We start from the raw sequence: 49,508 nt of genomic DNA, 5'->3' as shown, positions 1-49,508 counted from the left end.
GGTACTGCAGGGGGGACCCTGTGGGAGAGTAGGACGCCGCCGAACAAATATTGCGAAAACCCCCGTACCGTTAATTCGGTACGGGGGTTTTCTGCGTTTCGGCTACCGTGGCTGGCATGAACTACAAGATCCGGTCGATACGCGCCGACGAGTGGGCCGCGGCGAAGGAGCTGCGGCTCGTCGCCCTGAAGGATCCCGTCGCGCACCTTGCCTTTCTGGAGACCTACGACACGGCGCTGGCCCAGCCGGACTCCTTCTATCAGGAGCGGGCCGTAGGGGCTGCCGAAGGTGCTGAGAAGGCTCAGCAGATCATTGCCGAGGGGCCTGACGGGGAGTGGGTCGGGACGGTGACCGTGCTGCTTGAGGAGGCCGGGACCGTTGACTGGGCCGGCTTTGCGGTCGAGCGGAAGCAGGGGCACCTCGTCGGGGTGTTCGTGCGGCCGGAGGTGCGGGGCATCGGGCTGACCGAGGTGCTCTTCGACGCGGCGCTGGAGTGGGCCTGGGGGCGCGGGGTTGAGCGGGTGCGGCTCATCGTGCATGAGGACAACGAGCGGGCCCGGCGGTTCTACGGCAAGGTCGGCTTCGTCCCTACGGGCGTCGTCGTGCCGTTGGGCGGCAACGCGGACGAGCGTGAGCTGGAGATGGTGGTCGAGCGGCCGTAGGGGCCGTAAGTGCCTTTGCTAGGCCGGTAGTTCGTGGTGGGGCCAGCGGGCTCTGGCCTGTTCTCTGGAGCGGAGGAGGGCCAGGGTCGGCAGGCCTCGGTCCGCGCCTGTGGCGAGGAGTTCCGGGAGCTGGGGGAGCGGGGCCACGGCGGCTACGTCGTCCAGGACAAGCGTCATTGGTGGGTCGAGGCGACCGGCCGATGACCGTTCGGCCATGTGCCGGCCGCGCTCGACCACGCTTGATGCGAGGGCGGTGAGGAGAGGCATCGCGCCCGGGTTCGTACGGGGGTCCTCGATGGATTCACCGACCAGATAAAGCGTGCCCCCTTCGTTCGCGAAGGAATCCAAGGAGAGGGCGTCAGTTCGGTTGGGTGTGCAGGCTTCGCGGATGTTGACCGTGAAGAGGGAGGAGAGCGCGCGGCTCGTCAACTCCTGGGCGATGTCCCGGCGTTCGGGGTGGGACGTGAGGGCCGCTTCCAGTTCGCCTGCCGCTCCGGGGGCCGCCTTGGGGTTCGTGCGGAGGACGCGTACCGCGTCTTGAATCTGGGTGCCCTGGGACCAGCGGTGGACGTGGCGGATGGTGCGGCCGTCGATCGCGGCGGCGTGCAGGTAGCTGCGGAGGAGTGTCTCGGCTGTGTCGGCTACCGCCTGGTCGATCTTTGCGGTGGGTCTTACCGGGGTGAGGAGGGCGGTGGCTCTTTTCAGGGCTGTTTGTTTGTCCTCGCAGCCCGTGGTGGGGGACCAGTGGAGGCGGGCCGGGGTGTCGCAGAGGTGGGTGGGGTCGTAGAGGAGGACTGGGCCCAGTTTGGCTCTGGCGTCCTTGGTGTCCTGCCAGACCGTCTTGTTGGACGTGACTACCAGGGCTGGGCCTTCTGCGTCCCGTACGGCTTGAGTGGCTGTGGATTGGCGGCTTTCCGCCGTCGCCAGGAGGATTTTTTCCCACCCACCCACCCGTTCGCCGTTGGCCAGAGAAGTTGACGTGATGGGTGCGGGTGCCGCCTGTTCCAGGACGACCGTTGGCTGCGGCTGCAACTGCTGTTGTGGCTCCGGGCGTTGGGCCGGTACCTCGTGCGGTTCCGGTGATGGCGGCGCAGCCAGGGCCTTCGCCCGCCCCCTCGCCCTCACCGCTCGCCATCTCGCCAGCGTGCCCATCACGAACACCGTCAGGACGACCAGGATCATCAACTGGCCGATGAACAGGCCCCAGAAGAGGCCGTAGCCGGAGAACTCGGTGGGTGGGGACTGGGGCCAGGCGCCGGCGATGTCGTGAGGCTGGGCGATCAGGTGGCGCATGGCGGTCGGGGTGCGGGCGAAGGTCACGCCGGTCGGCCAACTGCCCTTGGAGAACAGGGCGGCCAGGCCCGTCGCCGACCACACCAGCAGCGTCATGCCGATGAGGAACGCGAGCAGGCTCACCAACAGGCCGTCGGGGATGCCCCCTTGGCGCTCGCGTCCACCGTCGTCCGGTCTCATGTCATGCCACCGCCGTTCACGCCACCGTGGACTCGGAGGAGCCGTCGAGATCGCTCAACTGTTGTTCCATGAAGGCCGCCGCGCGTTCCTCGGCCTCCAACTCGGCGGCGCGCAGGGCGTCGTCGGTCACTTCCTGGTCGTGTTCGCGCGAGGACTGGGTCATCGCGCGGTCGGTGAAGACCAGGGGGCGTTCTGTTTCGGTGATCAGGTGTTTGACCACCTGGACGTTGCCGTTGACGTCCCAGACCGCGATGCCGGGAGTGAGGGTGGGGATGATCTCCACCGCCCAGCGTGGCAGCCCCAACACCCGTCCCGTGGCGCGTGCTTCGTCCGCCTTTTGGGCGTAGATCGTTCGCGTCGACGCCATTTTCAGGATCGCTGCCGCCTCCTTTGCGGCGGCTCCATCGACTACGTCCGACAGGTGGTGGACCACCGCCACGAACGACAGGCCCAGGCGGCGGCCGAACTTCAGCAGGCGCTGGAAGAGTTGGGCGACGAAGGGGCTGTTGATGATGTGCCAGGCCTCCTCGACCAGGAAGATGCGCTTCTTCCGGTCGGGGCGGATCCAGGTGTGCTCCAGCCAGACGCCGACGATCGCCATCAGGATGGGCATGGCGATGGAGTTGCGGTCGATGTGGGACAGGTCGAAGACGATCAGGGGGGCGTCGAGGTCGATGCCCACCGTCGTCGGGCCGTCGAACATGCCGCGGAGGTCGCCGTCGACCAGGCGGTCGATGACGAGGGCCACGTCCAGGCCCCAGGCGCGTACGTCGTCTATGGCGACGTTCATCGCCTCGGCCGACTCCGGTTCCGGGTGCCGTAGTTGCTCGACGATGTCCATCAGGACGGGCTGGCGTTCGACGATCGTCTCGTTGACGTAGGCGTGCGCCACCTTCAGCGCGAAGCCGGAGCGTTCGTCGAGGCCGTGGCCCATCGCCACCTCGATGATCGTTCGGAGCAGGGCGAGTTGGCCTGTCGTCGTGATCGCGGGGTCGAGGGGGTTGAGGCGGATTCCCATGTCCAGGGCGGCGGTTGGGTCCAGGCGGATAGGAGTTATCCCCAACTCCTCCGCGATCAGGTTCCATTCGCCGACGCCGTCCTCGCCCTGGGCGTCCAGGACGACCACCTGGCGGTCGCGGAAGCGCAGTTGGCGTAGGACGTACGTCTTCTCCAGGGCCGACTTGCCGTTGCCCGACTCGCCGAGCACCAGCCAGTGGGGGGCGGGGAGTTGCTGGCCGTAGAGCTGGAAGGGGTCGTAGATGTAGCCCTTGCCGGAGTAGACCTCGCGGCCGATGATGACGCCCGAGTCGCCCAACCCGGGGGCGGCCGTGGGGAGATAGACCGCCTGGGCCTGGCCCGTCGAGGTGCGGACCGGGAGGCGGGTGGACTCGATCTTTCCGAAGAGGAAGGACGTGAAGGCGTCGGTGAGGACGGACAGCGGATCCCGCATCTGAGCCCTACCTCCGGATGCCGGTGGCGAACGGCAGTGTGTTCACAAACGCGCGGTGGTGCTCGCGGTCGCACCACTCCAGCTTCAGATACGACTTGCCTGCGGACGCCCTTATCGTGCGCTTGTCGCGCGCGAGGGCCTCGGGGTTGCGGGAGGAGACGGTGATGTAGCCGACCAGGTTCACCCCGGCCGCGCCGCTCGCCAGGTCCTCGCCGCGCTGGTCCATGCGGCCGTGGGCGGCCACGTCACGGGGGTCGACGGTGCGGTTCATCTTGGCGGCGCGGGAGGCGTCGGCCTCGTCGTTCGTCTTCTCGGTCAGCATGCGCTCGATGGCGACCTCGGTGGGTTCGAGGTCCATCGTGACGGCGACCGTGCGGATGACGTCCGGGGTGTGGACGAGGAGGGGCGCCAGGAAGTTGACTCCGACCGGGGTCATCGGCCACTCCTTCACCCAGGCCGTGGCGTGGCACCACGGTTCGCGGGTCGACGACTCACGGGTCTTCGCCTGGAGGAACGTCGGTTCCATGGCGTCGAGTTCGGCCGGCCAGGCGTTGCGCTTCGTCATCGCCTGGAGGTGGTCGATGGGGTGGTCCGGGTCGTACATGGAGTGGATCAGCGAGGCGAGCCGGCCCTGGCCGAGCGGCTGCCGTACGCGGATGTCGGCTTCCTGGAGGCGGGAGCAGATGTCCGTCAACTCGCGCGCCATGACGACCGCGAGGCCCGCGTCGCGGTCCAGCTTGCGGCCCGCGTGGGGGCGGGACGCGCGGGCCATCGCGTGGGCCTCGGCGGAGAGTTCGCGGTTGAAGTGCATACAGGCGACGAGGTAGGCGCGGTGCTGCTCGCTGCTGGTGGACACCATCGACTGCAGTTGGTCGTACGACTGCTGGAGCCAGGTCAGTGACTTCTCGTCGCCGCGCTGGGCGACGTCCTTGGCGTGCGCGTCCGGGTCGGCGGGGAGGGTGCGGGCGAGCATCTGGATACGGGTGACGAAGCCGTCGCCGTTCGCCACGTGCTTCAGCAGCGTGCCGAAGCGGTCGACGAGGGCCTCCTGGTCCTCGCTGTCGCGCAGGCCGACGCCCGGGCCCTCGATCTCGATCGCCGCGGTGACCGTACGGCGGTCGGCGTGCAGGAGGACCGCGATCTCGTCGGGGCCGAAGGGGGCGGCCAGCCAGTTGATGCGGCCGATGCCCGGCGGCGGGCCGATCTCCACCTCGCGTCCGTCGAGGTGGACGCCGGCCTCCATGACGGAGGAGCGGTACGTCGTGCCGTTGCGCAGGGTTCGCTTGTAACTGCGGTTGATCTCGAACCACTTGTAGAACGTACGGCGCTTGTACGGCACGTAGACCGCCATCAGCGCGAGCATCGGGAAGCCCGTCAGGAGCACGATGCGCAGGGACAGGACGGGGACGAGGAGTCCGCTCATCATGCCGAGGAACGCGCCCACGATGATGAGCGCGATCTCGCCGGTCTCGCGATTCTTGCCGACGATCGCGTTCGGCCGGGCACGGCCGATGAGATATGTCCGGCGGGGCGTGATCGGATGGGACAGGTGGGACTCTGTCGTCAACGCCCTTCACCTCCCGTGCGGTTGTTGCGGGCGTTGCTGGCGTGCGGGGTGTTCGCCGGGCTCTGGCGGGGTGCGGGCGCGGCGGAGGGGACGGCTCCGCCGCCGCCGCTCGACGGGCGGCTGCTGTGGGCCGCGACGCCGCCGGAGACCGGGTTGGACGGGCGGGCGCCGCCGCCGGACGAGGACTGGCCGCCCCCGCCGTCGTTCGTGCGGGCGCTGTGGGTCTTGATGCCCTGGGCGACCATGGTGGCCGGGGAGCTGATGACCGCGGCGGCCTTGCCCTCGGCGCCCTGCATGATGCGGTTGTTGCGGCCGCCGGCGATCTCGTCGCCGAAGCCGGGGACGAAGCGGTAGATCATCGCGCTGGCGAAGATGGCGAGCAGGATGATCGCGAGGCCGGAGACGACGGCGGAGAACGAGTCCGGGCCGTCGGCGGTGGACAGCGCGCCGGCCAGGCCGAGCACGATCACGATGACCGGTTTGACCAGGATCACCGCGATCATGATGCCGGCCCAGCGGCGGACGTGGCCCCACAGGTTCTTGTCGACGAGGCCCGCGTAGACGACGGTGCCGAGGAGGGCGCCGACGTAGAGGAGGGCGGCGCGGATGACGAGCTCCAGCCAGAGGACGCCGGCGGCGAGGATGCTGACCAGGGAGACCACGATCAGCATGATCGGGCCGCCGCCGATGTTGTTGCCCTTGGCGAGGGCGCCGGAGAAGGTGCCGAAGAAGGTGTCGGTCTGGTCGCCGGTGGTTTTCGCGAGGACCTGGGTGATGCCGTCGGTGGCGGAGACGACGGTGTACAGGATCAGGGGGGTGAACGCGGAGGCGATGACCGTGAGCCAGAGGAAGCCGATGGCCTCGGAGATCGCGGTGGTGAGGGGGACGCCTCGTACCGCGCGCTTCGCTACCGCGAGGAGCCACAGGAGGAGCGTGAGGATCGTCGAGGCGGCGAAGACGACGGCGTACTGCTGAAGGAACCGGGGGTTCGTGAAGTCGACGTTCGCGGTCTCTTTGACGGCGTCGCTGAGTTTGTCGATGGTCCAGGAGGCGGCTTCGGCGCAGCCCTTTCCCAGGGAGGAGAGGGGGTCGAGGGTGTCGGTGGTGCTGGGCGTGGTGGTCCCGGAACCGGCACCGGCCTTGCCGTTCTCGCAGATGTCCTTGGCGTCGCCGACGAGGAGCTTGCACTCCGCCTTCCCTGTGGGGGTCGGGGTCGGTGAGGGGGCCGCGAAGGCGCGGGTGGCCAGCAGTACGGCGATGGTCTGTACGGCGGTGAGGGCGGCCGCGACCTTGAGTACGCGACCCGATTTACCGGGCATAGGTGAACCCTCCGTACTCCTGGACGGCCTTGGCCATGGCGTCGGCGGTCGATGCCTTGTTGTCGCCGGGGACGGGGGCTGGGCCGTCCTTCTGGGAGAAGCTGTCGGCTTTCCAGTCGTTGTCGGCCCAGCGCAGGTGGAGCGTCAGGGTGAACCAGTCGCTGGTCACCGGGTTCGTCGAGGCCGTGCCCGCGGTGCCGTACAGCCCGGTGCACCAGACCTCCACCGTCGCCACGGTGTCCGAGTAGCCCGTGACCTTGGTGCCGATGGGCACGGTGCGGGAGATGTAGGTGTTGCCCGCTGTCGCGTTGCCGTTCTCGTCCAGGCCGAGCTTGCTCAGGAAGTCCTTGGAGTAGGCCTGGTCGAGGCTGCTCTCCAGCGCCGTCTGCTTGTCGGCCGTGAACACCTGCTGCACGATCTCGCTGCGCCGGGACGGCTTGAGGATGTCCGCCGAGACGAGCACCGTGGCGTAGTTGGTCGCCGCGCTCTCCGTGCCCTGCTGGTCGTGTGCGAACCCGGCCGGGATCCCGCTCGCCTTCGACTGCACCGGCTTCGTCCCGGTCGCCGCCGTGGACGCGGCGTCCGGCTTCGAACCGCTCGTCGTGCCGCTGTCGTTCGACGACGACGTGCCGTCGCCGCGGTTGGCGAAGGCGATGGCGGCGATGAGGAGGACGACGACTCCGACGACCGTCACCAGGCTTTTCGAGGAGGACGGTCTGCCGCCGCGGCGGGCGCCGCCGTAGACGTCGCCTGTTCCCTGGGGGTAGCGGGTGCGGGTCTGGCCGGTGCCGCCGTAACCGCCGGAGGTCTCGTGTTCGTCTCCGGGACTCATGCCGGGTACGCCCCTTCGCCGTCGTCCAGAAACACCTGGATGTACGACGGTAGCCGTGCTGGTTCCCGCGCGGGCGCGGAGTGGTGACTCGACATCAGGGAGACGCAACCTCAGCCGGTGGGCACGACGGATGGGTGGGGAGAGGTGAAGGGCTTCGGTCGGACGGCTATACGGCCATGCCGTACACGATCGTGAAGAGGGTGCCGAGGGAGCCGATGATGAAGACGCCGGTCAGGCCGGCGACGATGAGGCCCTTGCCCTGTTCCGCGCTGAACGTGTCGCGGAGCGCCGTCGCGCCGATGCGCTGTTTGGCCGCACCCCATACGGCGATACCGAGGCAGAGCAGGATGGCGACCGCCATCACGACCTCGATCATCACCTTCGCCTCGTTGCCCAGGCTGCCGAAGGGGCCCCAGTCCGGAGCGATCCCCCCGATGATGGTGTTGATGTCTCCCTTGTCGGCCGCAGAGAGCATGTAAGTCACCGCCCCTGATGGGTAGTTCCGCGTCCCCTGCAGGTGCGCAGAGGTCAGGCATCATTGTCGCCGACAAAGGCGCCGTCCGATGTCGACTTGGCGTCATTGATTGGCGGGTTTCGTACGAATACCCCGTACGGTCACTCTGTGTATCACGGTAGGTAACGCCGGGCAACGATTCCGCTGCGGAACCTGTCCGTGGTTTGGTCGTTAGCCCCTGATTACCCGGTGGCGTTCGCCTTGATGTTCTCATGATGAACGGGCCGCGGCTGGATGCCGCGGCCCGTTCTCCCGTGCCAGGTGTGGCCCCCACGACCCACTGTGGCACGACATGTGACTGAGGATCAGTTCAGGGTGGGGGGCAGGTCACCGTCCGTCAGTTGGCGAAGGCGGACACACCCTCCGGGGTGCCCCAGCCGGTCGGGCCGTCGTAGCCGGTCTCGGCGGTGCAGAAGTACGCCGTCGAGCAGGAGCCGTTGTAGCCGCTGGTCACGTCGTTGAGGGACGAGGTGCCCGCGTAGTCGTAGGGGTACTGCGCCGGGTAGGTGCCGCTGGCCGGGGTGCCGGCGAGGGCGTAGACGCCGGCGATGATCGGCGCGGAGACGCTGGTGCCGCCGAAGGTGTACCAGCCGGCGGTGACGCCGTAGGAGTCGTAGACCGAGACGCCGGTGGCGGGGTCGGCGACCGCGGAGACGTCGGACTCCATGCGCTTGGTGCAGCCGGTGTCGGTCTGCCAGGTGGGCTTGGCGTCGTAGGCGGAGCAGCCGGAGCCGGTGCCCTCGGTGCTGGAGGTGCGCCAGACGGCCTCGGTCCAGCCGCGGGTGGTGGAGGAGGTGGAGAGCTTGGTGCCGCCGACCGCCGTCACGTACCGGGAGGTCGCCGGGTACTCGGCGCCGTAGGCGCTGTCACCGGAGGAGACGGTGATGGCCACGCCCGCGTGGTTGTAGTACGAGGTGTCGTACGACGTCTGCGAGGAGGACTCGGAGCCGCCGTAGGAGTTCGAGACGAACTTGGCGCCCAGGGCGACGGCCTCGTTCTCGGCGGTGCCGAGGTTGGCGTAGCTGGCGCTGGTGGCCTCGACGAGGGTGATGTTGCACAGCGGGCAGATCGCGCTCGCCATGTCGAGGTCGAGGGAGATCTCCTCGGACCAACCGGCGTCGCTGGTGGGGAGGGACGTGGTCGAGCCGGTCTGACTGACCTTCTTGAAGCAGCCGTTGGCCGTCGTGCAGGCCGAAAGGCCGTAGTACGAGCGGTAGGTGGCGAGGTCGGCCTCGGCGTTCGGGTCGTTGTACGCGTCGACGATCGCGATCGTCTCGCCGGAGCCGTTGGAGGCGGCGGCGGAGGTCAGGCCGTAGGCGGACCGGAGGTTGGTCGGGCTGTAGCCGGAGGGGGTCGACGCGTCGGCCGCCTTGGGGGTGATCCCGGTCTTCGCGGCCTGCATCTTCTGGAAGGCGGTGAGGCCGCCGGTGACGCGGTAGGACTTGCAGGTGAGGTCACCCGTGTGCTTGGGGGTCGCACAGGGGGTGGCGGCGTAGGTCACCGCGGTGGAGGTGGTGGCGCTCTGTGCCGCGTCCGCCTGTACGGCGGTGCCGAGGCCGGTGAAGACCAGTGCGGCGGTGGCTACGGCGACGGACCCTATGCGGCGCCATCTACCGTGCGCGTGGGGGGAGTTGGGGGTCGTGGTACGCAAGGTGCAGCCTCCTGAGTCGGTGGAACAGGGGCAGTGCGGGTGCGTCTCGCCGGCACGGTTTCTCCGGCGGTGGGGGGCGGCCCGCGATGACCATCTCTTGTTGAGTACGCGACAACAAGGGGCTGCTGGAATCCTGACTTCCGGCTTACCGAACAGGGTCTGGCCCTTTACCAAACCCACAGGATTCTCATGGGAGTCGGGCCCCACGGCACGGCGAACGGGCCGCGGCTGGTTGCCGCGGCCCGTTGCCACTTGCTCCGCCGAGGGGACCCCACGTCCCCCTCTTGCCGGCGGCTCCCCGTGACCCGACGGGGAGGTTCTCGCGGAGTGGAGTGCGGTCAGCCGGTGAAGGCGGACACGCCCTCCGGGGTGCCCCAGCCGGTCGGGCCGTCGTAGCCCGACTTGGCGGTGCAGAAGTAACTCGTCGAGCAGGTGCCGTTGTTGCCGCTCGTCACGTCGTTCAGGGCGGAGGTGCCGGCCGCGGCGTAGGGGTACGACGCCGGGTAGTCGCTGGAGCCGGGGGTGCCGGCCAGCGCGTAGACGCTCGCGATGATCGGGGACGAGGCGCTGGTGCCGCCGTAGGTGCCCCAGCCGGTGCCGTCGTCGCCGTAGGTGTCGTAGACCGAGACGCCCGTGGCGGGGTCGGCGACGGCGGAGACGTCCGAGATCATGCGCTTGGTGCAGCCGGTGTCGGTCTGCCAGGTGGGCTTGGCGTCGTAGGCGGAGCAGCCGGAGCCGGTGCCCTCGGTGCTGCTGGTCTTCCACACGGACTCGGTCCAGCCGCGGGTGGTGGAGGACGTGGAGAGCTTGGTGCCGCCGACCGAGGTGACGTACTGCGAACCGGCCGGGTACTCGGCGCCGTAGGCCTCGTCGCCCGCGCTGGCGGTGATGGCGACGCCCGCGTGCTTGTAGTACGAGGTGTCGTACGACGTGTCGGAGGAGGACTCCGAGCCGCCGTAGGAGTTCGAGACGAACTTCGCGCCCAGCTTCACGGCCTCGTTCACCGCGGTGCCGAGGTTGGCGTCGCTCGCCGACTTGGCCTCGACCAGGAGGATGTTGCAGTTCGGGCAGGTCGCGCTGACCATGTCGACGTCGAGGGACTCCTCGCCGGCCCAGCCGCTGTCGGCGGTCGGGAGGGAGGTCGTCGAGCCGGTCTGGCTGACCTTCTTGAAGCAGCCGTTGGCCGTCGTGCAGGCCGAGAGGCCGTAGTACGAACGGTAGGTCGCGAGGTCGGACTCCGCGTTCGGGTCGTCGTAGGCGTCGACGATGGCGACGGTCTCGCCGGAGCCGCTGTCGGCGGCCGCGTCGGCCAGGCCGTAGGCGGACTGGATGTCCGACGGGCCGTAGCCGGTGGGGTCGTCCGAGGCGGCCTTCGGGGAGATGGTCTTGGGCGCGATGCCCTTCACGGCGGCCTGCTTCTCCATGAAGGCGGTGGTGCCGCCGGTGACACGGAGGGCGTTACACGCGGCGAAGCCCTTCTTCGGGGTCGTGGCGCAGCCGATCTTCGTGTACTGCACGTGGGCCTTGGCGACCTGGGCGGCGATCGTCTTGGCGGTCGCCTTGTGGGGGGTGGTGGCGGCGCTCGCGTGGGCCGCGGTGCCGAGGCCGGCGAGCAGGAGTGCGGCGGTCGCGGTGGCGGCGGCGCCGAGTCTGCGCCAGTTGCCGCGTATGTGGGGGGAGTTGGGGGGTGACGTACGCAACGTACAGCCTCCAGGGAGAGGTTGGCAGAGGCCTGCGGGTGGGGGGTCCACCGGTGAGGTTCCCGGTGGGGGCGGCGGCCCGCGATGACCATCTCTTGTTGAGTACGTGACAACAAGGTGGGTTCCGGAATTCTGACTTCCGCGTTACTCAAGGGGGTTGGGGGATTGCTGATCAGTGGCTGCGGGATGGGGTGGGGATGGCTCGGGCTTGACTCTCTCCACGGGAACTTCACAGCGGGACGCGCGTTGACTGGGGTTTGTGCCGGGTTCGGGGTGGGGGCTTGGGTTGTGTGCGGGGTGCGGGTCCGATGTGGCTGGTCGCGCAGTTCCCCGCGCCCCTTAGGGCATCAGGGTTCGCGGGGTGTCAGGGCTGGCGGGGTGTCAGGCCGTTCAGCAAGTGGTGGATCAGGGTGGGGATGTCGGATACCGCGGCCTCGGGGGTGAGGGTGCCCTGGGCTGCGAAGGAGGCTGTGCCGTGTAGGGCGGCGCCGATGACTAGGGCGATGGTCCAGGGGGGGCCGGGGATCATCTCGCCGCGTTCCTGGGCGTCGGTGACGATCTGTACGAACTGGGTTGTCGTGCCGTCCACCGCTGACCGGAGCTGCTCGGAGATGTCCGGGTCGTGCTTGCGGGAGTACATGACCTCCAGCAGTTCGGCGTGCGTGACCGCGAACTGGACGTAGGTCCTGGCCAGTTCGGTGAGGCGGGCTTCGAGGGGGAGGTCGGGGTGGTCCGCGGCGGTCAGTTCTTTCGCCATGCGCTCGAAGCCGGTCAGGGCGAGGGCGTCGACCAGGGCCTGCTTGTCCTTGAAGTGGCGGCCGGGGGCCGCGTGGCTGACGCCCACGTCCCGGGCCAGTTCGCGCAGGGACAGCGCCGCGACCCCCTTCTCCAGCAGGGTGCGTTCCGCGCTCTCGAGCAGGGCGGAGCGCAGGTCTCCGTGGTGATAGGGGCGTACAGGCATGCGAACCATCGTATCCCGATGTTGACGGCGTCAGCATTGTTGTCGGCGTCACCATTGTTGTCATTGACAGCATTGTTGGCGTTGCCTACATTGGGAGGCATGGACAACACGGACAGCACCATCGGCAGCAGTAGCAAGGGCGAGAGCAAAGGCAAGAGCAAGGTCAAGTGGGGTGTCGGGCGGATTCCTGATCTCTCCGGGCGTACCGCCGTCGTCACCGGGGCCAACAGCGGGATCGGGTTCGCGGCCGCCGCCGAGCTGGCCCGTGCGGGGGCGCGTGTCGTGTTCGCCGTACGGGACCTGGAGCGGGGGCGGGCCGCGGCGGCCAAGGTGGGCGGGAGCACGGAGGTTCGGCGGCTGGATCTCGCGGATCTGGCGTCCGTGCGGGAGTTCGCCGAGGGGTGGGACGGGCCGCTGGACCTGCTGATCAACAACGCCGGCGTGATGATGCTCCCCGAGCGGCGGACGCGCGACGGCTTCGAGATGCAGTTCGGCACGAACCACCTGGGCCACTTCGCCCTGACGAACCTGCTGTTGCCGCACATCACCGACCGCGTGGTGACCGTCTCCTCCGGCGCGCACCGGATGGGCGACGGCATCATCCACTTCGAGAACCTGAACCTGGACGGGATCTACAGCCCGCAGCGCGCGTACTCCCAGTCCAAGCTCGCCAACCTGCTCTTCACGCTCGAACTCCAGCGCAGGCTCACGGAGTCGGGCTCGCGCGTCCGCTCCCTCGCGGCGCACCCGGGCTGGGCGGCGACCAACCTCCAGAGCCATACGGCGAACCCGGTGTCCCGCATTCTCATGGCCGTCGGCAACAAGGTCGTCGCCCAGGACGACAAGGGCGGTGCTCTGCCGACGCTCTTCGCGGCGACCCAGGATCTTCCGGGCGCGAGTTTCGCCGGCCCGAGCGGGATGGGTGAGATGCGGGGCGCGCCGACGCTGGTGGGGCGCAGCACGGCGGCGAGTGACGTGGAGGCGGCGGAGCGGTTGTGGGAGGCGTCGGAGGGGCTTACGGGAGTGGTGTTTCCGGTGCGGAGCGTTCCGGGGCGGGTGTGAGGTTGGCGGGGGTGGGACTGGAATCGCTCAGGGGTCCGGCACGCCGTCGGCTTACCTCGTAAGGGATTTCCCGCTCATCGTCGGCTCACCGCTGCCAGTCGCGGGCCGCGGCCGCCCTCACCCGGTCGTCGTCTCCGCAGGCCAGTAGGTCGAGGAGGAGGCCTCGGATCAGGGCCAGTGCTCGGGTCGCCCTGGTCTCCGCGAGGGTCGATGGTGTGCCGGGGGGCTGGGCGCGTACGAGGAGGTCGAGCCAGTCCCGGGCCGCTTCGGCGGCGAAGCCTGCCCAGGGGCCGGGGTCGTGGGTGAGGGACAGCAGGAAGGCCTCGTACGTCAGCCGCACCATGGGGCGTTGTTCCGGTGCGGAGAGGAAGGTCCACAGGCTCTCCGTCAGGGCGTCGAAGCCGTCGTCGGCCGTACCGGCCGCGTTGGTCGCGTTGGTCGCGTTGGTCGGCTCCGCCAGGACGGCGGCCATCATCCCTACCTGTTCGTGGCGGGCCCGGGCTAGCAGTTGGCGTAGGAGCTCGTCCTTGCTGCCGAAGAGGTAGAGCAGGACGCGCGGGCTGGTGCCCGTGGCGGCGGCCAGGGGGCGCAGGGACAGGCCGGTGAGGCCGTGCTCCAGGAGGTAGCCGTAGCAGGCGTCGAGGAGTTCCGTGCGCCGGGGCGAAGGCGGTGATGGCTGTGACGGCGGTGATGACGGTGTCGTACCCACTGCGCTACCGTAACTGAAACGAGTGTTTCAGTGTCGGTCTCGGTGGAGGTCGCGGGATGGGTGGCCACGACGACTTCGCGCTCGGCGGGCGTACGGCCCTGGTGACCGGGTCGGTGCGCGGGCTGGGCCTGGAGATGGCGCGGGGTCTGGCCAGGGCGGGTGCGCGGGTGCTGGTCAACGGGCGGGATCCGGTCACCGCGGAGGCGGCTGTCGCCGGGCTGCGGGAGGACGGGCTGGACGCCTCGGCCGCCGTGTTCGACGTGACCGACCGTGCGGCTGCGCGGGAGGCGGTGCGCGGGCTCGGGGACATCGACGTGCTGGTCAACAATGTCGGGCACCGGGACAGGCGTGGCCTCGACGCCATGACGCCGGACGAGCTGGCGCACATGCTGGACGTCCACCTGGTCTCGGCGTACGCGCTGAGCCGGACGGTCGCCGAGGGGCTGGCCGGGCGCGGCACCCCGGGCCGGATCATCAACGTCTCCTCGGTCGTCGGCCAGCTGGGCCGCACCGGCGACGTCGCCTACGCCACCGCCAAGGCCGGCCTCGACGGGCTGACCCGGGCGCTGGCGGCGGACCTGGGCCCCAGCGGTACGACGGTCAACTCGGTCGCCCCGGGGACGTTCGCGACCGAGGTCAACGCCGGGCTGGCGGACGATCCCGAGTGGGGCCGGTGGCTCAAGAGCCGTACCGCGCTGGGGCGTTGGGGGCGGCCGGCGGAGATCGCCGGGATCGTGGTGTTCCTGGCGGGCGACGCGGCGTCGTTCATCACGGGGCAGACGATCGCGGTGGACGGCGGGATGACGACGACGTTCTGAGCCGTCCCTTCCGGATCCCCTTGGCTTGCCCCGGCTCCCCTTCAACTCCAGGTGCGCGCCTGGGCGTTGAACACTGCCGGGTCGCTGTGCACCGGCAGGACGCAGAGCAGGTGGCCGCCGGGGGCGCGCAGTACCCGGCACTCCAGCCAGCGGGCGGTCTCGGTCGCGCCGAGGGTGAGCAGGCGGGTGGTCTCCGCCTCCACGTCGTCGGTCTCGATGTCGATGTGGAAGCGGGGGTTGGGGTCGTCGATGGACTGAACTGCCGTGACCAGGCCGGGGATCGCCTCGTGGAGCGTGGTGAACTGCTCCTCGCCGGGGACCGGTTCCGCCGGGGTGCCGAGCGCGGCCGACCAGAAGGCCGCCGCGGCGGCGGCCTCCGGGCCCGGGGTGTCGATCAGGAGGGCGAAGACGCGGCTTCTATGCATCCGGCCCGATTCCCTTGGTTTCCGGGGCTGTTGTGTCCGCCGCACCTTCGACGTCCGTCACTCCCTCCACGAAGTGGTCGAACTCGCCTGCCTGTACGCCGAGTACGAAGGCGTCCCACTTGCGGCGGTTGGTGGTGACGACGTTCTCGGGGTCGCTGGTCTCGCGGATGTAGACCGGGGCCTCGCCGTCGTCGCCGGGGCCGAAGGCGAGCTCGATCCAGGGGCCGGGGCCGGTCGCGTCCGGTGGGGCGGCTCGTTCCCAGGTGAGGTCGGGGGGGATGTCGGACACGGGGTTTCCTTCGTCGGGTGCCGGGGAGACGACGAGTATCGCGCAGGAGAGGCGGGAGGGGCGGACGGACAGTACGGTGGACAGACCGCCGGACCAAGCGTCGACTCGAGCGCGAACGCGCTGTTCACAGCGAAATTTCAGTAAACGTCGACGTCCTTTCTCACCTTCGTGGGACAGAGTGGGGCCCGATGAAGCGCAGCTCACGCATCTCCCGTTCCGCTCGCCTCGCGGGCAACCGTAGGTACGCGCTGTTCGTCGCCGTGGTGACGCTGGCACTGACCTCGGCCTCTGTGGCGACCGCCGACGACGGCCCCGGGCCCTTCGGCGTGACCACCGTGACCGAGGTGAGCAAGCAGAGCCTGCGGGTCGGGGCCCTGTTCGGGGCGGCCCACGCCACCAGCCTCGCCGGCGGGCATCACTGCACCGCGTCCGTGGTGCACAGCGCGGGGCACAACCTCATCGTCAGCGCGGCCCACTGCCTGGACGGGGACCCGGGCGACGTGTTCGTGCCGGGCTACCGGGACGGCAAGGCGCCGTACGGGGTGTGGAAGGTCGAGCAGCGGTTCCTGCCGGACGGGTGGTCCAAGGGGCAGGCCGAGGACAGCGACATCGGGTTCGCCACGCTCGTCGAGGTGGGCGGTAAGAACATCGAGGACGTGGTGGGCGCCGACCGGTTCACGACCGGGACGGCGACCGGGGCCACGGCGGTGACGATCACCGGGTATCCCTCCGCCACCGACCAGCCGATCAGCTGCACCAACAAGCCGACCCTGCACAGCGGCACCCAGCAGCGCATCGACTGCCCGGGCTTCACCGGCGGCACCAGCGGCAGTCCCTGGGTGAACGGGGACCAGCAAGTCGTGGGGGTCATCGGCGGGCATGAGCAGGGCGGGCTGACGCCCGACATCTCGTACAGCGTGGTGTTCGGGAAAGAGGCGGCCGAGTTGTACAAGGATGCGACGACTGACCCGTAATAAGGATCAGTGTGCGGTGCGCGCGACTCGTTGAATACGCGTCAGATGTGGTGGAAGCACGGCGAAATGCCGCCACCCTCCCCGGAAATGGCCTTGAACAGGGCTGTCATGGGGGAGGGTTGAGCCGTGCGAAAAGTATGGGTGGCCGGTGGGGTCGCGGCTGGGCTGGGGCTCAGCTTTGTGATGCTGCTCGTCGTCGGGGTCTACCTCGTCGCCGGGAACCTCGTGAACGGGGCCGGCGGCGGGAGCGTCGCGCTCGCCAAGGGCGCGGTGCCGACGGCGTATTCGGCGCTCGTGCAGAAGTGGGGCAACCTCTGCCCCGCCCTCAACCCCGCGCTGCTCGCCGCCCAGCTGTACCAGGAGAGCGGGTTCAACCCGAACGCGAAGAGCCCGGCGAAGGCCGAGGGGATAGCGCAGTTCATCCCCGGGACCTGGGCCACGCACGGCATCGACGGCAACGGCGACGGCGTACGCAACGTATGGGACCCGAACGACGCGATCCCGTCGGCCGCGACCTACGACTGCGAGCTCGCCTCGTACGTGAAGGACGTGCCGGGGAACCAGACCGCGAACATGCTCGCCTCGTACAACGCGGGGGCGTACGCGGTCATCAAGTACGGGGGCGTGCCGCCGTACTCCGAGACCAAGAACTACGTGAAGACGATCACGACGCTCTCGCAGAGCTTCGCCGCGCCCGTCAGCCGGGTCGATCCCTCCGAGCAGGCCGCCACCGCGATCACGTACGCGCAGAGCAAGCTGGGCACGCCGTATCTGTGGGGCGGGAACGGTACGGCCGACCAGGACGGGCGGTTCGACTGCTCGGGGCTGACGAAGGCGGCGTTCGCGAGTGCGGGGATCACGTTGCCGCGCGTCGCGAACGATCAGTACAACGCGGGGCCGCATCCGCAGCGGGCCGAATTGCTGCCGGGAGATCTGGTGTTCTTCTCGGACGACCTGACCAATTCCCGGGCGATCCGGCATGTGGGGATTTATGTCGGCGGCGGGTACATGATCGACGCACCCCGGACGGGTGCTGTGATCCGTTTCGACCCCATTGACACCCCCGATTACTTCGGCGCCACCCGGGTCACCGAAGATGGCGCGAAAGCGCTCCCCACGACGGTGTGAACCGAGCGTGAACCCACCCCCTGAGCTGCGGCGATGAGTCTCTCTTCGATAACGTCTGAGTGATCATTCGGTGGAGGGTGGAACGTATTAACCGGGACCGTGCGTTCCTGTTCAGTAATGCGCACGAGAGGTGCGCCCGGAACTACGACGAAGGAGCCGCAGCACCATGGCTGTACTCGCCGAATCCGGGTCGAATCCCGACGTCGATCTGCTCTACGACATCAATGGGCTCGCCAAGGACGCACCGCACTGGTTCGACCGGGGTATGTCGTTCGTCGGGGAGTACGGGTTGCTCGTCGCGATGGTGCTGCTCGTGGTGTGGTGCTGGTGGTCCGTGCGGCGGCGTGGGGGTGAGGACGCGGCGGGGTCTGTGGCCGGGCTCGTGTGGGCGCCGCTCGCCGCCTCGCTCGCCGTGCTCGTGAACGTGCCCATACGCGGGTTCGTGGAGCGGCCGCGGCCGTTTCTCGACCACACGGGGATCGATGTGCTGATCTCCGGGAAGACCGACTTCTCGTTCGTGAGCGATCACGCGACCATCACCATGGCGATGGGGGTCGCGTTGTTCGTGGCGGATCGGCGGTTCGGGGTGGTGGGGATCGGGCTTGCGTTGCTCGAAGGGTTCTGCCGGGTCTACATGGGTGTGCACTATCCGACTGATGTGATCGGGGGGTTCGCGCTCGGTACGGCTGTTGCGCTGCTGCTCTCGCCGGTTGCGATGGCTCTGCTTACGCCGGTGCTGAAGGCGGTTGAGGGGTCGGCGTGGGGTGGGTGGCTGGTTCGGTCGGCCGGCGCGCGGGGGGTTGGGCGGGATGCCTTGATTCCGGGGGCGCGTAGTGAGTCGTCCGGTACGGAGGAGCGGGACCTCGCTGCCTGAAGGCTTTGAGGTCGGTTCTTTGGCTGCGGGGCCGTTGTGGCTGGTCGCGCAGTTCCCCGCGCCCCTAGGGGGTGTGGCGGATCGGGGTTGATTGGTTCCGCCTGGGGTGGTCGCGCCCGCGCGGCGGAGCCGCAAATAGATACAGCCCCGCGCCCCTAAAGACAAAGGGCGTCTTCGGGACCGGAGTCGACCCGGTCCCTCCCCTTACAACCCCTGCGGGTACGTGAAGAAGTGACCGGGGTCGTACTGCTTCTTCAGCGTCGTCAGGCGGGTCGCCGCGTCGCCGTAGTACGCCTTGCGCCAGTTCGTAAGAGTCGGGTCTGTGTAGTTCTGGTAGGCCGCGCCGGAGGCGTAGGGCTTCATGGCGTTGTGGAAGGACGTCAGCCAGGACTGGGCTGACGTGCCGGCCGTGCCGGAGGGCCAGGAGACTATGTACTGGGCCAGGATGCGGGAGCGGCGGTGGACGAAGGCCGTTGCTGTGGGGGAGACACGGTTGACCGCGCCGCCGAGGGCCGTCAGGGCGATGTCGCCGGAGTTGCCGCGGACCGCCTTCATCTGGTTGAGCATCGTCTGGATGCCCGTGGCCGAGATCGAGCGGTCGAAGAAGTCCGAGCGGCCGACGTAGGTCTCCCTCGCGAGTGCGCCCTGCGGGGAGCGGCCGGGGGTCGAGCCGGGCAGGTGGCACTGGGCGTCCGTCGAGAACGACGAGCAGCCCGCGTACGCGTCCATCGACTCCTCGTACGTGTGCCGCTTCAGCGAGACGCTCGACGCGTTGCCGCCGACCAGGTGGGCCAGCTTGTCGACCGCGTTCTGGAGTTCGTTGTAGGTGCCCAGGGAGAAGCACGCGACTGAGACCTTGGGGGTGCCGCCCGGGGTGTTCGTGAGGTGGCAGGACGACCAGATCTCGTCGGGCTGGTCCGGGCCCCACTCCTGCCAGGCCTTGACCACGGCCGCCGCCATCGACGACGGCCAGGTCAGATAGCCCGATACGGCCTGGGGTGCGGGGTGGGTCTTGAACTGGAGCTCCGTCACGACGCCGAAGTTGCCGTTGCCCGCGCCGCGCAGTGCCCAGAACAGGTCTTTGTTCTCAGTGGAGTTGGCCACCACCTGCTTGCCGTCCGCCGTGATCAGCGTGGCCTGCGTGAGGCTGTCGCAGGTCAGGCCGTACGCGCGGGAGACCACGCCGTGGCCGCCGCCCAGGGTGAGGCCGGAGACGCCGACCGTGGGGCAGGAACCGGCGGGGATGGTCACGCCCTTCGCGGCCAGGCCCCGGTACACGTCGATCAGTTTGGCGCCGGCGCCGACGACCGCGGAGGAGCCGCTCGCCCGGATCTTGTTCAGCTTCGACACGTCGAGGATGAGGCGGCCGTCACCGGAGGAGTAGCCGGCGTAGGAGTGGCCGCCGTTGCGGATCGCGACGCGGATGCTGTGGGCGCGGGCGTAGGCGAGGACCGAGCGGATGTCGTCGGGGTTCGCCACGTACGCCACCGCGGCCGGCTTCAGGGAGTCGAAGCGGGTGTTGTAGAGCTGGTGGGCCGTCTTCCAGGAGGCGTCACCGGGGCGGACCAGGGTGCCGTCCAGCTCGCGGGCCAGGGCGGCCCAGTTGGCGGCGGCGGCCGCGGTGGTGGTGCGCAGGCCCGATGTGCTCGTTGAGGTGGAGGCGCTGGTCGCCGTGGCGGACGTGTCACCGCCGCCGGTGTTCTTGCCGTTGCACGCGGTGGTCGCGACCGCCGCTATCGCGGCCACGCCGCCGCCTATGAACGAACGCCGTTGCATTTCGCCTCCTGTGGGGTTCCGTGAAGTGAGATACGGGCCGGACCCCACAAGTTCTCGTGGTCATGTCACAGGTTCGGAACAGGCAGATGCCCGGTGGCATCCGTCCTGGCCTGGCTTCTCGCCCGTCTCGCGGGGCCTCGCCAGCCGCAGACGCAACGGGCGAAGCAGAAGGGGCCCTGCTCGACCGTCGTCGTGCGGTGTTCGGGATGTGCGGGGGGAGCCTGCCGTTCGTCCTGCTGCGCCACACCGACCACGGTACCCAGTCCGGGTAAAGCGCTCGTATGGCGGTCGCGCGACGCCCCTAGGGCGGTTGTACGGCCGCGACGACGCGTGACGGGCCCATCTACCCGTCGTTAAGCGGAACGACAGGGCCCGTGACGACGTACGGGGGTACGGCAGGCTATGGAGCGGCAGCAGAGGCGCGCGGGCGGAGCGGTCGTCGCGGCCGGACTCATGGTCGGGGTCTGTGTCGGCACCGGTGGGTGCGGCGGCGGCGACGGGGTGGCGACCGCGGACGCACGCGGCGGCGGGGACGTGGCCGCGGTGGTGCGGCGCGCGGCCGACTCCCTTGTGGCGGCGGGGAGTTCGCAGGCCCGTACGTCCATGGAGATGGCCACCGGCGGTACTCGCGTGACCATCCGCGGCGAGGGCGTCTACGACTTCCGGCGTCGGCTCGGCCGGCTGAGGGTGCAGCTGCCGCAGGACCCGGCGGGCGCCAGCGAGCACCGGCCGATCACCGAACTCCTCGCGCCGGGCGCCCTGTTCATGAAGAACCGGGGCGCCGGGGTGCCCGCCGACAAATGGGTACGGGTCGACACCGGGACGCTGTCCGACGGCAACCTCGTGACCGGCGGCGCCACCGACCCGTACGCCGCCGCCGAGTTGCTGCGCGGGACGACTACGGCGACGTATCTCGGAAAGACGGAGGTGGCCGGGGCCTCCGTGCGTCACTATCGGGGGGTCGCCGATCTCGCCGTCGCGGCACGGAGTGCGTCGGCGGGGAACGAGGTGGCCCTGAGGTCGGCGGCGAAAGGGTTCGCCACCGCCCGGGTGCCCTTCGACGTCTACCTCGACGACCAGGGGCGCGTCCGCAAACTGGGGCAGCGGTTCAGCTTCGTCAACGGGCAGCGCCACAACCCGGTGGCGGTCACCTCGACGACGTTGCTGTACGACTTCGGGGCCCCCGTGGACGTACGGCTTCCGGCGTCGAAGGACATCTACGCCGGGCAGATCGCCGAGAAGTGACCTGAAACGGTCGGTGTGGGTCGGGGTGAGGACTAGCCCGTCCGTGCCATGCGCGTTGTGTAGACCGCTCCCTACTCTAGGAAGTCGGTGGCGGCAGAGAAGAGGTGATGCACGTGGCTCCGGTCGGCGGTACGGCAGTTCAGGACCACGTGGCCCTCGCCGAGATCGAGCTGTGCGGAGACCTGATCATCGCGGCCTCGGCCGCCGAGGACCGGCTCAGCCTGGAGAGCATCGACGAGGTGCTGAAGGTCGCCGAGGAGCGGGACGCGTCGTCCTGTACGCCCGACTAACCGGTCGGGATCCCCGCACTGGTTAGTTTCGTGCGGAGGGGCCGGGTTGGTCAGGTGCGGAGGAGTCGGGCGATCGCCTTCGTCGCCTCGTCGACCTTCGCGTCGATCTCCTCGCCGCCCTTGACCGCCGCGTCGGCGACGCAGTGCCGCAGGTGTTCCTCCAGGAGCTGCAGCGCGAACGACTGCAGGGCCTTCGTTGAGGCGGACACCTGGGTGAGTATGTCGATGCAGTAGACGTCCTCGTCGACCATGCGCTGCAGACCGCGGACCTGGCCCTCGATCCGGCGCAGGCGCTTGAGGTGCTCGTCCTTCTGGTGGTGGTAACCGTGCGTGACCGGTTCCTGGGCCAGGTCGTCGACCGGCTCCCGCGTCGGTTCGGAGGGCGCTGCCGCCGCGCCGGCCTCGGTGGTCGTCATCGCGTCCATCGCGTCCTCCAGACATATACCCCTAGTGGGTATATCGTAACGAACTTTGCTGGGTATAGGGCCCTTGGTACGCCCCCGTGCGGATCACTGTGCCTGATGGGCGACACTGGGGGACGGCCCATTAGCCGTGGCCGGATGATGCACTTAGCATCAGCCTGACCGAAACCCATGCTTCCCGAGGACCCCTTGTGCGCTTTCGTCTGACCCCCAGGGAGACGAGCTTCTACGACATGTTCGCCGCGTCCGCGGACAACATCGTCACGGGCTCGAAACTCCTCATGGAACTGCTCGGGGCGGACACCGCCGGCCGGGCCGAGATCGCAGAGCGTATGCGGGCCGCGGAACACGCCGGTGACGATGCCACGCACGCGATCTTCCATCAGCTGAACTCCTCCTTCATCACGCCCTTCGACCGCGAGGACATCTACAACCTCGCTTCCTGCCTCGACGACATCATGGACTTCATGGAGGAGGCCGTCGACCTGGTCGTCCTCTACAACGTGGAGGAACTGCCCAAGGGCGTCGAGCAGCAGATCGAGGTGCTGGCGCGGGCGGCGGAGCTCACCGCCGAGGCCATGCCGAACCTGCGCACGATGGACAACCTCACGGAGTACTGGATCGAGGTCAACCGCCTGGAGAACCAGGCCGACCAGATCCACCGCAAGCTGCTGGCCATGCTCTTCAACGGCAAGTACGAGGCCATCGAGGTGCTGAAGCTCAAGCAGATCGTGGATGTGCTGGAGGAAGCGGCGGACGCGTTCGAGCACGTGGCGAACACGGTGGAGACCATCGCCGTCAAGGAGTCCTGACCTCTCCATGGACACCTTCGCTCTGGTCGTGACCATTCTGGTCGCGCTCTTTTTCACGTACACGAACGGTTTTCACGACTCTGCGAACGCCATCGCCACGTCCGTCTCGACCCGGGCGCTGACTCCGCGCGCGGCGCTCGCGATGGCCGCCGTGATGAATCTCGCGGGCGCGTTTCTCGGTTCCGGTGTCGCCAAGACCGTCAGCGAGGGGCTGATCGAGACGCCCGAGGGGTCGAAGGGGATGGGGATCCTCTTCGCCGCGCTGGTCGGTGCGATCACGTGGAACCTGATCACCTGGTACTTCGGGCTGCCGTCGTCGTCCTCGCACGCGTTGTTCGGCGGGATGGTGGGGGCCGCGCTCGCGGGTGGTACGGAAGTCATCTGGCACGGGGTCGTCGACAAGGTCATCGTGCCGATGTTCGTGTCGCCGGTGGTCGGGCTGGTCGGCGGTTATCTGGTGATGACGGCGATCATGTGGATCTTCCGGAAGGCGAACCCGCACAAGGCGAAGCGGGGGTTCCGGATAGCGCAGACCGTGTCCGCGGCCGGTATGGCCCTCGGGCATGGTCTCCAGGACGCGCAGAAGACCATGGGTGTCGTGGTGATGGCGCTGGTGATTTCCGGCCACTCGACGTACGGCGATCCGATTCCGGTCTGGGTGAAGATCGTCTGCGCGTTGATGCTGTCGCTGGGGACGTACGCGGGTGGGTGGCGGATCATGCGGACGCTGGGGCGGAAGATCATTGAGCTGGATCCGCCGCAGGGGTTCGCGGCGGAGACGACCGGTGCGGCGATCATGTTCACCACCGCCTATCTCTTCAAGGCGCCGGTTTCCACGACCCATGTCATCACCTCGGCGATCATGGGGGTCGGGGCGACGAAGCGGGTCAATGCGGTGCGGTGGGGTGTTGCCAAGAACATCGTGATGGGGTGGTTCATCACGATGCCGGCGGCGGCGATCGTCGCGGCGCTGGCGTTCTGGGTTGTGGACCTGGCGTTTCTGTAGGCCCTGTATGCCGGGGGCTGCGCCCCCTGGCCCCGTGTTTCCCACCCACCCACCCGTTTACGGTTGGTCAAGAGGGTGGCGTAGAAGCAGGGCGAAGGGGCCGGGGTCTCGTGAGGGCTCCACCTCTCGACTCACCGTAAGCGGGCGGGGCGGGCAAACAAGTCGAGACGCCGGCCGTGGCGTGACCCGGGCGCCTTGGACCGCTCACCTCTCAGCCCACCGTAAACGGGCGGGTGGGCGGGAAACCAGGAACGCGCACCCCCACCGGCCCGCACGAGCGAACGGCCTGTCCCGGCGGGCACCTCTCAACTCACCGTAAACGGGCGGGTGGGCGGGAAACCAGGAACGCGTACCCCCACCGGCCCGCACGAGCGAACGGCCTGCTCCGGCGGGCACCTCTCAGCCCACCGTAAACGGGTGGGTGGGTGGGAGACGCAAACGAACGGGCCCGCCCCCGGGAGCCAGGGGCGGGCCCTTTTCGTCCTCGCGGTGGCACCGCCATGCAGCACCGCGAGGGGTTCTTGACGCCGGCGTCTAGCCGAAGCGGCCGGAGATGTAGTCCTCCGTGGCCTGGACCGACGGGTTGGAGAAGATGCGCTCCGTGTCGTCGATCTCGATGAGGCGGCCGGGCTGGCCGACCGCCGCGAGGTTGAAGAAGGCCGTACGGTCCGAGACGCGGGCCGCCTGCTGCATGTTGTGCGTCACGATGACGATCGTGAAGCGTTCCTTCAGCTCACCGATCAGGTCCTCGATGGCCAGGGTCGAGATGGGGTCCAGGGCCGAGCACGGCTCGTCCATCAGCAGGACCTTCGGCTCCACCGCGATCGCCCGCGCGATGCACAGCCGCTGCTGCTGGCCACCGGAGAGACCCGAACCGGGCTTGTTCAGGCGGTCCTTGACCTCGTTCCAGAGGTTCGCGCCCTTCAGCGACTTCTCCACCACGTCCGACAGCTCGCTCTTCTTGTAGCTGCCGTTCAGACGCAGCCCCGCCGCCACGTTGTCGAAGATCGACATCGTGGGGAACGGGTTCGGGCGCTGGAAGACCATGCCGATCTCGCGGCGCACCGACACCGGGTCGATGCCGTGGCCGTAGAGGTCCTCGTCGTCCAGGAGGACCTTGCCCTCGACGCGGCCGCCGGACGTGACCTCGTGCATACGGTTGAGCGTGCGCAGGAACGTCGACTTGCCGCAGCCGGAGGGGCCGATGAAGGCCGTCACCGAGCGCGGCTCGACCGTCATCGAGATGTCTTCGATTGCCTTGTGGGAGCCGTAGAAGGCGGTGAGCCCGCTTACGTCGATTCGCTTGGACATGACTGCTTCACTTCCAGAGATTCAGATCGGTCGCTGAGTAGGCCGCGTCAGCGACCGGTCTTGGGGGCCTTCCAGCGGGCGATGCCGCGGGCCACCAGGTTGAGGATCATCACGAAGGCGATCAGGGTGAGCGAGGCCGCCCAGGCGCGGTCGTAGGCCGCTCCGGCGCCCGCGCTCTGCGCGAACTGCTGGTAGATGTACAGCGGCAGCGACGCCTGCGCCCCGTGGAACGGGTCGTTGTTGATGAACGGGTTGCCGAACACCAGCAGCAGGACGGGCGCGGTCTCACCGGCGATACGGGCCACCGACAGCATGATGCCGGTGGTGATGCCGCCGATCGCGGTCGGGAGGACGACCTTGAGGATCGTGCGCCACTTCGGGATGCCGAGGGCGAGGGAGGCCTCGCGCAGCTCGTTCGGGACGAGCTTCAGCATCTCCTCGGTGGAGCGGACCACGACCGGCATCATCAGGATGGCCAGGGCGCAGGAACCGGCGAAGCCGAAGGGCTCCATGTCCCACATGAGCATCAGGGACAGGATGAACAGACCCGCGACGATCGACGGGATGCCCGTCATGACGTCGACGAAGAACGTGACCCACTTGGAGAGGGCGCCGCGTCCGTACTCGACCAGGTAGATCGCGGTGAGCACACCGATCGGGGCGCCGATGAGGGTGGCGAGGCCGACCTGCTCCAGGCTGCCGATGATGGCGTGGTAGATACCGCCGCCGGGCTCGGAGTCGGCGACCACACCCATCGAGTGGGTCAGGAAGTAGATGTCGAGGACCTTCACGCCGCGCGAGATCGTCGTCCACAGGAGGGAGACGAGCGGGATGACGGCGAGGAGGAACGCGACCCAGACCAGGCTGGTCGCGACCCGGTCCTTGGCCTGGCGGCTGCCCTCGACGCGCGTGGCGAGGACGTACGTACCGACGACGAAGAGGATCGCCGCGATCAGGCCCCACTGGATCTTGCTGTCGAGGCTGCCGACCAGTCCGATGAGGACGGCCAGGACGATGGACCCGCCGGCGATCGCGTACGGCGACCACTTCGGGAGGGTCGCGCCCTGCAGGGTGCTCGCGGGCTTTTCCGCTACGGCTGCGTTGCTCATGCGTTGGCCCCCGAGTACTCCGCGCGGCGGGCGATGATGAGCCGGGCCGCACCGTTGACCAGCAGGGTGATGACGAACAGGACGAGACCGGACGCGATGAGCGCGTCCCGGCCGTCCGCCGACGCCTCGCTGAACTTGCTGGCGATGTTCTGGGCGAAGGTTCCGCCGCCCGGGTTGAGCAGGCTGGCGTGGATGATGAAGTCCGGGGAGAGCACGGTGGCGACGGCCATCGTCTCGCCGAGCGCGCGGCCGAGACCGAGCATCGAGGCGGAGATCACGCCGGAGCGGCCGAAGGGCAGCACCGCCATGCGGATGACCTCCCAGCGGGTGGCGCCGAGGGCGAGGGCCGCCTCCTCGATCATCTGCGGGGCCTGCTTGAAGACCTCGCGGCTCACGTTGGTGATGATCGGCAGGATCATGATCGCCAGCAGGATGCCGACGGTGAGCATCGAGCGCGGCGCGCCTTGGTCCCAGGAGAAGATCCCGGTCCAGCCGAAGTAGTCGTTCAGCCACCCGAAGAGCCCGACCATGTGCGGTACGAGGATCAGGGCGCCCCACAGGCCGTACACGATGGACGGTACGGCGGCCAGCAGGTCGATGACGTACGAGACCGGGCCGCGGAGCTTGCGCGGGGCGTAGTGCGTGGTGAACAGGGCGATGGCGACCGCGACCGGGACCGCGATGACCATGGCGATGATCGAGGACACCACCGTGCCGAACGCCAGGACGGCGATGCCGAACTTCGGCGGCAGCAGGTTGGTGTTCCACTCGAAGGTGGTGAGGAAGTTCGCGTGGTCCTTGCTGATCGCGAGGGAGGCGCGATAGGTGAGGAAGACCGCGATCGCGGCCATGATCACCAACAGCAGGATGCCCGACCCACGGGAGAGACCGAGGAAGATCCGGTCACCGGGTCGGGTGGCGCCACGGGCCGCGCGCTTCTGGTCCGCGGCGGCGGGCTGGGGGGTGGGAGGCGGTGCCTCTGCGGGGTTCTTTGTCGATATATCCATCGGTTTTCTCCGGTCTGCGGGTCCACACGTGCTGTGTGCGGTCCGTGGCGGCGGTGCACCGGACGGTGCGGCCGGGTCCCTGGTCCGGGACCCGGCCGCACACTCGGACTAGCTGATGCTCGCGATGGTGCTGCGAACCTTGGTGATGATCGCGTCGGGGATCGGCGCGTAGTCGATGGTGCTGAGGACCTTCTGGCCCTCCTCGCTGGCGATGTAGGTGAGGAACGCCTTCGTCGCGGGCAGCGTGTCGGCCTTGTTGCCCTTGTCGCAGACGATCTCGTACGTCACCAGGGTGATCGGGTACGCGCCCTCGGCCTTGGTGTTGTAGTTGAGCTGGAGCTTCAGGTCGGAGCCGGTGCCGACGATCTTGGCGTCGGCGATGTCCTTGGTCGCGCTGTCGGTGCTGGGCGCGACCGGGGCCGAGGCGCCGGTGTCGATGCTGACCGGCTTGACGCCGTCACCGACGTAGGAGAGCTCGAAGTAGCCGATGGCGCCGGAGGTCTGCTTGACCCCGGCGGCCACGCCCGCGGAGCCGGCCGCCGACTGGCCGCCCTTGGCCTGCCAGGCCTTGCCGCCGGAGTACTTCCAGTTGGCGGGGGTGGTGGCGATCAGGTACTTGGTGAAGTTGTCCGTGGTGCCGGACTCGTCCGAGCGGTGGAACGCCTGGATCTTGAGGTCGGGCAGCGTGGCGGACTTGTTCAGCGCCTTGATGGCGGGGTCGTTCCACTTGGTGATCTTGCTGTCGAAGATCTTGGCGAGCGTCGGGGCGTCCAGGACCAGGTTGTCGACACCCGGGACGTTGTAGCCGAGCGCGATCGGGCCGCCGACCATCGGGAGGTCGATGCCCTGGCCGCCGGAGCAGACCTTCTTCGAGGCGGTGACCTCTTCGGGCTTCAGCGCGGAGTCGGAACCGGCGAAGGCCAGCTGACCCTGGTTGAAGGAGGTGACGCCGGCGCCGGAGCCGCCGCCCTTGTAGTTGATCTGGACGCCACAGGCCTGGCTGAAGGCCTTGACCCACGCGTCGATCGCGTTCTTCTGCGCGGACGAGCCGTCGGCGAGGAGCTGCTGGCCCTTCTTCGCCGTGCCGCAGTTGGCGGAGCTGGCGTTGGCCGTCGACGAGCTGCTGCTGCTCGAGGAGCCGCCGTTGTCGTCCGAGCCGCACGCCGTGAGGGCCAGGGCGCCGGAGACGGCGAGAGCACCGAGGGTGAGGGCCCGCCGGTTCATGCGCTGAAGCTTCACTTGAAAGAGTTCCTTCCGAGAGCCGCCGTCCTGAATTACGGCGGCGTGCGAAGACGGGGTGACGCGGGTGGCGACCCCCAGGTCGCGGCTCGCATCGCGTAAGGCCGAAATTAGGCAGAACAGGTGAAGGCGCCTATGGGCATAAGTGAACGGAGGGTGAACCCCTGTGGGCGGTGCGGTTAGGTCACGGAACGCTCACGTCGAGGACACGGGCTGATTCCGGACTATGCCAGGCTCGGAGCGGCCGGGAGCGCGTCCACGAGGGTGCCGTCCCCCGGCTGGGTGAGGCGGTTCTGCGCCGCCGCCGGGGAGAACCGCGCGAGCCCCTCACGGTTCCCGTCCGTCCTCGTCGGTGCCGACGGCCATGAGCGCGAGGGAGATCAGGTCGCGGTCCCGCTCGTAGGAGAGCCGCCGGTGGGCCTCGTCCGGGGTGAGCCAGAGCAGTACGTCGACCTCGTCGTTGGGCGCGAAGGATCCGCCGGTCGCCTCCGCCGCCCAGTAGCGGACCTCTTTGGGCCGTCCGTGGTGGTCGAGGTACTGGGCCGACGGGAGCCGGGTCCCCAGCCGGCACGCGAAGCCGGTCTCCTCCAGCACTTCGCGACGGGCCGCCTCCTCGAACGTCTCGCCCCGCTTGAGCTTGCCCTTGGGCCACGACCAGTCGTCCCATTTTGGCCGGTGGACCAGCGCCAGTTCGAGGGCTCCGGCGGACGGGCGGCGCCACAGGACGCAGCCGGCCGCCTGGACGGTGGTGTCGTGCGTGGAAGTCACTGGTCGTTCACCGTCTCCTCCGTGCGGGTTCGTTCGGGGCGTCAGGGGGTGCCCACCGCCTGCTTCTGCCACGACTGCTGGAAGGCGAAGCGGGCCGCCTCCACCTCGTGGCGCTGGTCGGCGTGGAGCACGCCGAGCGCGTACGCGGTCGCCGGGGCGATGCGCGGGGTGCGGGCCGCCGACGCGGCCGCCGCGGCGGCCTCCGAGGCGTCCCGGTGCAGATTGAGGGCCTGGCCGGCCGCCAGCAGGCGTACGTCCAGGGGCGCGCCGTCCCCGTGCAGGACCTCACCGGCGTAGCGGTGCAGCCGCAGCAGCAGCCGGACCTGGTGCCAGGGGCCGTCCTGGGGGTGCGGGGCGGGGTCGGGGGAGAGGCCGTGGATGAGGGCCTCCGCGTTGTACGGGTGCCCGGCGGTGACCAGGGGCAGCGCGGTGACCGCGTCGGTGAGGCGCTCCCCGGCGGCGGCGGCCAGCGGACGCAGGTCGGCCGTGGCCGCGGCCGGGGTCAGCGGGACCTCGCTGGCCAGCACGGCGACCTTGTCGGCGACCGCGTGGAAGCGGGAGGAGCCGAGGGCCTGCAGCGCGGTGGAGTGGGCCCGGGTCCGGGCCAGGGTGAGCTGGCGCTCCAGGAGGGCGCCCGCCTTGGCCGCGCCCACGGTGAGGTTGCCGCGGTCGGCGGTGGCGGTCGGGGCCGCGGCCGGTCCGCGGCCGGCGGCGGTGGCGGGCGCGGGGATGCCCCGGCCCGCGCCGGTGACCCGGCCGCCCACCGCCGAGGCCGCCGACTGGGCGGGGATCGCCGCCGAGCCCGAGAGCCGGTGCAGCGCCAGCAGCAGCCGCTCCAGCCGGGCCGCGCACGCGTGCTCCAGCGCCAACGTGCCCGACAGCCATGCCAGTTCGGGGCGCATCTCCTCCGACCAGTCGGCGTCCAGCAGCGGACGGAAGGTGTGCAGGCTGCCGCTGATCCGGCGGGCCGAGTGGCGCAGGGCGCGCGCCGCGTCGACGGAGTCCTCCGTGCCGTTCTGGCCGTTGCCGGTCTCCCGGTGCAGCCGCAGGGCGCGGAGGAACTCTGTGGCCTGGCCGCGCAGGTAGCCCGCGAGGGCGTCCCCTGTCACGGCCCGGGCCTTGGGATCCGTCGGGTCAAGGTGTTGCTGTGCCACGCCGGCGCCTCCGGGCGTCTATGAGCATCTCCTGGACGTTGCGCAGTGGTTGGCCCTCCGCGTCGGTCGCGTGCCGGGTCCACTCGCCGTCCGGGCCCAGGTGCCAGGAGGAGGTGGTGTCCGACATACCGGTTTCCAGCATCCGGTTGAGCGCGGCGCGGTGGGCCGGGTCGGTGACCCTGACGAGGGCCTCGATCCGACGGTCGAGGTTGCGGTGCATCATGTCGGCGCTGCCGATCCACACCTCGGGCTCGCCTCCGTTGCCGAAGCCGAAGACGCGGGAGTGCTCGAGGAAGCGGCCGAGGATGGACCGTACGCGGATGTTCTCGGACAGGCCGGGGACGCCGGGCCGCACCGCGCAGATGCCGCGGACCCACACGTCGACCGGGACGCCCGCCTGGGACGCGCGGTAGAGCGAGTCGATGATCGCCTCGTCCACCATCGAGTTGACCTTGATGCGGATGAACGCGGGGCGCCCGGCACGGTGGTGCTGGACCTCCTTGTTGATCCGGGCGATCAGGCCGTCGCGCAGGGACTTGGGGGCGACCAGCAGCCGGCGGTAGGTCTCGCGGCGCGAGTAGCCGGACAGCCGGTTGAAGAGGTCCGAGAGGTCGGCGCCGACCTGCGGGTCCGCCGTCAGCAGCCCGAGGTCCTCGTAGAGGCGGGCCGTCTTCGGGTGGTAGTTGCCGGTGCCGACGTGGCTGTAGCGGCGCAGCAGGTCGCCCTCCTGGCGGACCACGAGCGACAGCTTGCAGTGGGTCTTGAGACCGACCAGGCCGTAGACGACATGGCAGCCCGCCTCCTCCAGCTTGCGCGCCCACTTGATGTTGGCGTGCTCGTCGAAGCGGGCCTTGATCTCGACCAGGACGAGGACCTGCTTGCCGGCCTCGGCTGCTTCTATGAGCGCGTCGACGATCGGGGAGTCGCCCGAGGTGCGGTACAGGGTCTGCTTGATCGCGAGGACGTCGTCGTCGTTCGCCGCCTGCTCCAGGAACCGCTGCACGGACGTGGAGAACGAGTCGTACGGGTGGTGCAGCAGCACGTCCCGGTTGCGCAGGGCGGCGAAGATGTCGGGCGCGGAGGCCGACTCGACCTCGGCGAGGTCGCGGTGGGTGCCCGCGATGAACTTCGGGTACTTCAGCTCGGGCCGGTCGAGCGAGCCGATGCGGAACAGCCCGGTCAGGTCGAGCGGACCCGGCAGCGGGTACACCTCTGCCTCGCTGATCTTCAGCTCGCGCACCAGCAGGTCGAGCACCTCGCGGTCGATGGACTCCTCGACCTCCAGGCGCACCGGCGGCCCGAAGCGGCGCCGCATGAGCTCCTTCTCCAGTGCCTGGAGCAGGTTCTCGGCGTCGTCCTCCTCGACCTCGAGGTCCTCGTTGCGGGTCAGCCGGAACGCGTGGTGCTCCAGGATCTCCATCCCCGGGAAGAGTTCCTCCAGATGGGCGGCGATGACGTCCTCCAGGGGGACGTACCGGCCCGGCGAGGACTCCAGGAAGCGGGAGAGCAGCGGCGGCACCTTCACGCGCGCGAAGTGGCGGTGTCCGGTGACCGGGTTCCGTACGACGACCGCGAGGTTCAGCGAGAGGCCCGAGATGTACGGGAAGGGGTGCGCGGGATCGACGGCCAGCGGGGTCAGCACCGGGAAGATCTGGTGCCGGAACAGCGTGAAGAGGCGGGCCTGCTCCTTCTCCGTCAGCTCGTTCCAGCGGACCAGGTGGATGCCCTCCTCCGCCAGCGCCGGGGCGATGTCCTCGTGGTAGCAGGCGGCGTGCCGGGCCATGAGCTCGCGCGAGCGGGCCCAGATCATCTCCAGCACCTCGCGCGGCTGCAGGCCGGACGCGGAACGGGTGGCGACACCGGTGGCGATACGGCGCTTCAGGCCTGCCACCCGGACCATGAAGAACTCGTCCAGGTTGCTGGCGAAGATCGCGAGGAAGTTCGCCCGCTCCAGCAGCGGGGTGTTCGGGTCCTCGGCCAGTTCCAGGACCCGTTCGTTGAACGCGAGCCAGCTCCGCTCCCGGTCCAGGAAGCGGCCTTGCGGCAGCTGGGGCCCGTCGTACGGCGACTCCTCGTACTCGTCGAGGTCGGCGTCGATGTCGGGTTCCAGATCGGAGACCGCCGCCGACACGGTGTGCGGGCGGTGCGCGGCTATGGAGCCCACGGAGGGCTGCGCGTGCTGGACCTGTGCCTGGGCGTTGGGCTGGCTGCTCATGTGCCCATTGTTCCGCGCCACCGGTGATACGGGCGCGTCGGACAGCGCCGGAAGGAGCGGGAGGACGGCCCCGTTGCTCCCGTTCACCTCGGGAGGCGGCGAAGGCTCTGGCACGACGGGCTTCATTCGCCGAGCCTCGCAAGCCCGTCTGAACCGTTGGTTACGGCGACATGGCGTGCGGGATATCGGGGGGCGGCTCCCGGACGTCTACGGCACGGAAACGAACGTAACGGATGCGTGGGAGCCGCGGGGAGGGGGGATCCGGTCAGGCTGTGCGGCGGCGCAGCAGGGTGAAGGCGGTGGCGAGGACGAGGGCGGTGACGGCGAGGGCGATGCCGGTCTCCACGAGCTGGAGGGGCCAGAAGTGGGAGGCGGGGTGGTACTGGACGTAGTAGCCGGTGATGTCGACCGACTTGAGGCACTTGGCCTGTTCGAAGCAGGTGTCGGGGACATGGCCGCCGGTGGAGGTGACGGCGCCCCGGTCGCCGACGAGGACGTTGCGCGGTGCGTCGTAGCCGGTGTTCAGGGGGCTGGTGCGGGTCACCCATGGCCACAGGTGCGGGCGGGCGAAACCGAGGGTGGTGAGGGCGAGTGCGGTGGCGGCGAACGCGAGGCCCATCGACGTCACGAGGCGGCGCTGGAGCAGGCCCGCGAGGGCGCCGACGGCGAGGCCCAGCAGGGGGAAGGCGATGGCGAGGGTGCCGTTGGGGACGAAGGTCGCCCCGTTCCACCAGTTCCAGGTGACCGGCACCTGGTGGGCGTCGTACAGCAGCCGGTGCAGCAGGACGAGGACGGTGGAGCCGGCGGTGATCAGCGCGGCGGGCACGGCGAGGGTGGTGGCGAGCCAGCGGGTCGGGGAGATGCCCTGCGTCCAGGCGAGCCGCGCGGTGCCGTTCTCCAGCTCGCGGCCGACGAGCGCGCCGCCCACGAGGGCGGCGAGGTACGGGACGAAGCCGATCACGAACTCGGCGCCCGCGTAGGCCAGGTGGTAGTTGCTGATCGGGGCGCTCCAGTCGCACCCGTGGGCGGAGCACTTGCGCTTCCAGTCGGCCGCGGCGGCGTTCCCCCCGGGGCCGTAGGCCCACAGCAGGGCGCCGGCGGCGGCGGTGAAGAGCACCGCCCACACGATCAGCACACCGCGCTGCAGCCGCAGGACCGCGTGCACGGGTCCGGCCGCACGGATGCGGGCCGTCGGGGCGCCGGCGAGGGCGGTCATACGGCGGCTCCCTTGATGTCCGTACGGCGGCCGAGCAGGGTGAACGCGGCCGTGAGGGCGAGTGCGGTCAGGGTGAGGAGGGCGGCCGTCGCCGTGAGCTGGACCGGCCAGAAGTGGCGGTCGGGCCAGATGTCGTCCCACTTGCGGCCGAAGAAGTACCGGGCCGCGTAGGTGACCCCGGCGGCCACCGCGAGCGCGGGCAGCGCGCGGCGGAGGGCGACTCCGGCGAGCGTGCCGGCGGCCAGGGCGAAGAGGACCAGGGCTACGGCGAGCGGGCCGGACGGGACGAGGACGCGGTCCCAGGACCAGTTGGTGACCAGGATGTCCTGGTCGGTGGTCCAGATCCAGGCGAAGAGCAGGGCGAGCAGGGTGGTTCCGGCGGTCAGGGGAACGGCGGCCGCGGTGAGCTTCGCGGTCAGCCAGCGGGCCGGGGTGACGGACTGGGTCCAGGCCAACCGGGCGGTGCCGTCCTCCAGTTCGCGGCCGATCAGCGCGGCGCCCGCCCAGGCGGCCACGGCTGTGGAGACGTAACTGAGCACCTCGCCGAGGAAGTTCACGACGTTGTTGACGTCGGTGAGGACGAAGTACGTGTCCGGGACGCAGTCGGGGAACGGCTTGCAGGTCAACTGGTGGTGCAGGTCGGCCCGTTCGGCGGGGACCCGGGACAACTGCACCCAGAGCAGCGCCCCCACGGCGAGCAGCAGGAACACTCCCCACACGATCAACGCCGGTCGGTGCAGCCGCAGTACGGCCCGCTGCGGTCGGGCGGTGGGGCTCATGGCGAGGGTGGTCATACGGCGGCTGCCTTGCGTGCGGGCGCCGTCGGGCCGGTCTGGCGCTGGAGGAGGCGGAACGCGGCCACGGTCAGGGCGGCGGTGACCGCGAGGATGATCGCGGTGGCCGTCAACTGGAGGGGCCAGTAGTGGGATTGGGGGTGGTACTCGTTGTAGTAGCCGACGGCGTCGAGCTTGGCGTAGGCCGTTCTGCAGGGCGCGTAGGTGATGGGTCCGCAGTCCGGGCTGGCGATGTGCGCGCCGGTGGAGGTGACGAGTCCCTGCTCGATGACGATGCCGGAGCCCGCCGGGCGGTCGTGCTTGAGGCTGCTGACCTGGGTGACCGTGGGCCACAGGTGGGGCGTGGCGATGGCCATGACGCTCCACAGGAACCCGGTGCCGAACAGTGAACCCACCAGCGAACCGAGGGAGTTGGGCTTGCGCAGGCCGAAGAGGGCGCCGATCACCAGGGCGGCCAGGGCCATGGCGGCGGTGGCGGTGCCGTTGGCGGCGTAGGTGCCGACGTCGTACCAGTTCTTGGCGGTGTCGATCCGGCCCTGGCTCCTCGACCACGCCCAGTGGTGCAGCCCGACCAGCAGTCCGGAGCCCACGGCGATCAGGACGGCCGGGAGGGCGAGCTTCGCGGCGAGCCAGCGGGCCGGGGTGACGGACTGGGTCCACGCCAACTGCGCGGTGCCGTGCTCCAGTTCACGGCTGGTGAGCGTGGCGCCGGACCAGGCGGCGACCAGGAGGGGGACGGCGACGACGGCGATGGTCGTGTAGTTGTACCAGTCCTTGTAGCGGCCGATCGGGCGCACGTCGTAGGTGCAGTGGAACGGCGTCGAGCAGGCGTTGTACCGCTGCCACTCGTGGGCCGCCGCGTCGGTGAGCGGCCCGCCCAGCCACAGCAGGAGGCCGACGAGGACGAGCACGAACGCGATCCAGGCGACCAGGGCGGGCCGGTGCAGGCGGATCAGCCAGCGGAGCAGGTGCGGTGATCCGGTCCGGCGCGCGATGACCGGCGGTGTGGCGAGGGCGGTCATACGGCGGTCTCCCGGGTGTCGGTGGTGGGTGGGTGCTGGAGGCTGGGGGTGAAACTAACCACTGTGCTGGCGTGTGAATGGTTAGAAATGACCCCGGCTTCCCGAGGGTGCGGGGTCGCCGGGGCGCTCACGCGACGGTCTCCTCGGTCTTGGCGGCGGCGGGGGCGGCGCCGGCCTCCGGGTTGCGCAGATAGGAGAGGACCAGCTCCTCCAGCGAGGGGGTGCTGGTGCGCCAGTCGGTGTCGAGCGGGCTCGACGGGCGGACCAGGGCGCTGAGCTGGCGGCCGGTGGTGCGCGACTCGACGACCGTGTGCGGGTCGAGGTCCGTGTCCGCGGGCGCGGACACATGGACGTGCGCGGCGAGCAGCTCGTCGATCTCCCCGGCGAGGCGGACCCGGCCGCCGCCGATCAGCAGCAAGTGGTCGCAGGAGTCCTCCAGTTCGGCCACGACGTGCGAGGACATCACGATCGTGGTGCCGAACTCGGCGGCCTGCGCCATGAGGATGCCCATCATCTCGTGCCGGGCCAGCGGGTCCAGGTCGGCCATCGGCTCGTCCAGGAGCAGCAGTTCGGGCCGCTTGGCCAGCGCGAGGGCGAGCGCGACGCGGGTGCGCTGGCCGCCGGAGAGCGCGCGGATGCGGGACTTCGGGTGCAAGTCCCCGTCATCGACGATGCGTTGGGCGACGGAGGCGTCCCAGCGGTCGGTGTTCAGGTCGGCGCCCATGCGCAGCGTCTCGGTGACGGTGAGCTGCGGGTAGAGGGGCTTGTCCTGCGCGACGTAGGCCACCCGCTCGCGGGCCGTGCCCGCCGCCGTGCCCAGGACGGACAGCGTGCCCTCGGTGGGGGCGAGCAGTCCGGCGGTCAGGGCGAGGAGCGTGGACTTGCCCGCGCCGTTCGGTCCCACGACCGCGCAGACGCGCCCGGCGGGCAGCCGGAAGGCGCAGTCCCGCAGGGCCCACCCTCCCCGCCGGCCGAACCGCTTGCCGAGAGCGGCGGCCTCTATCGCGGCGGTGCCTGTCATCAGTCTTCTCCTTGGAAGTGCTTCTCGAGTACGGCGGTGAAGAGCGCGGCGACGTCGTCCCGGCCGAGGCCGGCCTCCCGGGCCCGCGCGGCCCAGTCGTCGAGCTCCAACCGCAGGGGCGAGTCGGCGGGCGTGGTGCTCAGGCCGCGGCGGACGAAGGTGCCCAGGCCCCGGCGGGCCTCGACCAGTCCCTCGCGCTCCAGCTCGCGGTAGGCCTTGAGGACGGTGTTCGGGTTGATGGCGGTGGCCTCGACGACCTCGCGGGCCGTCGGCAGCTTGTCGCCGGGCTCCAGCATTCCGAGGCGCAGGGCCTGCTTGGTCTGCTGGACGATCTGAACGTAGGTGGCCACGCCGCTGTGCCGGTCGATGCGGTACTCGACCACTGGGGTTCCACCACCCTTTCACTAATTGAGTAGTGAAAGGGTGGTGCAGGGGGGCTGAGAAAGTCAAGTGAGATCGATGTGCCGGTCCGTGAACCGATCGGCGGGGCTCGTGCGATGAGGAGACGTGAGGGATACGGGAAGCGACGGGGAGCTGCTGCGGGCCATCGCGGCGGACGGTGACCGGCGCGCGTTCGAGGAGCTGTACCGGCGGTACGCGCCGTGGCTGACCGCGCGGCTGCGCGGCCGGTGCGCCGACGCCGGGATGGTCGACGACGTCGTACAGGAGACGTTTCTCGCGGTGTGGCGGGGCAGTGCGCGCTACCGCGAGGACGGCGACGTGGCCGGGTGGCTGTGGCGGATCGGGTCGCGGCGGCTGATCGACGTGCTGCGCGGCGACGGGGCCCGCGGCCGGCTGCGGCAGGCGCTGGCGCGGCTGCGGCACCGGGACGAGGCGTCGGCGGAGGAGCGCGTGCTCGCGGGAGTCGAGCACGGGGACCTCGCCGGCGCCCTGGTCCGGCTCTCGCCGGAGCTGCGGGCGGTCCTCCAGGCCACCGTGATCGACGGGCTGACCACCCGGGAGGCCGCCGTGCTGCTGGGCATCCCCGCCGGCACGGTCAAGACACGGGCCATGCGGGCCCGTAAGCAACTGCGGGAGGAGCTGGCATGACCTGGCATGTGGCCGAAGACGACGTACGCGCCTATGCGCGGGGCGAGTTGGCACCGCCCATGCTCTGGTCCGCCGACACCCACCTCGCCAAGTGCGCCGAATGCAGGGCCCTGTTGGCGTCGGTCACCGACCCGGTGGCCCTCGACGCGGGCTGGGAACGCCTCGACGCCGAACTCGACGCCCCCAGAAGGGGGTTGACGGAATCCCTCCTCGTCCGCCTCGGCGTCGCCGACCACACGGCACGCCTCCTCGCGGCGACACCGGTGCTGCGCCGCTCGTGGTTCGGCGCGGTGGCCCTGCTGCTCGTGATGACGGTCCTGGTGACCGACGCCTCGAACGTCGCGACGCCGAACGTCTTCCTCGCCCTCGCCCCGCTGCTGCCGCTCGCGGGCGTGGCGATGGCGTACGGCCCGGTGCTCGACCCGACCTACGAGATGACCGTCGTAGCCCCGATGCACGGCTTCAAACTCCTGATGATCCGCACAACCGCCGTACTGGCGGCGGGGCTTGGCCTCAACGGCCTCGCGACCCTGGCCCTGCCCGGCTACGGCCTCGCCGCCCTGGCCTGGCTGCTGCCCGCGCTCGCCCTCACCTCGACGAGCCTCGCGCTGACCCCGCGCCTGGGCCCGGTCCTCGCACCGGGCGCGGTCGGCGGGGCCTGGACCGCGCTGCTGCTGGTGGCCCACGGGCGGGCGGCGCACGGCGGCACGCTCGCCCCGTTCACCGCGACCGGCCAGACGGTGGCCGCGGCGGTGGCGGCCCTGGCCGCCGGCCTCCTCTACCTGGCCCGCGACCGCTTCGACACGAAGACCCCGGGCTTCCGCCCAACGGCCTGAATTTCGCTACGACTTGCTGACTGGAGTACGTCATGACCACCACCGTCTCCGCGGCCGGGCTCAGCCTGCGCTACGGCCTGACGACCGCCCTCGACGACGTGTCGCTGCGGCTCACCGAAGGCGTCACCGGCCTGCTGGGCCCCAACGGGGCAGGGAAGACAACCCTGTTGAGGGTGCTGGCCACCGCGACCCCGGCCGACGAGGGCGCCTTCACCGTCCTCGGCCACGACCCCCGCACGCCCGGCGGCCGCCAGGAGACCCGGCGCGTGCTCGGCTACCTCCCGCAGACCCCGGGTTTCCACCCCGACTTCTCGGCCTTCGACTTCGTCGACTACGTCGCGATCCTCAAGGAGTTGACCGACCGCACCGCCCGCCACACCGAGGTACGGCGCGTGCTGGCCGAGGTCGACCTGTCGGACGTACGCGGCAAGCGCATCAAGAAGCTGTCCGGCGGTATGCGCCAGCGGGTCGCGCTCGCGGCGGCGCTGGTGGGCGACCCGGGCTTCCTGGTCCTGGACGAGCCGACGGTCGGCCTGGACCCCGAACAGCGCATGCGCTTCAGGGAGTTGATCGCCCGCGCGGGGGAGGGGCGAACGGTTCTCCTGTCCACCCACCAGACCGAGGACGTGGCGATGCTCTGCCACCGCGTCGTCGTCATGGCCGGCGGCCGCGTCCGCTTCGACGGCACCCCGGCCGAACTCACCGCACGGGCCGCGGGCCGCGTGTGGAGCAGCTCGGAACGCGACCCCGACGCGAAGGCGGGCTGGCGCACCGGCCTCGGCGTCTTCCGCAACGTGGGCGACCCGCCGCCCGGCGCCGAACTCGTCGAACCCACCCTGGAGGACGGCTACTTGCTCACCCTCGACGGTATGCACGCGGAGGCGACGGCATGAGCACCGTACTGACCCTGGCCCCCGCAGACACGCACACGGCACCCGCCCGCCAGTCCTGGCAGGCGATCTTCGCCCTGGCCCGCTTCGAGTCCCGCAAACTCCTCCTCCGTGTCCCGGTGCTGTTCATGCTGGCGGCCTACGTCGCCTGGATCGTGTGGACCAGCAAGGGCGCCTGGAACGGCTATCCGGCACTCCAGGACGTCGACCGCGACACCCAGATGGGCCCGCTGCTGGTCGGCTTCGCGGTCCTGCTCTGCGTCAACCAGGCCGTCCTGCGTTCCCAACGGCACGACACGGAACGGCTGTTCGGGGTCCTGGTCCTCGAACCGTGGCGCCGTACGGCGGCGCACGCGCTGTCGATCCTGCCGGTGACCGGACTCGTCGTGCTGGGCGTGGCGGCCCAGTTCGGCTGGCAGGCGGTCAAGTCGACGGCGGTGGGCACCGGTTCGGTCGGCGAGCTGCTGGTGGGCCCCCTGTGCGTGCTGCTCTGCGGGGCGGTCGGGCTGCTGATGGCGAGGCTGGTGCCGAAGCCGTTCGCGATCCCGGTGGCCGCGGTCCTGCTCCTCGTGTTCTCCGTCCTCGCGCCGGTCTCGTTCGGCGGCGACGGTGCCACGGCCTGGCTGACCCCGATCGTCGGCGAGGGGAGCACCAAGACGATCCCCTCCGAGCTGATCGGCCGCCCGGCGGTCGCGCACTCCCTGTACCTGACGGGCCTGGCCCTGGCCCTCGCCCTGCTCGCGGTACTGATCAGCAAGGGCCGCACGAAGACGGCGACGACGGTACTGGCGGGCGCGCTGGCCGGAGCGATCGCCCTCGGCATGGTCGGCGGAGTCCGCCAGGCGGCAGGAGTCTCCTCGGAGATGACCGCGGCCCGCACGGTGGCCACGCTCAACCCGCAGAAGGTCCAGTCCTGCGTCCGGCACGGCCGTTCGACGTACTGCGCGTTCCCCGAGTGGGTCCCGAGGACAGCGACCTGGGCCGACGTCACGGATCACGTCCAGTCCCTCGCGGGCGGCACCGCCCAGACCCGCAAACTGCTCGTGCAGCAACGGGTCGAGGCCCGCTACGGCATGGAGGCCGACGGCGCGATCGACCCGTCCACCACCCCGAACCAGGTCACCGTCCGCACGATGTGGGGCGGACCCCGGGTACCGGAGTTCTCCGCCGCGGTCGCCTCCGTACTGGTCCTCGGCAACGAGAAGGCCGGCGGTGACGTGTGCGACGGCCGCATGGTCACCATCATGTGGCTGGCCCTCGGCTGGACGTCCGACCCGGTCTCCGAACTCCGCGCGGTCCGCCTGGACGACAGCGTGACCGGCTCCGCCTCCGTCCTGTCGCCGACCAACGGAATGACCATGACGGCCGGACAGACCAGCGTCGTAAGGGAGTTGCTCGCCGCGGGCCCGACCAAGGTCACCCCGAAGGTGAAGGCGCACTGGGCGGAACTGACGTCCCCGAAGGTGACGACGGCGAAGGTGGCTGAGCTGCTGGGCGTCAAGGGTCCGGGTGGGGCGGACAAGTGCGAGTGATGACGAGAGGGAGGGAGCAGTCCGAGCAGACGGCTGCCCAACTCCCCTCCACAGCAAGGGTGTTGGCGCAACTGATCCGACCGGTCCTGCGCGCCCTTCCCGTACGGGCGCTGGGCGCGACCGGCGCGGTGGCGTTGCTGATCGCGGCGCTGCCCCGCCTCCTGTCGGACGAACCGGACCCGTGGTCCGCGCTCGTCGCCCTGCGCGCCGCCGCCCTCACCTTTGCCCTGGGCCTGGCCTTCGTCCTGGACGACCCGACCCGAGACCTGACGAGCTCGGTACCGACCCGCCGCATCCTCCGCACGACCCTGCGGGTGGCGCTGGTGGCCCCGTTCGCGGTGGCCTGGTGGACCGCGGCGGTCCTGTTGATCCCGTCGAAGATCCGCCCCCCGGTAGGCGACATGACCTTGGAGGCGGCAGCGGCGGCGGTTCTCTCCCTGGCCGCAGCGGCAACGGCCCTCCGCTTCACCACCGAACCGGAACCCGGCCAACGCGTCGCCGCCGGCTTCCTGGTCGTCGCCCTGGTGTCCCCCCTCGCCCTGCCCAACGACTGGGGGATGTACGTCTCCCCGACGGAGAAGCAGTGGGGGGTGGGGCACGACCACTGGGCGATGGTGCTGGTGGGGGCGGTCCTGGTGTGGGCGGCTTGCGGGCCGGAGCCGGTGAGGAGGAGGTTGCTGGGGCGGAGGACGAGGGTCACTTCCTGACCAGGGCCGCCGAAATCCAGCCGGTCTTGGGTGGGCGTGAGGCTGGGGGCGCTTTCGACCAGGGCCGGCGGCTGTCAGCCCGTCCGGCGCCTTCTCCACGCAGGCCACCAACACCCAGCCCGGCCCGTCCGTCACTTCTCAGCGCGGGCCCGCACCATCCGGCCTGGCGGTCACTTTTCAGCGCGGGCCCGCAAAATTCAGCCCGTCCGGCGTTTGAGGACGAGGCCCCTTCAGGGCCGATGGGGGTCTGGGGGCGCAGCCCCCAGGGACGCCCGCCCCCACCGACCGCACCTCACGACTCCGAGCGGTACATCAGGTCCGTCTCATACGTCGTGAACCCCAGCCGCTCATACACAGACACCGCCGCCTTGTTGTCCGCGTCGACGTACAACATCGCCGTAGGCAACCCCCGCGCCGCAAGATGCCGTAGGCCAATCGTCGTCAACGCCTTGCCCAGCCCCCCACCCTGCACACCCGGCAACACCCCGACGACGTAGACCTCACCGAGCCGCTCCCGCTCATGCACCTTCGTCCAGTGGAAGCCCACCAGCTCCCCACCCCGCTCCGCCAGGAAGAACCCCGCGGAATCGAACCACGCCTCGGACTTACGGTCGTCGAGGTCCCGCTGGGTGAGGGACCCCTGCTCGGGGTGATGGGCGAACGCCGCCGCGTTCACGGCAAGCCACGCCGCGTCGTCGACGCCGGGCACGAAGGTCCGTACGGAAACCCCCTCCGCGAGCACAGGATCCGGCAGCTCCAGGTCGGTCAACGGCCGCCGCAGCTGCCGGAGTTCACGGAACATCGTGAGCCCGAGGACCTGCGCGAGATGACGCGCCGCGGCATGCCCGCCATGCGCCCACACCCGCAGCCGTTTCCCGGACGCGGCCAGCAGCGCAGCGCCCAGCGCCCGCCCATGCCCGTGCCCCCGATGCGAGGGATGAACGACGAGTTCCGCGGCCGGCGCCTCCACCGGATCCGTGTCCTCCAACTGCGCGTACCCCACGAGCTCGTCGCCCAGGGTCAGCAGCAGATGCGAGACCCCGTCCCGCTCACCCCCGTGGATCCGCAGCCGCCCCTGCTCGGACACCGCCGGCTGCCCGTCGGTCCCGGCGGCCTCGCCGATCAGCGCGAGCACGGCCCCGCCCTGGTCCGGGGAGAGCGCGGAGTAGGTCTCGATGGAACGGGAGCCGGGCGCGGGCCGTACGGTGTCGTCGCTGGTCATGGGTATGAGGGTAAGCCGATCCCCCAGCAAAGTGGCGGCAAAGAAGAAACCAGGATGTAACCAAGAACCCCCTGCCGCGCTACGCGCGTTGACCCTAGGCTGCGCCGGAACGTGGTGACCTTCTCAGCCGACACACAGGGGGGCTCATGCCAGCCACAACCCAGCCGCACCGCCCGCGCAGACGCCGTACCGCCGCACTCCTCGCCGCCACCGTGAGCCTCGCCACGGCGGGCGCGCTGGCGGCCGCACTGCCCGCCGACGCCCACGGCAACCCCGGCGGCCACGGCCACGGCTCCAAGCCCAGCCGCTACCAGGACGTACAACTCCTCTCCTTCAACGACCTGCACGGCAACCTGGAGCCCCCGTCCGGTTCCTCCGGCCGCGTCACCGAACTCCAGCCGGACGGCACGACGAAGACGATCGACGCGGGCGGTGTCGAGTACCTCGCGACGCACCTGCGCGACGCCCGTAAGGGCAACCCGTACTCGGTCACCGCGGCCGGCGGCGACATGGTCGGCGCGTCCCCGCTGATCTCGGGCCTGTTCCACGACGAGCCGACGATCGAGGCGCTCAACAAGCTCGACCTGGACGTCACTTCGGTCGGCAACCACGAGTTCGACGAGGGCGCCAAGGAGCTGGCCCGCCTGCAGAATGGCGGCTGCCACCCCACCGACGGCTGCTACACGGACAAGAAGTTCAAGGGCGCCGACTTCCCCTACCTCGCGGCCAACGTCCTCGGCGAGAAGACCAACAAGCCGATCCTGAAGCCGTATTGGGTGTGGAAGAAGAAGGACGTCAAGATCGGCTTCATCGGCGTGACCCTGGAGGGCACCCCGGGTGTCGTCTCGGCGGAGGGCGTCAAGGGCCTGAAGTTCAAGGACGAGGTCGAGACGATCAACAAGTACGCCAAGGAGCTGCAGAAGCAGGGCGTGCAGTCGATCGTCGCGCTGGTCCACGAGGGCGGCTTCCCCGCCTCCGCGTCCTACAACTACGACTGTGACGCGTCCGGTTCGGGCTCCGGCATCTCCGGCCCGATCGTCGACATCGCGAAGAACGTCACCCCGGCGGTGGACGCGCTGGTCACCGGCCACACGCACAACGCGTACGTCTGCACGATCAACGACCCAAGTGGCAAGCCCCGTATGGTCACTTCGGCCTCGTCCTTCGGCCGCCTCTACACGGACACGACGCTGACGTACGACCGCAGGACAGGCGACATCGCCCGTACGGCGGTCAAGTCGGCGAACCACGTGGTCACCCGTGACGTGCCCAAGGCCGCCGACCTGACCAGCCTGATCGGCAAGTGGAACGCCCTCGCTGCGCCCATCGGCAACCGCGCGATCGGCTACATCTCCGGTGACGTCAACAGCACCGGCACCGAGTCCCCGATGGGCGACCTCATCGCGGACGCCCAACTCGCGTACGGCAAGAAGCTGGACCCGGAGACCGACCTCGCGCTGATGAACCCGGGCGGGGTGCGGGCAGGGCTCACCTACAAGGCCACCGGCGCCGAGGGCGACGGCGTGGTGACGTACGCCGAGGGCTTCACGGTGCAGCCGTTCGCCAACACGGTGAACCTCCAGGACTTCACGGGCGCCCAGGTGATCCAGGCGCTCAAGGAGCAGGTGAGCGGCACGAACACGGCGGCGCCGAAGGTGCTCCAGGTGTCGTCCGGGCTGACGTACACGCTGGACCTGACGAAGACCGGCGCGGACCGGGTGGTCACGGACTCGATCAGGCTCAACGGTTCCGCCATCGACCCGGCGGCCACGTACCGCGTCGCGACGAACAGCTTCCTCGCGGGCGGCGGTGACGGCTTCACGACGCTGGGGCAGGGCACCGGCGACCTGGTCGGCACGGACGACCTGACCGCGCTGGCGGACTACCTCACGGCGAACTCGTCGGCGACGGCCCCGCTGGCGCCCCCGGCGGCGAACCGGATCAACATCGTGCAGTAACCCATCTCTGACGAGGGGCCCGGAGCCGCAGGTCGGCGCCGGGCCCCTTCTGTTTTCCCGTTCTAAATTCTGTGTAAGACCCGGTTCAGTTCCGCAAATTCCATAAGAGTCTTCCACAGGGATTGCTCAGGAAGGTCTAAGCGAAAATCGCTTTTCCTGCGTCAGAAGTCCAGTAGTGTTTTCCATGTCGAAAGCGAACGGCGCAAACGACAAGAAGACGCAAGAAGACGTTAGAGACGAAGGAGACCACGATGAGCTTCCACAAGATCGCCCCGGTGAAGAAGGCCCACAAGCCCGCCCCGGCCCCCAAGAAAGCCCCGAAGAAGCCCCTGGGCAAGCCGCTCGGCGCCCCCAAGCGTCGCCCGGTCGGCCACAAGTAAGCCGAAGTAAGTCACACATAAAAACTCGTACCAGGGAGGGAATTAATCATGAGCTTCAACAAGATTCACCCCATCAAGAAGACCTGTAAGCCCGCTCCGAGCGGTAAGAAGCCCGCCCCGAAGAAGCCCGCCCCGAAGCGTCGTCCCGTCGCCAACAAGGGCTGACAAAGAATTTACAGGCGTAATTCAAAGACAGTTGCAGCAGATCGGTAGAGGAACTGTTGCAGAACCGCAGCAGAGAGGGACACAGACATGAGCTTCCACAAGATCGCCCCGGTGAAGAAGACCCGCAAGCCCGCCCCGGCCCCCAAGAAGCCGGCGCCGAAGAAGCCCGCGCACGCCCCGAAGCGTCGCCCGGTCGGCCACAAGTAAGCGGCTCGGCCACCCGCAGCAGACCCGCAGTACCCAACAGCAAGCCGCGGCAGAGCGGCACTCCCAGGGAGGGAACCCAGCATGAGCTTCCACAAGATCGCCCCGGTCAAGAAGCACCACAAGCCCGCTCCGGCGCCCAAGAAGCCCGCGCCGAAGAAGCCGGCGCCGGCCCCGAAGCGTCGTCCGGTCGGTCACAAGTAAGCCGCCGGTCCGGCCGTAGAAGACCCGCAGCACCCGCAGCGCCACCCGCACGACCCGCAGTACCCCACAACTCGCCGCACCAGCGCGGCACTTACCGGGAGGGACCCCGCCATGAGCTTCCACAAGATCGTCCCCGTCAAGAAGCACCGCAAGCCGGCCCCGGCCCCCAAGAAGCCCGCGCCGAAGAAGCACGCGCCGAAGCGCCCGGTCGCCCACAAGGGCTGATCCCGCACACCGTGAGGCGGGGTCACTGGTTAGCGAGCCAACTCGCTCCGGTGGCCCCGCCTCGGCCACGTCCAGGCCGTGGACCCACCTCGGCCGTCCTCTGAACCCGGCCTGCTCTGAAGGGAGTTGTTGACCATGAGGGAAGCCCGTGAGGCCTTCCGCCGTTTCTGGCCGCTGACCCGCGGTGACCGCAAGTGGCTGGCGGTGATCATCGCGTGCGTCGTCGTGTCGGCGCTCTCCGAGACCGCCGCGATCCTGCTCTTCGCGGACCTCACCGACAACGCCCTCAAGGCCGGTTCGCTGTCCGACTTCTGGGGCCCGGCCGCCGCCTGGCTCGGCGTCGCCGCACTCGGCGCGCTCGTCGGCTACTTCGGCAACTCCCTGGCCACCTGGACCGCCGAACGCTTCGTCCTGCGCCTGCGCGCGAACGTCTTCCGCCACGTCCAGGACCTCCCGCCCCACTTCTTCCAGAAGCACCGCCAGGGCGACCTGGTCGAACGCCTCACCGGAGACGTCGAGGCCATCGAGCAGATGGTCGTGTCAGGGGTGGTCGGCACCATCTCCGCAGCTTTCTCAGCCGTGTTCTACGCCTGCGCGGCCCTGTACCTCCGCTGGGACCTGGCCCTCGCGACCTTCGTCCTGGCCCCCCTCTTCCTCATCGCGGCCCGCCGTTTCTCGGGCCGCATCAAACAGGCCTCGCAGGACGAACGGGTCGCCGACGGCGCGATCACCTCGGTCGTCGAGGAGTCCCTCGGCAACGTGGTCCTCACCCAGGCGTACAACCGCCGCCGGGACGAGGAGAAGCGCCTCGACGTCGAAGCCCGCGCATGGATGAAGGCATCGGTCCGAGGCGCCCGACTCAGCGAGATGTACGAGCAGTTCGTGGAGGTCGTGGAGACGCTCTGCGTCCTGTCGGTGATCGGCCTGGGCGTCTGGGAGATCTCCGCCGACCGCATGACGCTGGGCGCACTCCTCGCCTTCGCCGCCTTCATCGGCTACCTCTACCCCCCGGTCCGCAACCTCGGCCAACTCGGCCTCACCCTCACCGCCGCCACGGCCGGCGCCGCCCGTATCAACGAGATCCTGGACGCCACCCCGTCCGTCGGCGACCCCCGCGAACCCGTCCCCGCCTGGCCCGTCCACGGCTGGGTCAGCTTCCACGGCGTGACCTTCGCCTACCCCGGCGCGACCCGCGACTCGGTGAACGACGTCACCTTCAGGGCGGACCCGGGCGAGCTGGTGATCATCACGGGCGAGAGCGGCGCGGGCAAGTCCACCCTCTCCAAACTCCTCACCCGCTTCTACGACCCCTCGGCGGGCGTGATCTGCCTGGACGGCGTCCCCCTCCGCGACGTACCCCTCGAATTCCTGCGGGAGAACGTCGCGTTGCTCCCCCAGCAGACCCTCATCCTCAACGGCACGGTCCGCGAGAACATCGAGTGCGGCCGCCCCGGCGCGACGGACGAGGACATCGAACGAGCGGCGCGTTCGGCGGCGGCCCACGACTTCATCGCCGCACTCCCCGAGGGCTACGACACTCAACTCGCCCCCGGCACCGCGGCGTTGTCCGGCGGCCAGCTCCAACGCATCGCGATCGCGAGGGCGATGCTCCGCGAGGCCCCGGTCCTGGTCCTCGACGAACCGACCGCCGGCCTCGACTCGGTGGCCGCCCGCCAGGTGATCCAGCCCCTGCGCCGCCTGATGTCCGGCCGTACGACCATCATGATCACCCACGACCTGAGCCTGGCCCCGGACGCGGACCGCATCCTGGTGGTGGACGGCGGACGACTCGTCGAGACGGGCACGCACGCGGAGCTGGTGGCAAGGGGCGGCGTGTACGCGCGACTTGCGGGTCCGCTCCCCGAGATGGCGATCACGGGAACGGGACGGCATCGTTCGGAGGACACGATGATCCTGCGCCCGGTCCCGCCCCAGGCATCGGACGAGACGATGATCCTGCGGCTGCCGAAGCGATAGATCACGTAGGCGGAGCGGCCCGGAGGCTGTACCCGAGCCCCCGCACGGTGTGGATGAGCCGCGGTTCGCCGCGGCTCTCCAGTTTCCGGCGCAGGTACATGACGTACACGTCGAGCGTGTTGGACGCGGGCTCGAAGTCGAAGCCCCACACCTGCCGGTGGATCCGGGACCGGGTGAGCGCGGTGCCCGGATGCCTCAACAGGTGCTCCAGCAGCAGGAATTCGGTCCGCGTGAGATCGAGCGGCCGTCCGTCACGGGTGACGGTACGGGTACGCAGGTCCATGACCAGATCCTGGAAGACGAGCCGTTCGAGCTCGGGCAACGTGTCGGCGGCCGGGGTGTGTTGGGCACTGCGCCGCAGCAACGCCCGTACGCGGGCGAGGAGTTCCTCGACGGCGAACGGTTTGCTGAGATAGTCGTCGGCCCCGTTGTCGAGGGCGACGATCCGGTCGCCGACGGCGTCCCGCCCGGTGATCATCAGGATCGGCACGGTGGACCCGGAGGCGCGGATGCGGCGGGTGGCGGCGAGTCCGTCCAACTCGGGCATGGTGACGTCCATCAGCACGAGGTCCGGCGCGGCGGAATCCTCCGGCACACCGAGGGACAGGCCCAGAGATGCGCCGAGAGATACGCCGAGCAGATCGAGCGCGGTACGCCCGTCCCCGGCGAGGACGGTCTCGTACCCCTCGTACCGGAGCAGCCTGCCGATCCCTTCCCGCACGTCTTCGTCGTCGTCGGCCAGGAGAATCTTCGGCGCCATGCCGACACGGTGGGACGAACGCCTGTGGCGGGGCTGGCAGTTGGTCATGCGAGGGCTGAGGACTGGCGGGGGCGTCTCCTCAGTCCGCGTGGCGGCGACGGTAGGCACGGGTCTTGTTCCGGTTCCCGCAGGCGTCCATCGAGCACCAGCGGCCGCGGCCGTTGCGCGAGGTGTCGTAGAAGGCCCAACGGCAGTCCGGCGAGGCGCACAGTTTCAGACGACTCCAGCCACCACCGGCGACGCTGGCGGCGACCGTCTCCACGATGGCGTCGAGGCCCGGCGCACCGCTGTCGGCGACGAGCCGCAGCCCGCTTCCGCCCGCGTCCGGAGCCAGCACCAGGGGAAAACGGGCGAGGGTCCGAGCGGTCTTGGCACGGTCGGTGCCATCGGCGTCGTCGGTTGCGCTGGTGAGGGCATCCCGCAGACCGGCCCGGAGCGCGAGGGCGGCGGTCAGATCGGACGGCCCCAGTTCCTGCCCCGAGCTGACCAGCCCATGCTCCTCCAGCCACGCCAACAGGCCCTGGATGGAGGTCAGTTCATCGTTGCCGGTGTGCCGCTCCCCGTGCCAGCTGAAGGATCTTTC

47 protein-coding genes and 1 pseudogene (1 of these 48 only partly in view) are annotated in these 49,508 nt (G+C 69.7%); 18 read left to right on the top strand and 30 right to left on the bottom strand.

Annotated elements, in window-relative coordinates; genetic code table 11:
- Positions 1-116 precede the first annotated feature (116 nt).
- Complete coding sequence (locus tag OO69_RS16540; RefSeq protein WP_033281371.1) at positions 117-662, top strand: GNAT family N-acetyltransferase; 546 nt, start codon at positions 117-119, stop codon at positions 660-662.
- A gap of 18 nt (positions 663-680) precedes the next feature.
- On the opposite strand, the gene OO69_RS16535 is transcribed toward OO69_RS16540, so the two are convergent.
- From OO69_RS16535 to OO69_RS16495, 9 genes are all read right to left on the bottom strand, one after another.
- Positions 681-2,135, bottom strand: a complete 1,455-nt coding sequence (locus OO69_RS16535) for a type IV secretory system conjugative DNA transfer family protein (protein WP_033281370.1) — start codon at positions 2,133-2,135, stop codon at positions 681-683.
- Positions 2,136-2,151: 16 nt separating this feature from the next.
- Positions 2,152-3,585 (bottom strand): ATP-binding protein, encoded by a 1,434-nt coding sequence (locus OO69_RS16530; protein WP_019065414.1) that lies wholly within the window; start codon positions 3,583-3,585, stop codon positions 2,152-2,154.
- Positions 3,586-3,592: 7 nt separating this feature from the next.
- A complete protein-coding gene (locus tag OO69_RS16525) occupies positions 3,593-5,152 on the bottom strand; it encodes an SCO6880 family protein (protein WP_033281369.1) in 1,560 nt (519 codons plus the stop codon).
- Entirely contained in the window at positions 5,149-6,471 is a 1,323-nt protein-coding gene (locus OO69_RS16520) for a membrane protein (protein ID WP_033281368.1), read from the bottom strand. The genes OO69_RS16525 and OO69_RS16520 overlap by 4 nt, the downstream gene beginning before the upstream one ends.
- Positions 6,461-7,303 carry a hypothetical protein gene (locus tag OO69_RS16515; RefSeq protein WP_033281367.1) on the bottom strand — a complete coding sequence of 281 codons (843 nt, stop codon included), beginning with the start codon at positions 7,301-7,303 and terminating at the stop codon, positions 6,461-6,463. The genes OO69_RS16520 and OO69_RS16515 overlap by 11 nt, the downstream gene beginning before the upstream one ends.
- 166 nt (positions 7,304-7,469) lie before the next feature.
- Positions 7,470-7,778 carry a hypothetical protein gene (locus tag OO69_RS16510; RefSeq protein ID WP_033281366.1) on the bottom strand — a complete coding sequence of 103 codons (309 nt, stop codon included), beginning with the start codon at positions 7,776-7,778 and terminating at the stop codon, positions 7,470-7,472.
- A gap of 376 nt (positions 7,779-8,154) precedes the next feature.
- Positions 8,155-9,468, bottom strand: coding sequence for a S53 family peptidase (locus OO69_RS16505; RefSeq protein WP_033281365.1), 1,314 nt, complete (start codon positions 9,466-9,468; stop codon positions 8,155-8,157).
- 338 nt (positions 9,469-9,806) lie between these two features.
- Entirely contained in the window at positions 9,807-11,168 is a 1,362-nt protein-coding gene (locus OO69_RS16500) for a S53 family peptidase (protein WP_033281364.1), read from the bottom strand.
- A 364-nt stretch (positions 11,169-11,532) separates the two neighbouring features.
- The gene (locus tag OO69_RS16495) at positions 11,533-12,129 is read right to left on the bottom strand and encodes a TetR/AcrR family transcriptional regulator (RefSeq protein ID WP_106971052.1); all 597 of its coding nucleotides are present in this window, start codon (positions 12,127-12,129) and stop codon (positions 11,533-11,535) included.
- A gap of 99 nt (positions 12,130-12,228) precedes the next feature.
- Here OO69_RS16495 and OO69_RS16490 point away from each other — a divergent pair, with 99 nt between their 5' ends.
- On the top strand, positions 12,229-13,191 hold the full coding sequence (locus tag OO69_RS16490; RefSeq protein ID WP_051801057.1) for an oxidoreductase: 963 nt from the start codon (positions 12,229-12,231) through the stop codon (positions 13,189-13,191).
- A gap of 85 nt (positions 13,192-13,276) precedes the next feature.
- On the opposite strand, the gene OO69_RS16485 is transcribed toward OO69_RS16490, so the two are convergent.
- The gene (locus OO69_RS16485; RefSeq protein ID WP_033281362.1) at positions 13,277-13,900 is read right to left on the bottom strand and encodes a TetR/AcrR family transcriptional regulator; all 624 of its coding nucleotides are present in this window, start codon (positions 13,898-13,900) and stop codon (positions 13,277-13,279) included.
- Between the two features lie 56 nt (positions 13,901-13,956).
- Between OO69_RS16485 and OO69_RS16480 the strand changes: the two genes are divergently transcribed.
- The gene (locus OO69_RS16480; protein ID WP_033281361.1) at positions 13,957-14,718 is read left to right on the top strand and encodes an SDR family oxidoreductase; all 762 of its coding nucleotides are present in this window, start codon (positions 13,957-13,959) and stop codon (positions 14,716-14,718) included.
- A gap of 41 nt (positions 14,719-14,759) precedes the next feature.
- On the opposite strand, the gene OO69_RS16475 is transcribed toward OO69_RS16480, so the two are convergent.
- Both OO69_RS16475 and OO69_RS16470 read right to left on the bottom strand, forming a co-directional pair.
- Complete coding sequence (locus OO69_RS16475; protein WP_033281360.1) at positions 14,760-15,143, bottom strand: VOC family protein; 384 nt, start codon at positions 15,141-15,143, stop codon at positions 14,760-14,762.
- Positions 15,136-15,432, bottom strand: a complete 297-nt coding sequence (locus OO69_RS16470) for a DUF397 domain-containing protein (protein WP_033281359.1) — start codon at positions 15,430-15,432, stop codon at positions 15,136-15,138. The genes OO69_RS16475 and OO69_RS16470 overlap by 8 nt, the downstream gene beginning before the upstream one ends.
- A gap of 188 nt (positions 15,433-15,620) precedes the next feature.
- Here OO69_RS16470 and OO69_RS16465 point away from each other — a divergent pair, with 188 nt between their 5' ends.
- The 3 genes from OO69_RS16465 (at position 15,621) to OO69_RS16455 (ending at position 18,408) form a co-directional block, all read left to right on the top strand.
- Complete coding sequence (locus OO69_RS16465; protein WP_033281358.1) at positions 15,621-16,406, top strand: trypsin-like serine peptidase; 786 nt, start codon at positions 15,621-15,623, stop codon at positions 16,404-16,406.
- A 183-nt stretch (positions 16,407-16,589) separates the two neighbouring features.
- Positions 16,590-17,534, top strand: coding sequence for a bifunctional lytic transglycosylase/C40 family peptidase (locus OO69_RS16460; protein ID WP_106971051.1), 945 nt, complete (start codon positions 16,590-16,592; stop codon positions 17,532-17,534).
- Positions 17,535-17,700: 166 nt separating this feature from the next.
- Positions 17,701-18,408, top strand: a complete 708-nt coding sequence (locus OO69_RS16455; RefSeq protein WP_033281356.1) for a phosphatase PAP2 family protein — start codon at positions 17,701-17,703, stop codon at positions 18,406-18,408.
- Between the two features lie 204 nt (positions 18,409-18,612).
- On the opposite strand, the gene OO69_RS16450 is transcribed toward OO69_RS16455, so the two are convergent.
- Both OO69_RS16450 and OO69_RS52990 read right to left on the bottom strand, forming a co-directional pair.
- Entirely contained in the window at positions 18,613-20,184 is a 1,572-nt protein-coding gene (locus OO69_RS16450; RefSeq protein WP_033281355.1) for an FAD-dependent oxidoreductase, read from the bottom strand.
- Between the two features lie 65 nt (positions 20,185-20,249).
- Positions 20,250-20,429, bottom strand: a complete 180-nt coding sequence (locus OO69_RS52990) for a hypothetical protein (protein WP_078652460.1) — start codon at positions 20,427-20,429, stop codon at positions 20,250-20,252.
- A gap of 157 nt (positions 20,430-20,586) precedes the next feature.
- On the opposite strand from OO69_RS52990, the gene OO69_RS16445 reads away from it, so the two are divergent.
- Positions 20,587-21,429, top strand: coding sequence for a hypothetical protein (locus OO69_RS16445; RefSeq protein WP_033281354.1), 843 nt, complete (start codon positions 20,587-20,589; stop codon positions 21,427-21,429).
- Positions 21,430-21,536: 107 nt separating this feature from the next.
- A complete protein-coding gene (locus tag OO69_RS16440; RefSeq protein ID WP_033281353.1) occupies positions 21,537-21,719 on the top strand; it encodes a hypothetical protein in 183 nt (60 codons plus the stop codon).
- A 50-nt stretch (positions 21,720-21,769) separates the two neighbouring features.
- On the opposite strand, the gene OO69_RS16435 is transcribed toward OO69_RS16440, so the two are convergent.
- Positions 21,770-22,135, bottom strand: coding sequence for a metal-sensitive transcriptional regulator (locus tag OO69_RS16435; protein ID WP_033281419.1), 366 nt, complete (start codon positions 22,133-22,135; stop codon positions 21,770-21,772).
- A 197-nt stretch (positions 22,136-22,332) separates the two neighbouring features.
- Here OO69_RS16435 and OO69_RS16430 point away from each other — a divergent pair, with 197 nt between their 5' ends.
- Positions 22,333-22,953 carry a DUF47 domain-containing protein gene (locus tag OO69_RS16430; protein ID WP_026151758.1) on the top strand — a complete coding sequence of 207 codons (621 nt, stop codon included), beginning with the start codon at positions 22,333-22,335 and terminating at the stop codon, positions 22,951-22,953.
- 7 nt (positions 22,954-22,960) lie between these two features.
- Positions 22,961-23,959, top strand: coding sequence for an inorganic phosphate transporter (locus OO69_RS16425; RefSeq protein WP_033281352.1), 999 nt, complete (start codon positions 22,961-22,963; stop codon positions 23,957-23,959).
- A gap of 534 nt (positions 23,960-24,493) precedes the next feature.
- Here the strand turns inward: OO69_RS16425 and pstB are convergent.
- The 12 genes and pseudogenes from pstB to OO69_RS16365 all read right to left on the bottom strand — a co-directional run bounded on the left by pstB (position 24,494) and on the right by OO69_RS16365 (position 37,198).
- Positions 24,494-25,270: a phosphate ABC transporter ATP-binding protein PstB gene (gene pstB, locus OO69_RS16420; protein WP_033281351.1), complete on the bottom strand. Its 777-nt coding sequence runs from the start codon at positions 25,268-25,270 to the stop codon at positions 24,494-24,496.
- 47 nt (positions 25,271-25,317) lie between these two features.
- Entirely contained in the window at positions 25,318-26,379 is a 1,062-nt protein-coding gene (pstA, locus tag OO69_RS16415) for a phosphate ABC transporter permease PstA (RefSeq protein ID WP_033281350.1), read from the bottom strand.
- Positions 26,376-27,386: a phosphate ABC transporter permease subunit PstC gene (gene pstC / locus OO69_RS16410; RefSeq protein ID WP_033281349.1), complete on the bottom strand. Its 1,011-nt coding sequence runs from the start codon at positions 27,384-27,386 to the stop codon at positions 26,376-26,378. Before pstC ends, pstA begins: the two co-directional genes overlap by 4 nt.
- Before the next feature lie 108 nt (positions 27,387-27,494).
- Complete coding sequence (pstS, locus tag OO69_RS16405; RefSeq protein ID WP_033281348.1) at positions 27,495-28,625, bottom strand: phosphate ABC transporter substrate-binding protein PstS; 1,131 nt, start codon at positions 28,623-28,625, stop codon at positions 27,495-27,497.
- Positions 28,626-28,952: 327 nt separating this feature from the next.
- Positions 28,953-29,393, bottom strand: coding sequence for an NUDIX hydrolase (locus tag OO69_RS16400; RefSeq protein WP_033281347.1), 441 nt, complete (start codon positions 29,391-29,393; stop codon positions 28,953-28,955).
- A 41-nt stretch (positions 29,394-29,434) separates the two neighbouring features.
- Positions 29,435-30,547: a CHAD domain-containing protein gene (locus tag OO69_RS16395; protein ID WP_033281346.1), complete on the bottom strand. Its 1,113-nt coding sequence runs from the start codon at positions 30,545-30,547 to the stop codon at positions 29,435-29,437.
- Positions 30,528-32,762 (bottom strand): RNA degradosome polyphosphate kinase, encoded by a 2,235-nt coding sequence (locus OO69_RS16390; RefSeq protein WP_033281345.1) that lies wholly within the window; start codon positions 32,760-32,762, stop codon positions 30,528-30,530. Before OO69_RS16390 ends, OO69_RS16395 begins: the two co-directional genes overlap by 20 nt.
- Positions 32,763-33,027: 265 nt before the next feature.
- The gene (locus tag OO69_RS16385; RefSeq protein WP_033281344.1) at positions 33,028-33,978 is read right to left on the bottom strand and encodes a hypothetical protein; all 951 of its coding nucleotides are present in this window, start codon (positions 33,976-33,978) and stop codon (positions 33,028-33,030) included.
- Positions 33,975-34,772 carry a hypothetical protein gene (locus OO69_RS16380; RefSeq protein WP_033281343.1) on the bottom strand — a complete coding sequence of 266 codons (798 nt, stop codon included), beginning with the start codon at positions 34,770-34,772 and terminating at the stop codon, positions 33,975-33,977. The genes OO69_RS16385 and OO69_RS16380 overlap by 4 nt, the downstream gene beginning before the upstream one ends.
- Complete coding sequence (locus OO69_RS16375) at positions 34,769-35,794, bottom strand: ABC transporter (RefSeq protein ID WP_033281342.1); 1,026 nt, start codon at positions 35,792-35,794, stop codon at positions 34,769-34,771. Before OO69_RS16375 ends, OO69_RS16380 begins: the two co-directional genes overlap by 4 nt.
- Before the next feature lie 523 nt (positions 35,795-36,317).
- Positions 36,318-36,815 (bottom strand): annotated as a pseudogene (locus OO69_RS53865) (ATP-binding cassette domain-containing protein); the annotation flags it as partial.
- Complete coding sequence (locus OO69_RS16365) at positions 36,815-37,198, bottom strand: GntR family transcriptional regulator (protein ID WP_033281340.1); 384 nt, start codon at positions 37,196-37,198, stop codon at positions 36,815-36,817. The gene OO69_RS16365 and the pseudogene OO69_RS53865, both read right to left, overlap by 1 nt.
- Before the next feature lie 124 nt (positions 37,199-37,322).
- Between OO69_RS16365 and OO69_RS16360 the strand changes: the two genes are divergently transcribed.
- Genes OO69_RS16360 through OO69_RS16340 form a run of 5 tightly spaced genes read left to right on the top strand, consistent with a single transcriptional unit; the run spans position 37,323 to position 41,830 of the window.
- A complete protein-coding gene (locus OO69_RS16360; protein WP_033281339.1) occupies positions 37,323-37,865 on the top strand; it encodes an RNA polymerase sigma factor in 543 nt (180 codons plus the stop codon).
- Positions 37,862-38,701, top strand: coding sequence for a membrane protein (locus tag OO69_RS16355; RefSeq protein ID WP_033281338.1), 840 nt, complete (start codon positions 37,862-37,864; stop codon positions 38,699-38,701). The genes OO69_RS16360 and OO69_RS16355 overlap by 4 nt, the downstream gene beginning before the upstream one ends.
- A gap of 32 nt (positions 38,702-38,733) precedes the next feature.
- Positions 38,734-39,594, top strand: a complete 861-nt coding sequence (locus tag OO69_RS16350; RefSeq protein WP_033281337.1) for an ABC transporter ATP-binding protein — start codon at positions 38,734-38,736, stop codon at positions 39,592-39,594.
- On the top strand, positions 39,591-41,123 hold the full coding sequence (locus OO69_RS16345) for a hypothetical protein (RefSeq protein ID WP_033281336.1): 1,533 nt from the start codon (positions 39,591-39,593) through the stop codon (positions 41,121-41,123). Before OO69_RS16350 ends, OO69_RS16345 begins: the two co-directional genes overlap by 4 nt.
- Complete coding sequence (locus OO69_RS16340; protein ID WP_234444455.1) at positions 41,123-41,830, top strand: ABC transporter; 708 nt, start codon at positions 41,123-41,125, stop codon at positions 41,828-41,830. Before OO69_RS16345 ends, OO69_RS16340 begins: the two co-directional genes overlap by 1 nt.
- A 292-nt stretch (positions 41,831-42,122) precedes the next feature.
- Here the strand turns inward: OO69_RS16340 and mshD are convergent, their stop codons facing one another.
- Positions 42,123-43,052, bottom strand: coding sequence for a mycothiol synthase (gene mshD / locus OO69_RS16335; RefSeq protein WP_033281335.1), 930 nt, complete (start codon positions 43,050-43,052; stop codon positions 42,123-42,125).
- A gap of 146 nt (positions 43,053-43,198) precedes the next feature.
- Between mshD and OO69_RS16330 the strand changes: the two genes are divergently transcribed.
- The 3 genes from OO69_RS16330 (at position 43,199) to OO69_RS16325 (ending at position 48,165) form a co-directional block, all read left to right on the top strand.
- Positions 43,199-45,010, top strand: a complete 1,812-nt coding sequence (locus OO69_RS16330) for a bifunctional metallophosphatase/5'-nucleotidase (RefSeq protein ID WP_033281334.1) — start codon at positions 43,199-43,201, stop codon at positions 45,008-45,010.
- Between the two features lie 251 nt (positions 45,011-45,261).
- Positions 45,262-45,390 carry a hypothetical protein gene (locus OO69_RS53550; RefSeq protein WP_267885204.1) on the top strand — a complete coding sequence of 43 codons (129 nt, stop codon included), beginning with the start codon at positions 45,262-45,264 and terminating at the stop codon, positions 45,388-45,390.
- 933 nt (positions 45,391-46,323) lie between these two features.
- On the top strand, positions 46,324-48,165 hold the full coding sequence (locus tag OO69_RS16325; RefSeq protein WP_051801056.1) for an ABC transporter ATP-binding protein: 1,842 nt from the start codon (positions 46,324-46,326) through the stop codon (positions 48,163-48,165).
- 1 nt (position 48,166) lies between these two features.
- Here the strand turns inward: OO69_RS16325 and OO69_RS16320 are convergent, their stop codons facing one another.
- Positions 48,167-48,925: a response regulator transcription factor gene (locus tag OO69_RS16320; RefSeq protein WP_033281416.1), complete on the bottom strand. Its 759-nt coding sequence runs from the start codon at positions 48,923-48,925 to the stop codon at positions 48,167-48,169.
- Between the two features lie 79 nt (positions 48,926-49,004).
- On the bottom strand, positions 49,005-49,508 hold the 3' portion of the coding sequence (locus tag OO69_RS16315) for a CGNR zinc finger domain-containing protein (protein ID WP_033281333.1). It continues 57 nt past the right edge of the window; only the last 504 of its 561 coding nucleotides appear in the window; its start codon lies off the right edge, out of view — the gene reads right to left on this strand; it ends in the stop codon at positions 49,005-49,007.

It is taken from the genome of Streptomyces sp. NRRL F-525 (assembly GCF_000716605.1).
Classification (GTDB): Bacteria; Actinomycetota; Actinomycetes; order Streptomycetales; family Streptomycetaceae; genus Streptomyces.
The sequence above is the reverse complement of the archived record's forward strand: the minus strand, read 5'-3'. Positions and strand labels throughout refer to the sequence as shown.

Bases quoted from the DNA above. Each gene is read 5' to 3' on its own strand.
- OO69_RS16540 (WP_033281371.1), top strand. From the start codon at position 117: ATGAACTACAAGATCCGGTCGATACGCGCCGACGAGTGGGCCGCGGCG.
- OO69_RS16535 (WP_033281370.1), bottom strand. From the start codon at position 2,135: ATGAGACCGGACGACGGTGGACGCGAGCGCCAAGGGGGCATCCCCGAC.
- OO69_RS16530 (WP_019065414.1), bottom strand. From the start codon at position 3,585: ATGCGGGATCCGCTGTCCGTCCTCACCGACGCCTTCACGTCCTTCCTC.
- OO69_RS16520 (WP_033281368.1), bottom strand. From the start codon at position 6,471: ATGCCCGGTAAATCGGGTCGCGTACTCAAGGTCGCGGCCGCCCTCACC.
- OO69_RS16515 (WP_033281367.1), bottom strand. From the start codon at position 7,303: ATGAGTCCCGGAGACGAACACGAGACCTCCGGCGGTTACGGCGGCACC.
- OO69_RS16510 (WP_033281366.1), bottom strand. From the start codon at position 7,778: ATGCTCTCTGCGGCCGACAAGGGAGACATCAACACCATCATCGGGGGG.
- OO69_RS16495 (WP_106971052.1), bottom strand. From the start codon at position 12,129: ATGCCTGTACGCCCCTATCACCACGGAGACCTGCGCTCCGCCCTGCTC.
- OO69_RS16490 (WP_051801057.1), top strand. From the start codon at position 12,229: ATGGACAACACGGACAGCACCATCGGCAGCAGTAGCAAGGGCGAGAGC.
- OO69_RS16480 (WP_033281361.1), top strand. From the start codon at position 13,957: ATGGGTGGCCACGACGACTTCGCGCTCGGCGGGCGTACGGCCCTGGTG.
- OO69_RS16475 (WP_033281360.1), bottom strand. From the start codon at position 15,143: ATGCATAGAAGCCGCGTCTTCGCCCTCCTGATCGACACCCCGGGCCCG.
- OO69_RS16465 (WP_033281358.1), top strand. From the start codon at position 15,621: ATGAAGCGCAGCTCACGCATCTCCCGTTCCGCTCGCCTCGCGGGCAAC.
- OO69_RS16460 (WP_106971051.1), top strand. From the start codon at position 16,590: ATGCTGCTCGTCGTCGGGGTCTACCTCGTCGCCGGGAACCTCGTGAAC.
- OO69_RS16455 (WP_033281356.1), top strand. From the start codon at position 17,701: ATGGCTGTACTCGCCGAATCCGGGTCGAATCCCGACGTCGATCTGCTC.
- OO69_RS16450 (WP_033281355.1), bottom strand. From the start codon at position 20,184: ATGCAACGGCGTTCGTTCATAGGCGGCGGCGTGGCCGCGATAGCGGCG.
- OO69_RS16445 (WP_033281354.1), top strand. From the start codon at position 20,587: ATGGAGCGGCAGCAGAGGCGCGCGGGCGGAGCGGTCGTCGCGGCCGGA.
- OO69_RS16440 (WP_033281353.1), top strand. From the start codon at position 21,537: ATGCACGTGGCTCCGGTCGGCGGTACGGCAGTTCAGGACCACGTGGCC.
- OO69_RS16435 (WP_033281419.1), bottom strand. From the start codon at position 22,135: ATGACGACCACCGAGGCCGGCGCGGCGGCAGCGCCCTCCGAACCGACG.
- OO69_RS16425 (WP_033281352.1), top strand. From the start codon at position 22,961: ATGGACACCTTCGCTCTGGTCGTGACCATTCTGGTCGCGCTCTTTTTC.
- pstB (WP_033281351.1), bottom strand. From the start codon at position 25,270: ATGTCCAAGCGAATCGACGTAAGCGGGCTCACCGCCTTCTACGGCTCC.
- pstA (WP_033281350.1), bottom strand. From the start codon at position 26,379: ATGAGCAACGCAGCCGTAGCGGAAAAGCCCGCGAGCACCCTGCAGGGC.
- pstC (WP_033281349.1), bottom strand. From the start codon at position 27,386: ATGGATATATCGACAAAGAACCCCGCAGAGGCACCGCCTCCCACCCCC.
- OO69_RS16390 (WP_033281345.1), bottom strand. From the start codon at position 32,762: ATGAGCAGCCAGCCCAACGCCCAGGCACAGGTCCAGCACGCGCAGCCC.
- OO69_RS16385 (WP_033281344.1), bottom strand. From the start codon at position 33,978: ATGACCGCCCTCGCCGGCGCCCCGACGGCCCGCATCCGTGCGGCCGGA.
- OO69_RS16380 (WP_033281343.1), bottom strand. From the start codon at position 34,772: ATGACCACCCTCGCCATGAGCCCCACCGCCCGACCGCAGCGGGCCGTA.
- OO69_RS16375 (WP_033281342.1), bottom strand. From the start codon at position 35,794: ATGACCGCCCTCGCCACACCGCCGGTCATCGCGCGCCGGACCGGATCA.
- OO69_RS16355 (WP_033281338.1), top strand. From the start codon at position 37,862: ATGACCTGGCATGTGGCCGAAGACGACGTACGCGCCTATGCGCGGGGC.
- OO69_RS16350 (WP_033281337.1), top strand. From the start codon at position 38,734: ATGACCACCACCGTCTCCGCGGCCGGGCTCAGCCTGCGCTACGGCCTG.
- OO69_RS16345 (WP_033281336.1), top strand. From the start codon at position 39,591: ATGAGCACCGTACTGACCCTGGCCCCCGCAGACACGCACACGGCACCC.
- OO69_RS16340 (WP_234444455.1), top strand. From the start codon at position 41,123: ATGACGAGAGGGAGGGAGCAGTCCGAGCAGACGGCTGCCCAACTCCCC.
- mshD (WP_033281335.1), bottom strand. From the start codon at position 43,052: ATGACCAGCGACGACACCGTACGGCCCGCGCCCGGCTCCCGTTCCATC.
- OO69_RS16330 (WP_033281334.1), top strand. From the start codon at position 43,199: ATGCCAGCCACAACCCAGCCGCACCGCCCGCGCAGACGCCGTACCGCC.
- OO69_RS53550 (WP_267885204.1), top strand. From the start codon at position 45,262: ATGAGCTTCCACAAGATCGCCCCGGTGAAGAAGGCCCACAAGCCCGCC.
- OO69_RS16325 (WP_051801056.1), top strand. From the start codon at position 46,324: ATGAGGGAAGCCCGTGAGGCCTTCCGCCGTTTCTGGCCGCTGACCCGC.
- OO69_RS16320 (WP_033281416.1), bottom strand. From the start codon at position 48,925: ATGGCGCCGAAGATTCTCCTGGCCGACGACGACGAAGACGTGCGGGAA.